This is a genomic window from Akkermansiaceae bacterium, assembly GCA_017798145.1.
Lineage (GTDB): Bacteria > Verrucomicrobiota > Verrucomicrobiia > Verrucomicrobiales > Akkermansiaceae > Luteolibacter.
Window position 1 is genome coordinate 2245911 of record CP059069.1, and the last position, 57471, is coordinate 2303381.

General features: G+C 60.6%; 53 protein-coding genes and 1 tRNA gene (2 of these 54 running past the window's edge). 27 read left to right on the forward strand and 27 right to left on the reverse strand.

Annotated features, from left to right (window positions below; translation table 11 throughout):
- The 3 genes from HZ994_09540 to HZ994_09550 all read right to left on the reverse strand — a co-directional run.
- Positions 1–252 carry the start of a hypothetical protein gene (locus HZ994_09540; GenBank protein QTN32563.1) on the reverse strand. 255 nt of this gene lie to the left of the window's left edge, so the window shows 252 of its 507 coding nt (coding positions 1–252); its start codon is at positions 250–252; its stop codon lies off the left edge, out of view.
- 324 nt (positions 253–576) lie between these two features.
- Complete coding sequence (locus HZ994_09545; protein QTN32564.1) at positions 577–1056, reverse strand: hypothetical protein; 480 nt, start codon at positions 1054–1056, stop codon at positions 577–579.
- A 119-nt stretch (positions 1057–1175) separates the two neighbouring features.
- Entirely contained in the window at positions 1176–1514 is a 339-nt protein-coding gene (locus HZ994_09550) for a hypothetical protein (protein ID QTN32565.1), read from the reverse strand.
- Between the two features lie 220 nt (positions 1515–1734).
- Between HZ994_09550 and HZ994_09555 the strand changes: the two genes are divergently transcribed.
- Complete coding sequence (locus HZ994_09555) at positions 1735–1908, forward strand: hypothetical protein (protein ID QTN32566.1); 174 nt, start codon at positions 1735–1737, stop codon at positions 1906–1908.
- Between the two features lie 933 nt (positions 1909–2841).
- Here HZ994_09555 and HZ994_09560 read toward each other — a convergent pair.
- Both HZ994_09560 and HZ994_09565 read right to left on the reverse strand, forming a co-directional pair.
- Positions 2842–3423 (reverse strand): hypothetical protein, encoded by a 582-nt coding sequence (locus HZ994_09560; protein ID QTN32567.1) that lies wholly within the window; start codon positions 3421–3423, stop codon positions 2842–2844.
- A gap of 1 nt (position 3424) precedes the next feature.
- A complete protein-coding gene (locus HZ994_09565) occupies positions 3425–3832 on the reverse strand; it encodes a hypothetical protein (GenBank protein QTN32568.1) in 408 nt (135 codons plus the stop codon).
- 709 nt (positions 3833–4541) lie between these two features.
- Between HZ994_09565 and HZ994_09570 the strand changes: the two genes are divergently transcribed.
- Both HZ994_09570 and HZ994_09575 read left to right on the forward strand, forming a co-directional pair.
- Positions 4542–5324: a hypothetical protein gene (locus tag HZ994_09570; protein ID QTN32569.1), complete on the forward strand. Its 783-nt coding sequence runs from the start codon at positions 4542–4544 to the stop codon at positions 5322–5324.
- A 1350-nt stretch (positions 5325–6674) separates the two neighbouring features.
- Positions 6675–7622, forward strand: a complete 948-nt coding sequence (locus HZ994_09575; GenBank protein QTN34361.1) for an integron integrase — start codon at positions 6675–6677, stop codon at positions 7620–7622.
- Positions 7623–8423: 801 nt separating this feature from the next.
- Here HZ994_09575 and HZ994_09580 read toward each other — a convergent pair.
- The 5 genes from HZ994_09580 to ilvB all read right to left on the reverse strand — a co-directional run bounded on the left by HZ994_09580 (position 8424) and on the right by ilvB (position 15461).
- Positions 8424–10310, reverse strand: coding sequence for a DUF4340 domain-containing protein (locus tag HZ994_09580; protein QTN32570.1), 1887 nt, complete (start codon positions 10308–10310; stop codon positions 8424–8426).
- A 79-nt stretch (positions 10311–10389) separates the two neighbouring features.
- Positions 10390–11940 (reverse strand): Gldg family protein, encoded by a 1551-nt coding sequence (locus HZ994_09585; protein QTN32571.1) that lies wholly within the window; start codon positions 11938–11940, stop codon positions 10390–10392.
- A 3-nt stretch (positions 11941–11943) separates the two neighbouring features.
- Positions 11944–12696 (reverse strand): ABC transporter permease, encoded by a 753-nt coding sequence (locus tag HZ994_09590; protein ID QTN32572.1) that lies wholly within the window; start codon positions 12694–12696, stop codon positions 11944–11946.
- Positions 12697–13097: 401 nt separating this feature from the next.
- Positions 13098–13628 carry an acetolactate synthase small subunit gene (ilvN, locus tag HZ994_09595; GenBank protein ID QTN32573.1) on the reverse strand — a complete coding sequence of 177 codons (531 nt, stop codon included), beginning with the start codon at positions 13626–13628 and terminating at the stop codon, positions 13098–13100.
- A gap of 105 nt (positions 13629–13733) precedes the next feature.
- Entirely contained in the window at positions 13734–15461 is a 1728-nt protein-coding gene (gene ilvB, locus HZ994_09600) for a biosynthetic-type acetolactate synthase large subunit (protein ID QTN32574.1), read from the reverse strand.
- A gap of 225 nt (positions 15462–15686) precedes the next feature.
- On the opposite strand from ilvB, the gene HZ994_09605 reads away from it, so the two are divergent.
- Positions 15687–16319, forward strand: coding sequence for a M50 family metallopeptidase (locus HZ994_09605; GenBank protein QTN32575.1), 633 nt, complete (start codon positions 15687–15689; stop codon positions 16317–16319).
- Here HZ994_09605 and HZ994_09610 read toward each other — a convergent pair.
- The gene (locus HZ994_09610) at positions 16316–17056 is read right to left on the reverse strand and encodes a sulfite exporter TauE/SafE family protein (protein QTN32576.1); all 741 of its coding nucleotides are present in this window, start codon (positions 17054–17056) and stop codon (positions 16316–16318) included. The genes HZ994_09605 and HZ994_09610 overlap by 4 nt on opposite strands.
- A gap of 119 nt (positions 17057–17175) precedes the next feature.
- Here HZ994_09610 and HZ994_09615 point away from each other — a divergent pair, with 119 nt between their 5' ends.
- Entirely contained in the window at positions 17176–19758 is a 2583-nt protein-coding gene (locus HZ994_09615) for a fused MFS/spermidine synthase (GenBank protein ID QTN32577.1), read from the forward strand.
- A gap of 16 nt (positions 19759–19774) precedes the next feature.
- Here HZ994_09615 and HZ994_09620 read toward each other — a convergent pair whose 3' ends face one another.
- Entirely contained in the window at positions 19775–20203 is a 429-nt protein-coding gene (locus tag HZ994_09620) for a hypothetical protein (protein ID QTN32578.1), read from the reverse strand.
- Between the two features lie 57 nt (positions 20204–20260).
- Complete coding sequence (locus HZ994_09625) at positions 20261–20539, reverse strand: hypothetical protein (protein ID QTN32579.1); 279 nt, start codon at positions 20537–20539, stop codon at positions 20261–20263.
- A gap of 77 nt (positions 20540–20616) precedes the next feature.
- Between HZ994_09625 and HZ994_09630 the strand changes: the two genes are divergently transcribed.
- From HZ994_09630 to HZ994_09640, 3 genes are all read left to right on the forward strand, one after another.
- Entirely contained in the window at positions 20617–21006 is a 390-nt protein-coding gene (locus tag HZ994_09630; GenBank protein QTN32580.1) for a histidine triad nucleotide-binding protein, read from the forward strand.
- Between the two features lie 82 nt (positions 21007–21088).
- Entirely contained in the window at positions 21089–21763 is a 675-nt protein-coding gene (locus tag HZ994_09635) for an alpha/beta fold hydrolase (GenBank protein ID QTN32581.1), read from the forward strand.
- A 205-nt stretch (positions 21764–21968) separates the two neighbouring features.
- Entirely contained in the window at positions 21969–22781 is an 813-nt protein-coding gene (locus tag HZ994_09640; GenBank protein ID QTN32582.1) for a hypothetical protein, read from the forward strand.
- A 67-nt stretch (positions 22782–22848) separates the two neighbouring features.
- On the opposite strand, the gene HZ994_09645 is transcribed toward HZ994_09640, so the two are convergent.
- Together HZ994_09645 and HZ994_09650 are read right to left on the reverse strand one after the other, a co-directional pair.
- The gene (locus HZ994_09645; protein ID QTN32583.1) at positions 22849–23211 is read right to left on the reverse strand and encodes a hypothetical protein; all 363 of its coding nucleotides are present in this window, start codon (positions 23209–23211) and stop codon (positions 22849–22851) included.
- Between the two features lie 270 nt (positions 23212–23481).
- Positions 23482–23553 (reverse strand) — tRNA-Arg (locus HZ994_09650).
- A 237-nt stretch (positions 23554–23790) separates the two neighbouring features.
- Between HZ994_09650 and HZ994_09655 the strand changes: the two genes are divergently transcribed.
- From HZ994_09655 to HZ994_09665, 3 genes are all read left to right on the forward strand, one after another.
- Entirely contained in the window at positions 23791–23967 is a 177-nt protein-coding gene (locus tag HZ994_09655) for a transposase family protein (protein ID QTN32584.1), read from the forward strand.
- A 31-nt stretch (positions 23968–23998) separates the two neighbouring features.
- Positions 23999–24472: an ISAs1 family transposase gene (locus HZ994_09660; GenBank protein ID QTN32585.1), complete on the forward strand. Its 474-nt coding sequence runs from the start codon at positions 23999–24001 to the stop codon at positions 24470–24472.
- A 100-nt stretch (positions 24473–24572) separates the two neighbouring features.
- Positions 24573–26777: a glycoside hydrolase family 81 gene (locus tag HZ994_09665; GenBank protein QTN32586.1), complete on the forward strand. Its 2205-nt coding sequence runs from the start codon at positions 24573–24575 to the stop codon at positions 26775–26777.
- 58 nt (positions 26778–26835) lie between these two features.
- On the opposite strand, the gene HZ994_09670 is transcribed toward HZ994_09665, so the two are convergent.
- Entirely contained in the window at positions 26836–27792 is a 957-nt protein-coding gene (locus HZ994_09670) for an alpha/beta fold hydrolase (GenBank protein ID QTN32587.1), read from the reverse strand.
- A 139-nt stretch (positions 27793–27931) separates the two neighbouring features.
- On the opposite strand from HZ994_09670, the gene HZ994_09675 reads away from it, so the two are divergent.
- Together HZ994_09675 and HZ994_09680 are read left to right on the forward strand one after the other, a co-directional pair.
- Positions 27932–28156 carry an addiction module protein gene (locus HZ994_09675; protein ID QTN32588.1) on the forward strand — a complete coding sequence of 75 codons (225 nt, stop codon included), beginning with the start codon at positions 27932–27934 and terminating at the stop codon, positions 28154–28156.
- Positions 28153–28449: a type II toxin-antitoxin system RelE/ParE family toxin gene (locus tag HZ994_09680; protein ID QTN32589.1), complete on the forward strand. Its 297-nt coding sequence runs from the start codon at positions 28153–28155 to the stop codon at positions 28447–28449. The genes HZ994_09675 and HZ994_09680 overlap by 4 nt, the downstream gene beginning before the upstream one ends.
- A 9-nt stretch (positions 28450–28458) precedes the next feature.
- Here HZ994_09680 and ffh read toward each other — a convergent pair whose 3' ends face one another.
- On the reverse strand, positions 28459–29850 hold the full coding sequence (gene ffh / locus HZ994_09685; GenBank protein ID QTN32590.1) for a signal recognition particle protein: 1392 nt from the start codon (positions 29848–29850) through the stop codon (positions 28459–28461).
- 41 nt (positions 29851–29891) lie between these two features.
- Positions 29892–31073, reverse strand: a complete 1182-nt coding sequence (locus tag HZ994_09690) for a polysaccharide deacetylase family protein (protein ID QTN32591.1) — start codon at positions 31071–31073, stop codon at positions 29892–29894.
- A 257-nt stretch (positions 31074–31330) separates the two neighbouring features.
- On the opposite strand from HZ994_09690, the gene HZ994_09695 reads away from it, so the two are divergent.
- Together HZ994_09695 and HZ994_09700 are read left to right on the forward strand one after the other, a co-directional pair.
- Complete coding sequence (locus HZ994_09695) at positions 31331–32029, forward strand: type II secretion system protein (GenBank protein QTN32592.1); 699 nt, start codon at positions 31331–31333, stop codon at positions 32027–32029.
- A 101-nt stretch (positions 32030–32130) separates the two neighbouring features.
- On the forward strand, positions 32131–32532 hold the full coding sequence (locus HZ994_09700; GenBank protein QTN32593.1) for a DUF2452 domain-containing protein: 402 nt from the start codon (positions 32131–32133) through the stop codon (positions 32530–32532).
- A 113-nt stretch (positions 32533–32645) separates the two neighbouring features.
- Here the strand turns inward: HZ994_09700 and rpmA are convergent, their stop codons facing one another.
- Both rpmA and rplU read right to left on the reverse strand, forming a co-directional pair.
- Entirely contained in the window at positions 32646–32894 is a 249-nt protein-coding gene (gene rpmA / locus HZ994_09705) for a 50S ribosomal protein L27 (GenBank protein QTN32594.1), read from the reverse strand.
- Positions 32895–32918: 24 nt separating this feature from the next.
- The gene (gene rplU, locus HZ994_09710; protein QTN32595.1) at positions 32919–33230 is read right to left on the reverse strand and encodes a 50S ribosomal protein L21; all 312 of its coding nucleotides are present in this window, start codon (positions 33228–33230) and stop codon (positions 32919–32921) included.
- Between the two features lie 197 nt (positions 33231–33427).
- Here rplU and HZ994_09715 point away from each other — a divergent pair, with 197 nt between their 5' ends.
- From HZ994_09715 to HZ994_09745, 7 genes are all read left to right on the forward strand, one after another.
- On the forward strand, positions 33428–33853 hold the full coding sequence (locus HZ994_09715) for a transcriptional repressor (GenBank protein QTN32596.1): 426 nt from the start codon (positions 33428–33430) through the stop codon (positions 33851–33853).
- 39 nt (positions 33854–33892) lie between these two features.
- Positions 33893–34645, forward strand: a complete 753-nt coding sequence (gene sufC / locus HZ994_09720; GenBank protein ID QTN32597.1) for a Fe-S cluster assembly ATPase SufC — start codon at positions 33893–33895, stop codon at positions 34643–34645.
- A gap of 46 nt (positions 34646–34691) precedes the next feature.
- Positions 34692–36134, forward strand: coding sequence for a Fe-S cluster assembly protein SufB (gene sufB, locus HZ994_09725; protein ID QTN32598.1), 1443 nt, complete (start codon positions 34692–34694; stop codon positions 36132–36134).
- 48 nt (positions 36135–36182) lie between these two features.
- Positions 36183–37424, forward strand: a complete 1242-nt coding sequence (locus HZ994_09730; protein QTN32599.1) for a SufD family Fe-S cluster assembly protein — start codon at positions 36183–36185, stop codon at positions 37422–37424.
- Between the two features lie 149 nt (positions 37425–37573).
- Positions 37574–38230 carry a hypothetical protein gene (locus HZ994_09735; protein QTN32600.1) on the forward strand — a complete coding sequence of 219 codons (657 nt, stop codon included), beginning with the start codon at positions 37574–37576 and terminating at the stop codon, positions 38228–38230.
- A gap of 82 nt (positions 38231–38312) precedes the next feature.
- Entirely contained in the window at positions 38313–38480 is a 168-nt protein-coding gene (locus HZ994_09740; protein QTN32601.1) for a hypothetical protein, read from the forward strand.
- Positions 38481–38575: 95 nt separating this feature from the next.
- Positions 38576–39391 (forward strand): TIGR00730 family Rossman fold protein, encoded by an 816-nt coding sequence (locus tag HZ994_09745; GenBank protein QTN32602.1) that lies wholly within the window; start codon positions 38576–38578, stop codon positions 39389–39391.
- A gap of 4 nt (positions 39392–39395) precedes the next feature.
- Here HZ994_09745 and HZ994_09750 read toward each other — a convergent pair whose 3' ends face one another.
- Entirely contained in the window at positions 39396–40220 is an 825-nt protein-coding gene (locus HZ994_09750) for a uracil-DNA glycosylase (protein ID QTN32603.1), read from the reverse strand.
- Between the two features lie 102 nt (positions 40221–40322).
- On the opposite strand from HZ994_09750, the gene xylA reads away from it, so the two are divergent.
- The gene (xylA, locus tag HZ994_09755; GenBank protein QTN32604.1) at positions 40323–41630 is read left to right on the forward strand and encodes a xylose isomerase; all 1308 of its coding nucleotides are present in this window, start codon (positions 40323–40325) and stop codon (positions 41628–41630) included.
- Positions 41631–41669: 39 nt separating this feature from the next.
- Here xylA and HZ994_09760 read toward each other — a convergent pair whose 3' ends face one another.
- From HZ994_09760 to HZ994_09780, 5 genes are all read right to left on the reverse strand, one after another.
- Positions 41670–43283, reverse strand: coding sequence for an amidohydrolase family protein (locus tag HZ994_09760; GenBank protein ID QTN32605.1), 1614 nt, complete (start codon positions 43281–43283; stop codon positions 41670–41672).
- 864 nt (positions 43284–44147) lie between these two features.
- Positions 44148–45200, reverse strand: coding sequence for a recombinase RecA (recA, locus tag HZ994_09765; GenBank protein QTN32606.1), 1053 nt, complete (start codon positions 45198–45200; stop codon positions 44148–44150).
- Between the two features lie 303 nt (positions 45201–45503).
- Positions 45504–45995: a redoxin domain-containing protein gene (locus HZ994_09770; protein QTN32607.1), complete on the reverse strand. Its 492-nt coding sequence runs from the start codon at positions 45993–45995 to the stop codon at positions 45504–45506.
- A gap of 183 nt (positions 45996–46178) precedes the next feature.
- Positions 46179–47465 (reverse strand): Gfo/Idh/MocA family oxidoreductase, encoded by a 1287-nt coding sequence (locus tag HZ994_09775; GenBank protein QTN32608.1) that lies wholly within the window; start codon positions 47463–47465, stop codon positions 46179–46181.
- Positions 47466–47746: 281 nt separating this feature from the next.
- Positions 47747–48739 (reverse strand): SGNH/GDSL hydrolase family protein, encoded by a 993-nt coding sequence (locus tag HZ994_09780; protein ID QTN32609.1) that lies wholly within the window; start codon positions 48737–48739, stop codon positions 47747–47749.
- Between the two features lie 346 nt (positions 48740–49085).
- Between HZ994_09780 and HZ994_09785 the strand changes: the two genes are divergently transcribed.
- The 4 genes from HZ994_09785 to HZ994_09800 all read left to right on the forward strand — a co-directional run bounded on the left by HZ994_09785 (position 49086) and on the right by HZ994_09800 (position 56679).
- Entirely contained in the window at positions 49086–50600 is a 1515-nt protein-coding gene (locus tag HZ994_09785) for a sulfatase (GenBank protein QTN32610.1), read from the forward strand.
- Positions 50601–50616: 16 nt separating this feature from the next.
- Positions 50617–51897 (forward strand): acetylxylan esterase, encoded by a 1281-nt coding sequence (locus HZ994_09790; protein QTN32611.1) that lies wholly within the window; start codon positions 50617–50619, stop codon positions 51895–51897.
- A 238-nt stretch (positions 51898–52135) separates the two neighbouring features.
- On the forward strand, positions 52136–55960 hold the full coding sequence (locus HZ994_09795) for a hypothetical protein (protein QTN32612.1): 3825 nt from the start codon (positions 52136–52138) through the stop codon (positions 55958–55960).
- A 5-nt stretch (positions 55961–55965) separates the two neighbouring features.
- Complete coding sequence (locus HZ994_09800) at positions 55966–56679, forward strand: hypothetical protein (GenBank protein ID QTN32613.1); 714 nt, start codon at positions 55966–55968, stop codon at positions 56677–56679.
- Between the two features lie 116 nt (positions 56680–56795).
- Here the strand turns inward: HZ994_09800 and HZ994_09805 are convergent, their stop codons facing one another.
- On the reverse strand, positions 56796–57471 hold the 3' portion of the coding sequence (locus HZ994_09805; GenBank protein QTN32614.1) for a substrate-binding domain-containing protein. It continues 386 nt past the right edge of the window; only the last 676 of its 1062 coding nucleotides appear in the window; the start codon falls outside the window, past its right edge — the gene reads right to left on this strand; its stop codon occupies positions 56796–56798.

Sequence of the window (57471 nt, forward strand, 5' to 3'; positions counted from 1 at the left end):
AATCAACAATAAGATCTGGATGGGGTGAGTCCATCGTATTGTGCCAGAAACGGAGCACCCTTGCGTGCCTTGCGTCAGCCATCCTTCTAGCACACTCACTGGCTCTGCCGAATTGGGCTCATAAACTAGGATGAAGCGGTTCCCATCGATATGGACGCGCATCCCGGCTTGCTGAGTTTGTAATGCCTCTGTCAGCCTCTCAACAGAGGTGTTGAATGGCAGCTCAATTTTCGTAGGGATGAGGCCAAACATTTCTTTGGAGAACGTCTAAGGAATGGCGGCGGCGGGGTCAACTTCCAATATCATCAGACGGCTTCCTCGCCGTCGCCATCTCCGCCTTGTTCAGCATCTTTTCGCCTCCGCATGATCCCAGGACTCCCGAACTCGTGGAACTACGCAACCCGAGCAATCGAATTACGATCGGCTTTCGCTTACAGGAATTCATTCGCCACGTCTGGAACTTCCGAAACCTCGTCGATCCGCCGCCACGGAGCATTATCTTTCCTCTGCGATCCAGGGATTTTTATTAGCTGAACGTTATAGGAATGGCGGCGCTAAAGCTTTGCACGCACAAAATTAATCAGACGGCTTCCTCGGCGTCGCCATCTCCGTCTTGTTCGCCTTGTTGTTTTCTGGCTTCAACCATTTACCGTTGCGATAGGAAAAGACGACTTCTTCCGTTGGACGTTCGCCGACCTGATATTCGAATAGCAAGCCATCAAACACCTGCAACGTTTTTAAAAGCTTCAAGCCAGGCGTCCTTCCATCTCCGGCATCTCCTACAGTCGGAATAATCTTCCTTCCGTCTCTAACAAAGTAGGCTGACGATGATACCCCACTATTCGGATGAGTCCTCTTGTCCTTGAAGAATAGTGCAGTCCAATCTCCATCGGTTCCGATCGAGAAAAGAAAGCTCTCGGTCTCGCATCGCAGGTTCTCTTTGCGCGTGGCTGAATCTCGATAAAATGCCTGTGACCACTTCTCAAGCGATGGGTTGTGATCCGCTGTTGATTGTGTCGATGCCTTAGGATCGGAACAACCAGTCGTGGCAATCATGCCAAGTAGTAGCGCGTGTCGTAGCATTATTTCTGTGGCGAACGTCTAAGGAATGGCGGCGCCGGTGAAAAGCCCGAATTTAATCAGACGGCTTCCTCGGCGTCGCCATCTCCGCCTTGTTAGGCTTCTTCATTGATTTTGCCTCGATCCCACTGGCTGCAATTCATGATACCGTAGCCCCTAATCATCGTTGCATACTTCTCTGGATCGGATTCCCTCACTTGGAGTAGGTTAGCGAGCTTCTCAGACGCTTCGATCATTAAAGTCTTCATCTCGGAGTCGGTGATTCGGCTGTATGAATCATCCTCAAGAAGTTCTGACGGCTTGCCTGCATGAAGCTGTTCGATGTATCCATTGCGAAATGCATACGAAGCAAGAGCATTCGCTTCGTCGCGTATTGTGAATCCCCCAGGAAAAGCCTTCTCAATCATGTCTTCGGGTATCTCTGGTATGGACATCTGTGGTGTGTTCCTCGATTCGCGTTGTTGTTCGTATCTTAAATTCTCTTGCCTAACGTCTAAGGAATGGCGGCGCCGGGGTCAACTTCCAAAATGATCAGACGGCTTCCTCGGCGTCGCCATCTCCGCCTTGTTCGGCTTGTTGTTTTCATTGCTTAGGGATTCGAGGTATTGCTCTGCCGAGGGCGTCAATCCGAGAGATTCACGCCCGCCACCTGCTATGAAGCTGGAACTCATGCCAAACGGTGGATCGATAACCCTGTCCGGTGTCCGTCAGTATGATCTCTTCACACTCGCCACGATAATTGTGCGCAAAAATCGCGAATTCCTTGCCGTTACGATTGATGCGATAGCGGTAAGGAGCGAACGATTGGCGATCTTCCTCTATATGTGAGATAGTGAAACTCATTTTGTTTCTTTGCCGAACGTCTAAGGAATGGCGGCGCCGGGGTCAACTCCCAAAATGATCAGACGGCTTCCTCGGCGTCGCCATCTCCGGCTTGTTCAGCACCTTTTCTTCTCCGCATGATCCCGGCGCTCCCGAACTCGTGGGAACACGCAAGCCGAGCCATCGAATCATAAACGGCTTTCGCCTAAAGGAATTCATTCGTCACGTCTGGAACTTCCGAAACCTCGTCGATCCGCCGCCACGGAGCATTATCTTTCCTCTGCGATCCAAGGATTCTTTCTTGGCTGAACGCTGAAGGAGACGAGCGCCGATGAAGACTCTAAATTTAATCAGACGGCGGGTTCGGCGTCACGTCCTCCGGCTTGTTCGCACTCTTTTCGGGGAGAACCTCCGCAAAATGCGCGAGCTTGAAACCGGGATGAAGCATTGGCACAAAGAGGAATCTGCCGCACTGGAACGCGCTCAAGAAGCTATCGCGTGCGAAAACATGGAACGCGCCGTGATGTGGGCAAATCGTTGCCGCGAAGCTCGGCTCCGTTGTGAGAGCTAAACTTTCCGCCGCCCGATGATCGAACTCACGGGAAAGCCGAATCTTTTTGATGCGAACGTTTAAGGAATGGCGGCGGCGGAGTCAACTTCCAATATCATCATACGGCTTCCTCGCCGTCGCCATCTCCGACTTGTTCAGCATCTTTTCGTCTCCGCATGATCCCAGGACTCCCGAACTCGTGGGAATACGCAAGCCGAGCCATCGAATCACGAACGGCTTTCGCTTACAGGAATTCATTCGCCACGTCTGGAACTTCCGAAACCTCGTCGATCCGCCGCCACGGAGCATTATCTTCCCTCTGCGATCCAAGGATTCATTCTTGGCTGAACGTCATAGGAGAGCCGCGCCGGGAAGGAGGCTCGAAATGATCAGACGGCTTCCTCGGCGTCGGCTCCTCCGGCTTGTTCGACTTGTTGTTTTCCGAGCTTACGCAGGAGCCTGACTAATCTGCCAGCCTTAGACTTGATGAGCTTCCAATCCCACTCAGCTGGATCACCCATATCAGGATATGTCTCGCTCCAGTTGGATGCTCTCACCTCCGAATTCACGGCAATGTTGCATTCTATGTTGGATGCCTCACGTGATCTACATTGAAGTCGGATCAGTCCCCAACCTTCTTGCTTGAAGCGGTGAGTATGCCCCTCGCACTTCTCTGGTATCAAATCAATCCGCCGGTCATAAACGCGTCCGCCCGCCTCTGGGTAGTATATCGAATAGAAATGAAAGCCTCGGCTGCTTGATCGATCCAGATCCGCCTGTAATGAATCTGCGTCAGGAAAATGCCTTGGTGGCGAATCATAGTCCGAACTCGCCTCCTTAACGATCACCTCGCCCTGGCCGTATATCGCATCGACAATCTCGGCAAGCTGCTGCCGACTAATGTGCTGAGTGGCTTGCATGATTTCCTTGTCGAACGTTATAGGAATGGCGGCGCCGGTGTAAACTCCCAATTTAATCGGACGGCTTCCTCGGCGTCGCCATCTCCGACTTGTTCTGCTTCTTCTTAATTAGCCAGGATTGCTCACTCAAGCGCTCCTCGAAATGCGACGGCTTTAGACTTGGATAGTATTCAAAAACCCTTGCTTCCATTGATCCGAGCAGCTCGATAGCTTCCCGCTCGGTGGCTGTGTGTGGCTCCAGATAGATTCGGCGCAAGGTATCGGGATTCTTGGTCAAGGCGACCCCTGTGAGAGCCATCTTGTAATACGAATAAGCACCGTCCGCTGGATAGTTCAGAAGATCTCTCATGTGCTGTTCTGATGGGTCGGCGTCAACTTGAGCGGCAAGCAAATCGAGTTCTTCGTAATGGTTTTTATCGCCTGCAAAAATAACGACACAGCAGATGACGATTAAGGCCACGAGCCCCATGAAAACTATCACGCTCCTCACTATCATCTTTCTTATTATGATTTTCTTGCAGAACGTTAGAGGAATGGCGGCGCCGGGGTGAAGCTCAAAATTGATCAGAAGGCTTCCTCGGCGTCGCCATCTCCGACTTGTTCTCCGGGTTATTTTCTAGAGGTCGAATCTTGTTCCCGTTTGTCTAAAGCAATTGGAAAAGCGTGTGCAGCAAACCAGTATAAATACGCAGCCAAGAGGAGAAGCGGCAGCACCGACCATAACCAAGATGAATGCAACCTGTCAGTGAACTCCTTGGAGACAACCGAAACAGTCCCTGTTCCATACCAACAGGGCTCCATTGATTACTGCGAGCACACATGTCATATGCGCCGAGTCCATCAAAGTAGACCTCTTCGGTGCCCAAAGATAGGGCAGGAGAGTTAGCAGAGGAAAAAAACAAAGAGTTAGCCCAATCCAACCGAATCTTGGCATTGTGAAAGTTCGAATGGATGGGATGTCTCCAGAAAATATGCCAAGAAGCCCAGCGAGCGCAAGAATCGCAGCAATCCATGCAGGTCCGAAGCGGCGATTAGCGCGTCCTTTGTTTTCAGAGCGAAAGTCCGAACTTACGGGTTGTTTAGAATTTCTCATGAGCGTGCATGATCTTGGATCATTATTTGGAGAACGCCCGATGAATGGCGACCCGAACCCCAACGCTCCGAAAACCATGAAAGAATCTGCCACCCAAACCAGCCCGAAGATCAGACAGCTTCCTCGGGGTCGCCATCTCAGACTTGTTGTGCTTCTTTCTCCGATTTCCAGTGCGTTCCGCGACATCGGAGAGGTAGTGATAATGATCGCCACACTCTTCGCAATGCTCCCGCTCTTCGCTCTTACAGCGAAGAATTGGGATGAGACGATGGGAGACTGGCACCTCCGCACGTTCGGGAAAACTTTGCGCGAGAGATTCTTGCACAACGTCATAGGAATGGCGGCGCCGGGGGACGCGCCCAAAATTGATCAGACGGCTTCCTCGGCGTCGCCATCTCCGACTTGTTCGACTTCTTTTGATTCGGGGGAGTCATGGATAACAAGAAATCTGTTGAAACTAGGAAATAATCTAGGAGGTGCATGGGAAGCTCTCAATGAAGACCCTCCGTTCCTTTGGCGCGCCAAACGACTGCTCCTGATGGCGGGCGGATGTCTGCAAAACCTATTGCCGGAAGATCAGCCGGTGGGCCATCTAAAAGCCTTTGCCGATGCAGTCCGTGACGATCTGAAACTGGAATACCATAGTCCGCAAGAATGCCCCAAGTGCCGTTGCTCCACTTCCAATCATTCTTATCCACGCCATCCGATGAACAATATGAGACTTCAATTAACTCCGGTGCGTAAACATGGCGAACAAGTGCCCACGGCCACTCAGGAAGTGCAACCTTCCGCTCAATCCAATCGCCTTGCTGAACAGGAGGTGGTGGGTGGTCTTCCATTTTCTTCGTCGAACGTTTAAGGAATGGCGGCGGCGGAGTCAACTTCCAATATCATCATACGGCTTCCTCGCCGTCGCCATCTCCGACTTGTTCAGCATCTTTTCGTCTCCGCATGATCCCAGGACTCCCGAACTCGTGGGAATACGCAAGCCGAGCCATCGAATCACGAACGGCTTTCGCTTACAGGAATTCATTCGCCACGTCTGGAACTTCCGAAACGTCGTCGATCCGCCGCCACGGAGCATTATCTTCCCTCTGCGATCCAAGGATTCATTCTTGGCTGAACGTCAAAGGAATGGCGCGCCGGGGTCAACTCCCAATTTGATCAGACGGCTTCCTCGGCGTCGCCATCTCCGCCTTGTTCGCCGGGTTTTTGTCTTCGGTTTAGGCATCGGAAGTGATCGCAAAAACGAGCTTCTTGCTCTTGCTGTAGCTCCAGTAACGATTCGCTCCATTGTGCCTCGATCTGCAATAGATAAAATCTTCAGTTGGTTCCCATCCGTGCGACACACTCCCGAATGAGACACCACCACGCTCCCATTCTGAGTAGCCACTGGAAGATAGAACTCGGCTAAGCTCGGTGAAGTCCGACTGCGAGATTCTGAACCGAAACTTGGGAGACTCGAAAAGCTCCCATCGGAAGAACGGCTTGTGTTCAAGATTCAGGCTTTTCAGCTCTGAGAGGCCAAAAACACTCGAACAGCGTCCGACTCCGCCCCGATCTGGACGGCTAAAATAGCCGACGGACAGGATGATGATCGCAGCAACCAAGAGCTTTCTTCCGCGTGTCATTTCTTTGGCGAACAGTTTATTAGATTGATGAGGAGAAAATCCGTTAAGTTCACAGTGTGAATTAACCGGATTTTCCTGTTTTTGTGTGAGCGTTGGAGTTTTTGTTTGCCGACGGGATGAAAATATCAGGATGTATGGGCATGGCAAGCGACAAAAAGGAGGATTTCATCAGGCGATTCCGGGATCTGCTGGATGGGGAGAGGATTCCGGAGAAGGCGCGGCCGTATTACATCCGCCACTTGGAGCGGTGGGGGACGGCGGTGCGGCATCGGCCAGCGGGGGTGGAGAAGAAGGATTTCCTTGAAGGTTATTTGAGGAAATTAAGTCACACGGCGGGTGTGGAGCCGTTCGTGGTTTACCAGACGGCTGAGGCGGTGCGGCTGGCTCATGAGGTGCTTTTGGGGGAGGAATGGGCGCGGCTTGTCGATTGGGAGGGGCTGAGGTCGGAGTATCGGGCGGAGCGTTACGAGGTGCCCGGGGAGGTGGTGGCTGAGAGCCTGGACAAGATGCGGGACACCTGGGCGGGGATGGGTTTCTCCGGGGAACAGGTGGATAGCCTTGCGGGGCTGGTGCGGGTGATGCGGGAGGGGAATTACGCGCTGCGGACGGAGGAGAATTACCTGCAATGGGTGGTGAGGCTGATGCTGCACGGGAAGCGGGGGAGCGGTCTGCCTGGGGTGGCGGAGGCGGAGGAGTTTTTGAGCGATCTGGCGGTGAAAGGCGGGGTGGTGATGGGGACGCAGAAGCAGGCGCTCAACGCGATGTCATTTTACCTGAAGCGGGTGCGGGGCTTCGAACAGGTGGATCTGCGGAATTTCCGCAAGGCGAGGGAAAGCCAGAAGCTGCCGGTGGTGCTGAGCAAGGCGGAGGTGCTGCGTTTGCTGGATGCGGCGGACGGGGAGGCGCGCCGGGGTGGGCTGGCAAAGACTTACGCGCTGATGCTGCAGGTGATGTATGCCTCGGGGCTGCGGGTGATGGAGTGCGTGCGCCTTAGGGTGAAGGATGTGGATTTCGACAACGGGTATGTGATGGTGCGGCAGGGCAAGGGGAACAAGGACAGGCGGGTGCCGCTGGCGAGGCGGCTGGTGGAGCCTTTGCGCGGGCATCTGGCGGAAATAAGGCTGATGTACGAGCAGGACAGGGCGGAGGATCTGGAGGGGGTGTTCATGCCGGGGGCGTTCGACCGGAAGACGCCGGGGGCGGGGAAGGAGTGGGTGTGGTTCTGGCTTTTCCCCTCACCGAAGCTCTCGGTGGATCCGAGGACGAACCGGGTGCGGCGCCACCATGTGCATGAGAACGGGGTGCAGCGCTCAATGAAAAAGCTTTCAGACGAGGCGCGAATTGACAAGCGGGTGACGTGCCACGTGCTGCGGCACAGCTTCGCGACGCATCTGCTGGAAATGGGGCGGGACATCCGCACGGTGCAGGAGCTGCTGGGTCACGAGAGTGTGCAGACGACGATGATTTATACGCACGTGCTGAATGATCCGGATCGGAAGAGCGGGAGTCCGTTGGATGATCTTTGAGGCGGGAGGGTTTGAATGACGATTGCTGAATGTTGATTTTTGATTTTGGATCGTTTTCCAAATCAGCATTCAGAAATTAACAATCGTCTCTCATCAATCATCTCTTCCGCTGCGGGACGCAGCTTCCACGGCCTGCGCCGGGACGGGCGCAGCTACGCGGCGGGGATTTAAATGACGATTGCTGAATGTTGATTTTTGGTCGTTTTCCAAATCAGCATTCAGAAACCAACAATCGTCATTCATCAATCATTTCTTCCGCTGCGGGACGCAGCTTCCACGGCCTGCGCCGGGACGGGCGCAGCTACGCGGCGGAGGGCATCGGCTTGAAACGCTGCCGCCCTTGGTCGCTTCAGGGAAACCCTGAAAACCCTCTGCGTGCTTTTTCATGGATGGATACCATTCATCGCTTTCGAGCCGGGCGATGCAATGGAAAAATTGTGGTCATTTCGTTCCTGGATTTGTTTCGAGCTTCGCAGCCAGCAATAAGTCCGCGATGGTTTGTGTGGTTCCTATCGATTGGGGAAAATCTATTGGGATATCTATCCTAAAACCGCGAATGGACGCCAATAAGACTCTGAAAATGAGTGTTTTTGGGATCAGGAGCGAATGGCAACGTTTTCCACTCTCTGTCTGGGGTTCTGGATGGCACCAAGCAGGCCCCAAACACGGGCAGCGTGCCCCATCGTCGGCCAATCCGACGTGCTACCCATAATAATGCCGACACTCATAGAAGTGGTGAGGCCGCCCCATGGCTGGGGTGCGTCAATGTCTGTGATTCCACCTCTTATCCGTGGTGGATTTTCACTGATCCATGAGAGGGATGCTGAGCTTGAGATAGTCTTCCGGGGAGATGGTGAAGGGTGATGGGTCGCCGGAGATTTTTCCGAAAAAGGTGTTGGAGGCTGGGTCCGCGGCGAGCGTGAGGGTCTGGGTTTTTCCGCCGCCTTTGATTTCATCGCCGAAGTCGTCCAGGGTGACCTGGGAAATGCCGAGGATGAGGGAGGGTGTTGCGAGGGCGGCGGTGGCGGCTTCGTCGGCGGGGGAAAGCCAGCGTGAGACCTGGAGGTTCTCAAGGGTGGCGAGGAGGAAGTTGGCGCGGGAGGGATCGAGGGCGGCGGTGGCCTCGTTGCCATCGCGGGTGGCCGTCCATTTTTCGGACTGCCATTCGTAGGTGAGCAGGAGGGGCGGGGCTGGAGGCTCGGAGCGGGTGATTTCCCGGACATCGACGGAGCTGACGGACCAGAGGCGGGCGTGGCGCCAGTCGTTGGGGCGGACGGCGATTTTTTCCAGGAAGGAGTTGTCGAGACGCATGACGGTGGGACTGCCCGTGCGCTTGGCAAAGAGGTTGCCCTTCTTATCAAGGCCGAAGGAGACGGTGAGGGTCTGGTTGTTATCGGCGAGGAAGGTGAGGGTGAGGATGGGCTTGTCCAGCCCCCATGGGGATAGGTCTTCCGGGGCGGCATCGGTCTCAAAGGCGAGGGCGCGGGTCTCGGTGATGGCCTTGAAGAGGTCGAAGAGGCGCTGCTCGTTGGCGGGCTGCTGTTTTCCGGCGATGGCGGCGGCCCATGGGGCGGGTGGCTGGCGGGAGATGAGGATGGTGGGGGTGGTGACGGTCTCGATGGCGATGGCGCGTACGGAGGCGATGTTGAGGTTGGTGAGTGTGGGGTCGCGGAGGTCGTTGACGGTGAGGGGCAGGTCGGGGATGGAGATGAGATCCGGCTCCGGCTTCATGGGCAGGGTGAAGACGGTCTCGGGCCTGTCGCTCACGGTGGCGAGGGTCTCGCGGGCTTCCGGGCTTTCCGGGGGCAGGATCTCGAGGGTGGTCTCGGAGGACTCGCCAAAGTGGGTGATGTCGATGCGGCTGTTGGCGGGGGCGGTGCCATCGACGGGGAGTGTGACTTCGGAGCGATCGCCGAGCTTGGAGGCCTGGAGGCGGTAGAGGCCTTCGAGGAGGGATGTGACGGCTGCGGGGTCGGTGGGGAGATCGAGGGGCTTGGTGATGCGCCATGGGGCGGAGGGGCTGGAACGGCCAAGGGTGAGCTCGCCCTGTGAGGTGAGGATACGGATTTTTTCCAGGAGGAGGGGGTTGACGGAAAAGGGGCGGTGGTCGCGGAGGAATGAGAAGTTGTCCTTGAGGAGTGGTAGGATATCGCCGGTGGCGGCATAGACATGGGATTTCCTGCCGCGCTCGAGCGGGAGGAGGTAGATGGTGGGGATGGGCTGGGGTTTATCGCCGGGACTGAGGCCGAGCAGGGGGGTGCGGCGGCCGAGGCGGAAGCTGGCGAGGCTGTTGCCGGCGGCATCGAGCATCGCGACTTCGGTGCTGCCGTTGCTGAAGCCGGCGAGCGCGGGGTCGAGCTTGTCGCGGGGGATGAGGTCGCGGGCGGAGGTGGTGTTGGCAAAGGTGATGATGGAGACGGCGGCGCGGGGATCCATGCGGTCGCGCCACGGTGCGGTGGCCTCCCAGCCACGCCCGGTTTTCACGAAGACGGCTTTGGTGTCCCCAGCGGAGAGGGTGATGCGGGCGACTTTTTCCGGAAGGAAATCGGGGTAGATCCTCTCGCCTGGGGCGACGGGCGGGGTGCCGAGCAGCTTGTCAAGGCTGCCTTCCCGGAGCTGCCAGAGGGAGAGGGCGCCGAGGACGAGCGCGGCGACGGCGAGGAAGAGGGTGAGGAGGAGGCTGCGCAAAATTCAACGATCAACGTTCAAGGTTCGACTTTCAGGGAAGGGGCTTAGCGGTGGTGGAGTGGCGGGGCTTGAATGGAAGTCAGGAGCGGCGGGCGGAAAAGATGATGCCACCGATGATGAGCATGGCTGCGGGGGCGAAGATGAGGTTGAGGCGGTTGATGAATGAGACCTGGGCATCGAGGAGCGGGAGGAGATAGACGCCGATGGGGCGGGGCGAGAGGCCGGCGAGGGACTCGCGGTGGACGAGCCAGTTGGCGGCGGAGGAGAGGAAGTCGATGTTCTCGGCGCGCTGGCGGTCGGGATCGAGGAAGTCGGTGTTGGCGATGACGGCCATGCGGGACGTGTCTGCGGCGAAGCGGTCGTCGTTGGCGGCGCCGCGGGTGACGGCTGCGGCGAGATCGAGGGGGGCGGGGGTGTCCGTCACGGGGTCGAAACTTTCGCCGGCGGGGGGGGTGCCGGCGGTTGCCCCGAATTCGGTTTCGCCCCAGAAGCCGCTGGCGATGCGGATGAGGGGAATGGGAGAGATTTTCCGTACGGCAAGGTCTTCTGCGTTCTCGCGGACATCGAGGGAAGAGGATGCCCCCTCGAAGACAGCGGCCTGGCCGGAGAGATCCTTGAGGAAAGGGATGCCCTGGATGAAATTCCCGCGGGCGGTGGTGCTTAGGCGACCGTCCTGCATGGTGATGATACGGTCGCGGCGCGGGGTGATGCCCTTGGAGCGGAGGAAGATACGGAGCTTGTCCGGGCACTCTCCGGGGCTGAGCAGGACGAGGATGGCGGCGCGGGGGCTGTTCCAATAGGCCTCCAGGGTGGCGATTTCCGCGTCGCTGAAGTCGTATTTCGGGGCGATGATCGCGATGCCATCCACGTCATCCGGGATGGCGGCGAGGCCGCCGAGGTTCGCCGGGGTGAGGCGGATGTTCTGGTAGCGGAGGGTCGCGGCGAGGTTGTCCCAGGGGGAGTTTTGGCCTTCCGCATCGATGCGGGATTTATCGGCAAGGAAAAGCATGGTGCGGGGCTTGCCCTCGATGGCCTCGACGAGGCGGGCCGTGAGGAGATCCTCGGCGCGGAAGTTTTCCGGGCGGCGTTGGCCTTTCTCATCGACGGCGTATGTGATCATCTCATCGGCGAGGGCGATCGTGATGTGGGGGTTGAGCGCGGGGGTGCCGGTGGCGGCTTCCGTGACGATGGGCGTGGACTCGTCGGGGCGGGCGTCGATGAGGATGAGGTCGCTGACGAGGGTGAGGTTGTAGGCGGCGGTGAACTGGGAAGTCCTGTCCGGGGAGCGGAGTGGATCAATGACCTCGAGTTCGATTTTTCCGGCGGAGTTGCGGGAGTATTCCTCGGCGAGGGAGCGGACACGCTGGTGGAAGGGGGAGGAGCGGCCGAAGAGCATGGTCAGCTTGACGGGGTTGGCGCGGGAGGAGACGGGCTTGCTCCTGAGGTAATTCACGGTGGAGGAGGAGAGCGTGTAGTCCGCGGTGCGGGAGAGATCGGCGCGGCTGTGGTTTTGCGAGGAAAGGTAGTTCGCGAAGATCACGGCGGAGAGGAGCAGGGCGATCTGGGATACGGAGAGGAAACCGAGGCCGATGCGGTTCGGGCGGGACTGGCGGTTCTTGTTCTGGGACATGGCTTAGGGACGCCAGCGGCGGAGGTCGATAACCTGGTGGGTGAGGAAGAGGACGAAAGCGGTTAGAGAGAGGTAGTAAACGGCGGGGCGGGTATCGAGGAGGCCGTTGGTGAAGTAGTGGAGGTGCTGCTGCGAGGAAATGTAATGGAAGAGGCCGGCACCCGCAAAGGACTCCCCCCAAATCACGGTGACGAAGCCGAGGAAGTAGTGGATGACGAGGATGGTGATGGTGACGATGCCCGCGATGATCTGGCTGGATGTGAGGGCGGAGGCAAGGCAGCCGATGGCGGTGAAGGCCGCCCCCATGAGGAACAGGATGAGGAAGCTGCCGTAGAGCGCACCCTCGGAGTAGGCGGGCTGGATTTCCGTCAACCAGGAGAACGCCTTGAACTGGAACCAGGCGGGGATCCAGAGGATGGTGTAGAAGACCATGGCCGCGAGGTATTTGGAGAGGACGACCTGCCAGGTGCGCACCGGGGCGGTGAGGAGGGTCTCCATGGTGCCGGAACGTTCCTCATCCGCAAAGAGGCGCATGGTGATGAGTGGGAAAATGAATAGGAAGTAGAACCAGAAGAGAGGGGTATGAAAGGTGACATAAACCAGCGAATCCTTCACCGGCGTGTCGCGGAAGCCTTTCATCGCGGAGGAAAGGGAAAGCCCCTGCATCAGCACGACGAAGGCGAGCACGACCCATCCGAAGGGGCTGAGGAAGTAGGTGTTGAGTTCCTTTCTGGCAAGGATACGGAGGACGCGCATGGGTGGGAAGCTTGAACGCTCAGGGGCGAACGTCCAACCCAGAATTGCGGGGGATTTTCCAAGGGTCAACTGCTGGGGAGAGGTGCTTGTTTCCGGAGGGATTCCGCGCCCGCAGGTCGTGGAATCTTGCGGTAGGTCACGGACAGGCAAGATGATTTTCCTCGCGGTGGCGCTCCACGGTGGCGGCCCTGCCTGCATGGGCATGGGGGGCGCGGCCGACGGGCCCGGCATTCCGGCCGGGGATTCATTCGAAATGCCTTATCTCTTCCGATAAACCCGGCGAGATAGGGCGGAGGAACGCAGCGGGTGATCCCAGCTTCACAAGGAAGCTGGCTTCTCCGGAACCGAATCCGCCCCGGGACCCAGGGTTGCCCATGTTTCATCCCGACCGCTTGGCCGGCTTACGTCGGCTGCTCGCCGCGGGCCATGACGACCTTGCCGGTGCGCACGGTCTCGATGATCTCGTATTGTGAGAACATGCCGACGGCGGCATCCACCTTGGGGCTGTCTCCGGTGATCATGACGACCATGGAAGTGGGCGTGAGATCGACGGTTTTCCCCCCGAAATGCTCGGTGATCTGTAGCGCGGCGGAGCGCTCATCCGCGCTGCAGAGGATCTTGATGAGGATCATTTCCTTGGTCACCGAGTCCTTGCTCGTGTGCTCGGAGCAATGGATCACATCGATGAGTTTCCCGACCTGCTTGATGATCTGCTCAAGCCCAGCGGAATCCCCGGAGATGCCGATGGTCATGCGGGAAAACTGCGGGTTGCGGCCTTGGGAGACGACAAGGGAGTCGATGTTGAAGCCTCGGCGCGAGAACACCTGGCAGATGCGCATGAGGACGCCCGGCTCGTTGTTGACGAGGATGGAGAGCGTATGGCCGGAGCCGGAAAGGCTCGCTGCGACTGGGGTATCGGTGGTGGTGATCATTATAAGTGAAAAGTGTGAAGTGGACAGTGATCAGTGGGAGTGTGTTGCTTCGCAAGGAGGTAGGTAACAGGGAACTGCTCACCGATTACTTACCGCTCAATCGGTTCACGTGGAGCCGACGGGTTTGGCCATGCGTGATTTGGGGGCTTCGGTGATCATGTCCTCGAGGGCGGCGCCTGCGGGGATCATCGGGAAGACGTTGTCGGTTTTCACACATTCCGCATGGATGAGGATGGGGCCGTCGTTGTAGGCGAGGGCTTTTTCGAGCTGCTTGGTGACATCCGCCGGGCGCTTGATATACACGGAGGGGATGCCGTAGGCGGCGGCGAGCTTGCAGAAATCCGGGTTGCCGATGAGATCCACGCCGGAGGTGCGGTCTTCGTAGAAGAGCTCCTGCCATTGGCGGACCATGCCGAGGTAGTGGTTGTTGAGCACGACGATTTTCACCGGCAGCTTGTGGATCGCGGCGGTGGCGAGTTCGAACAGGGTCATCTGGAAGCCGCCGTCGCCGGAGATGGAAATGACTGTTTTCTTGGGGTGAGCGAGCTGTGCGCCGATGGCGGCGGGGAATCCGAATCCCATGGTGCCTGCACCGCCGGAGGAGAGCCAGTGGTAGGATTCGTGGTTCTTGTAGAACTGCGCGGCCCACATCTGGTGCTGGCCGACGTCGGTGGAGACGATGGCATCGCCCTTGGTGAGGTGGTAGAGCTCGTCGATGACCTGCTGCATCCGCAGGCCGCCCTGCTTCTTGTAGCCGAGCGGGAACTTCTTCCTGTAACCGTTGAGCTTCTCGTTCCATTCGGGGTGCTTCATCGGCGCGATCTTCTCGTTGATCTCTGCGACCGCAGCCTTGGCGTCGCCAACAATCATGACGTCGGGCTGGATCATTTTTCCGGCTTCCGCCGGGTCGATGTCGATGTGGATGATCTTGGCGTCCTTGCAGAACTTTGCCGGCTGGCCGATGATGCGGTCGTCGAAACGGGAGCCGATGTTGATGAGCAGGTCGCACTCGATCATGGCCTTGTTCGCGTAGGCGGTGCCGTGCATGCCGAGCATGCCGAGCGAGAGCGGGTGGTTCTCGGGGAAAACGCCCTTGCCGAGGAGGGTGGAAGTCACCGGGCAATCCAGCGTTTCGGCAAGGTGCATGAGCTCCTTGTCTGCGCGGGCGATCATGCAGCCCTGGCCTGCGAGGATCACCGGGCGCTTGGCGTTGGCGATGAGTGCGGCGGCTTCCTTGACAGCCTTCTTGCAGATGTCGAAGTCCTTGCTCGGATCGTATCCGGGCAGGTTGATCTTCGGCTTCATCTCGCCGCTGAACGGCCCCTGGGAAATGTCTTTTGGCACGTCGATGAGCACCGGTCCGGGGCGGCCTGTGGTGGCGATGTGGTAGGCCTCGCGGGCGATGCGCGGGAGGGCGTTGGTGTCTTTCACCAGCCAGTTGTGTTTTACTACGGGTATCGTGATTCCGAAGATGTCGGCTTCCTGGAAGGCGTCCTTGCCGAGCATCCAGGTCACGGTCTGGCCACAGATCACGATCATCGGCACGGAGTCCATCATCGCGGTCATCAGGCCGGTGACGGTGTTCCCGGCGCCGGGGCCGGAGGTGACGAGGACGGCGGCGGGTTTGCCGGTGGCGCGCGCATAGCCATCGGCCATGTGGACGGCTCCCTGCTCGTGGCGGACGAGGATGAATTTCATCTTGGTCTTGACCGTCTCGAGCGCATCGAAGATCGGGATTGCAGCGCCTCCGGAGTATCCGAAGATGAATTCGATCCCGAGGTCATCGAGAGTCTTGATTAGCGCCTGTGCGCCGTCGATTTGTTGCTTGGCCATGAAAAATGGGGTTAGATGCGAATGATTGCCCCGGATTTGCGCGGATAGCAATCGAAAATTGGCGATTTCGCGGCAAACTTGTGATTTTAGGGTGGGATTTTTCTGAAAGATTCGCCATTGCCCATGAAAGATCGGATTTCCGGTTCTCCGGCTTTGGGAAAATGCGTTTGAGCTTTTTGCCATCGAGGTTGCGCCGCCCTGCAATCCGGCATAGGAAAAAGCCGTATGTTTGAATTCAGGATTTTCAATGTCCCGGTGCGGGTGGAGCCATGGTTCTGGGTGGTGATGGCGCTGCTGGGAGGGGCGATGGGTGCGGACAGCAAGGAGGCGCTTGTGCTGGTGCTGATTTTCATGGTGGCGGGATTCATCTCCATCCTTGTCCATGAGCTGGGGCACGCGCTGATGGCCAGGCACTTCGGGAACCGGGTCCACATCCTGCTCTACGGGATGGGCGGGCTGGCATTTCGGGAAGGTGGCAGGAACAGCAGGAAACGCGATTTCATGATCGCCGCAGCGGGTCCCGCGATCCAGATCGCGCTGGGGCTTGCGGTGATCCTGGCATTCCGCGCCTCCGGCAACACGAATCCCTATCTGAGCGCCTTTGTGGCGATATTTTTCTGGATCAGCGTGATCTGGGCGCTGCTGAACCTGCTCCCCATCCTGCCGCTGGACGGAGGCCGGCTGCTGGAGTCCGTGCTGGGCCCGCGACGGATGCGCACGACCCTGACGGTGTCCGCCGCCACTGCCGCGGGGGCGGCGGTGTTCGCGCTGCTGGGCGGGTATTATGTGGGCGCGATCTTTGCTGGCTACCTTGCCTACCAATCCTACAAGCAGCTCCAGCAGCCCTCCTGGCGCTAGGCCCAGAGCAGGCGCAGGGCGGCGACGAAGGCGAAGATAACGATCATCCACTCGAATACCGCCTGGGGCACACGCCCGATGAGCCAGCGCCCGGCGATGATGCCGATGACGACGCCCGGCAGGAGTTTCAGGTTTTCCAAAAGGCTGTCCGTGGTGATGAGTGCGAGCTTGGCGTTGAGGGGGATTTTGATCAAGTTGACCAGCAGGAAAAACCTGGCACCTATGCCGAGCATTTCCATCTTGGGCAGGCGGCGGGCGAGGAAATAGAGCTGGATCACCGGGCCAGCGGCGTTGGCGAGCATGGTGGAGAAGCCGCCCAGCGAGCCGGCCGCCACTCCGAAACCGTGGGATTGCGCGAGCCTGTCGAAGAACACGGGGCGCAGTTTCCGCAAGGCCTGCACGGCCACCATGAAGAGGACGCAGCCGCCGATGGCGCGCCGCGCCGCGCCGTCATCGATTTCCCCGAGCAGCCACCAGCCGATCAGGATGCCGGCGAGGGTGGCGGGGAGGAGTTTCCAGACGGGCTTCCACGACCCGTGTTTCAGGAAGGCGGGGTAGGCCATCAGGTCGGCGGCGATGAGCAGGGGCAGGGCCAGCCCCACCGAGGCCTTGGGGCCGTAGATTTCCGCGAGGATCACCACGGAAACCATGGAGATCCCGCTGAACCCGGCCTTGGCGATGCCGATGCAGACGGCAGCCACAAGTGCGATGGCAAGCTTTTCCGGGTCCCCGAGCATCCGGGCGGCAGAGTGGACGCAAGTGTGACGGGAGAGAAGCCCATTTGTGGGCGGCCTTGGGGCGCTTTGCCGCGATTCCGGTTGCGGGGTCCTGTGGCTGTGGTTAGGAACCCGGGGCAATGAAAGGTCGCTCCAAATACCAGCTCGAGCGGGAACGCGCGGAAGCCAGGAAAGGCCTGCCGCTGCCCACCATCCTGGCGATGATGTTCGCCTCGGGCTTCGCGGGGCTGGTCTACCAGGTTCTGTGGATGAACCAGCTGGGCCTGCTTTTCGGGAACACCGCCCATGCGGCATCCGTGACCCTCGCAGCGTTCTTCGCGGGGCTGGGCGCGGGCAGCTGGTGGTTCGGGAAACGCGTCGGCGCGTCCGGCAACCCTCTGCGGCTGTATGCCTGGCTGGAGATCGGCATAGGTTTGGGTGCGCTCACCTATTTTCTGGTGCTCGCGGCCTTACGCGCGCTTTATCCGCTGGCCTACGCATCGCTGGGCGGCAGCGGCTGGATGATGGCGCTCAAGTTCGGCCTTTCCCTGGCTTTGATCTTCCCGCCGGCCTTCTTCATGGGCGGAACCATTCCCGCGATCGGCCAGGCATTGATCCGGGAGCGCGCGGCCTTCGGGAAAACGGCGGCCCTCATCTACGGCACCAACACCCTCGGCGCGGCGCTGGGTGTTGCCGGTGCGGCGTTCATCCTCATCCCTTCCTTCGGTTTCCGCATCACCTATGCGCTGGCTGTGGCGCTCTCGCTGGGCGTGGCGCTCGTTTCATGGAGGCTCTCGGGAGCAAGCCGGTCCGCAGAGGCACCGGAGGCTGCGGCGGAAGCGGGCGGCGGCAAAGCACGCGCCACGCTGCGGGACTGCGTGCTGCTGGGGCTGTGCTTTTTTTCCGGGTTCGCGGTGCTTGCGCTCGAAGTGATCTGGACGCGGATCTTCGCCCAGGTGCATGAGAACTCGGTCTATTCCTTCGCCATCATCCTGACGGTGGTCATCGTATGCCTGGCCGTCGGGGCATGGATCAGCTCCGGGATTGCAAGGCTGGACAGGCCGCCGCTGCAGCTGGCCGGTGCCATCATGGTGGGCGGCGGTCTGTTGCTCGTGCTCACCCCCACCATCCTGATGCGGGTCACCGGCGAGCTCCAGCCCGTCCATGCCATCGAGGCCTGGTCCCTGCATATCCGCCGCATCTACCGCATGGGCTTCTCCGGGGTGGGCCTGGCGGCGGTCGCGCTGGGCATGCTCTTCCCGTTTCTCATGAAGGCGGCGGAAAAAATGCGGGGTGCACCCGGTGCCGTCCTCGGGCGCATGCTTGCGGCCAACACCCTCGGCGCGATCTCCGGAGCGCTCGCAGGCGGCTTCATCCTGCTGCCCGCCATCGGCATGTGGAGCAGCCTGCGCCTCATCGCCGCCTGTTACCTGCTTGCCGCGATGCTCCTGCCCCTCGGATGGAAACGCTTCGGCATCGCCTGCCGGGCCTGCGCCGTGCTGGGCCTCGCCGTGCTCTTCACCGTGCTGGATCCCTCCGGCCTGCCCGCACAGGGAGAGAGCCCGCAGGGCGGCCCGGCCACGGTTGTGGAAACATGGGAGGGCAGCGACAGCACGGTCTCGGTGATGCGCAAGCCAAATGGCCACCTTTCTCTCAAGGTCAACGGCGCCTACGCGCTCGGATCCACCCAGGCGTATTCCGAGCAGGCCGACCAGCTGCGCATCCCCCTGCTCATCCACCCGGATGTCCGCTCCATCCTCAACATCGGGCTTGGCACCGGAATGTCGGCGGGGGCGGCGCTGGATCCGCGTTTTCCCAAGGTGGCGAAAATCGTCAGCTGCGAGCTGACCCCGGCCGTGGTCGAGGCGGCGCGCAGCCACATGCCTGCGGAGTACACCGGCGGGGTTTTCACCGATCCGCGTTCCACCATACTCATCGAGGACGGGCGCCATCACCTGATGGCCACCCGGGAGCGGTATGACATGATCCATGCCGACCTGTTCCTGCCCTACCAGCGCGGTGCGGGCAGCCTCTACAGCCTGGAGCACTACCGGGCATCCGCCGAGCGGCTTGAGGAGGGTGGGGTCTTCGTCCAGTGGCTGCCCATGTATCAGCTCACCGAATATGAGTTCGGGGTGATTGCACGCACGATGCTTGAAGCCTTTGGGCAGGTGACCATGTGGAGAAACAATTTCCTGCCGGGCAACGATAAGGCCGCCCTGATCGGCATGAGGAAGCCCACCCCGCTCCCCGCCCCGCCGGAAATACCCGGGGCACGCCTCCGGGCGGAGCTGCAAGGGATGGGCTGGGAGAATGCGACGCCGGACCGCATCAAGCCGTCCGCAGACCGCATGCTGCTTTTTTACTGCGGGAACCTGAGCGCCGCCCGCCGGCTCTTCGAGGGCTATCCGGTCAACACCGACGACAGACCCATCATCGAATACCAGACCCCGCGGCTTTTCCGTGAGATCGCCGCCCATGACAAGGTGATCTGGATGCTTGGGCCGAAGTTCACGGATCTCGTAGGCAGGATACTGAGGGAATGCCCGCCGTCCTTGGATCCGGCGCTCCGGTCCCAGCCGCCGGAAAGCCTCGGCCTTGTGGCTGCCGGCCAGTCCTTCCACCGGTCCATGGTGCTGCGCATGATGGGGCGCATCGGGGAATCCCTGGAAGAATGGGATGCGTTCGCCGAAAGCGCCGGGATGAGCGTTCCGTCGGAGTGAACGGCGAAAGCCCGGCTCAGCCTTCGCCGCGGGCTTCCTCGACGGCGGCCTTGAACTCCTTCGCCTTCTCGCGATCCGGCGCGCCATCGATCTTGGCGACGACTTTCTCGCACATCGCATCGGTCACAACGATCGCCGGGCCGCGCTTTGCGCCACCGACGGCAGCGGGCAATTTGTCGAGATCCTTGTCACCCGGCTCCACCTCGATGACGACAACATCCGAACGTGGGATGGCGGACTTGATCGCCTTGTTGTTCGCGTTGGTGCTGCTGATGCATTTCGGGCAATTCGGCAGGGCGTATCCCTGGTAGAAGACGAAGGCGACAAGCTTGCCGGACTTGCTCGCGGAGGCCATGGACGATTCCAGCTTTCGCTCGCTGAAGCGGGCGCTTGCAAGCGGGGTGGCAAGCAGAAGGGCGGCAATGCCGGCGAGCAGGATTCTCATGCGATACCTGATGGGCCAGAGCCAAGGCTCCGTCAAGGTGGAAATGGGTGATCCGGCTCAGTCGATGAACTCGATCTGGATTTCACCGGTGACCTTGAGCCGCTTTCCGGAAGCCCTCGCTTCATCGGCCAAGGCCTTGAGCCTGCCATCGAGATCGCGGAGGTAGGCGAGGCGCGATCCGGATTTTTCCATGCCGCCGCCTGAGCGCTCGTTTTCGCTGTGCTTCTCAAGGCTGTGGAAATCGATCTTGCCCTTCACCATCACGCCGAGCACCTGCTGCGCTTCTGCGGGCGAGAAGATCCCATCGATAAGCTGGAATTTCTGCGGAGTTTTCATGTAGGGGATGTCTACATGCGCCGCTGCGGGGAATCCATCTTTTCCGGCACGAATGTCGGAGCTGCGCCAGCCCATCCATGGCGGGTCTTGCGGAATGTCCGCACCGCTGCCATTGTTGCCGCGCCGTGAAGACACTTTTCGAGAAAATCCGCGAAGGGGAAATCCCCGCCGAAATCATTCATCGCGACGATATCTGCACCGCCTTCCGGGACATTTCCCCGCAGGCTCCCAGCCACGTCCTCATCGTTCCCGCCAAGCCCATCCCACGCATCGGCGAGGCGACCCAGGATGATCAGGCGACGCTGGGTCACCTCCTGCTCACCGCCGCCAAGATCGCCCGCGACCTCGGGATCGCCGAGACCGGCTACCGCATCGCCATCAACAACGGCCCCCACGGCGGGGAAACCGTCCCCCACCTCCACGTCCACCTCCTCGGCGGCCGCCAACTCGGATGGCCGCCCGGCTGAAGATTCCAAACCCCAAACTTGAAACCTCAGGGAACGGGGCATCCATGAAGTTGGGGTTTAAAGTTCCAAATTTAAAGTTTCCATGATCACCGCGCGCTTCTTCCTGCTCTTCAACGGCATCTTCGCGACAGCCGTTTCCTGCCACTACCAGCCGGCCAAGCCGCGCTACGACAAGGTCGTCCTCGTCCACGGCATCCTTGAGGACGGCAAGGCCTTCGATCCACTCAAGAAACGGCTCGAAACCCACGGCATCCGATGCCTGGTCCCGCAGCTCAAGCCGAACGACGGGCGCAACGGGCTGGAACACCTTGCCGCCGACCTGAAGGCGGACATCGAAAAGGAATTCGGCACGGAGGAAAAGTTCGCGCTCGTCGCGTTCAGCATGGGCGGACTGGTTTCCCGGCACTACCTCCAGCAGCTAGGCGGCGCGGAGCGCTGCGAGGCCTTCATCACCATATCATCCCCGCACCACGGCACCAACATGGCCTACGTTTTCCCCGGAAAAGGCGCGCGCCAGATGCAGCCGGGCAGCGAGTTCCTGCGCGGCCTGGAGGAAACCGAAAGCGCCCTCGGCGACATGCCCGTCGTCTCCTACCGCACCCCCATGGATCTGATCATCCTGCCCACCTCCTCCTCGGTCTGGAAGCGCGCGGAAAACAAATCCTTCAGGGTCGCGCTCCATCCCCTCATGCTCCACACCCCCTCCGTGCTCGACGACATCGAGCGCCAGCTGGTCACCGACGGGCAGGGATCCTAACAGTTACCCATGAACCCATGTCGGCCACCATACGAAGACGACCTTGGAACTTCCGGATCAGCTTTTCGCCGGAACCAAGGCAACCGCCGCGTTGGCGCCCCCTACCACCTGGTGAAAGGCGTATCGGCCTCATGTATCATCATCCCGTGATTCTCCCCCTCTTCATTGAAGGTTGAATTTTGGAAATTGAAGTTTTAACTGCGGCATGAAGATCCGCCCCATCCTCGCCTTCGCCGCCCTGCTGACCGCGTGCTCGCCGGGCAACCCTCCGGCCGCCGGAGGAAACCTACCGGCCTCGAATCTCACCGCCGCCCAGAAAGCCGCCATCGGGAAAAAAATCTGGCAGAACGAATCCGGCGGCACCGTGGCCGGCCTCACCGCATGGAACGTTGGCGAGGAATTCCCCTCCCTCGGGATCGGCCATTTCATCTGGTATCCGGCGGGCTTCAACGGCCGCTTCAAGGAAAGCTGGCCGGATTTCATTTCCTACGCCAAAGCAAAGGGAGTGACTCCCCCGGCCATCGCCCAGCTCCCCGACGCGCCATGGAATTCGCGCGCCGAGTTCCTCGCGAAAACCGGATCACCTGAAATGACCGGCCTCCGCAACTGGCTCGCATCCACCGTCGGCCTGCAGACGGATTTCATCATCATGCGCTCCCGCGCGGCCTTGCCGAAAATCCTCGCCGCCGCCCCTGTCTCGGAGCGCGCAAAGATCCAGGCGAATTACCAAAAGGTCTCCACCACCCCGCAGGGCACCTACGCCCTGATCGACTACGTGAACTTCAAGGGCGACGGCACCCAGGTCTCGGAAAGATACAAGGGCCAGGGCTGGGGCCTCATGCAGGTGCTCGGTGGCATGAACAACGTTTCCTCCGGTCCCGCGGCCGCCACGGAATTCGCCGCGTCCGCGAAGCGCGCCCTATCCCGCCGCATCGCGAACTCGCCGCCGGAGCGCGGCGAAGCCCGTTGGCGCGAGGGCTGGCACAACCGCTGTGACACCTACGGCCGTCCGCTCTGAACACGGGAAAGACCCCTTGGGGCTTTCACCCCAAGGAGCCTTGTCACACACAACTTGCACCGGAAACCTACCTGCGCCCGAAGCTGAAGCTCACGCTCGTCCCGGAACTACGGCGGTTGTCGTAGTAGCCCCTGTGCTGGCCGTAACCTTGGCTGTAGCCATGGCCGGAATAGCGCGTATCGCAGCGCTGCGGATAGTGGCGCACCGGCGCGGACACCGTGCGGTAGGCAAAGCGCGGATTCCCGCAGCGGTCATAGCCGACGAAATATTTCTCGGTGTAAACCGGGCGACCGTAGCGATATCCGCTCACATAGACCGTGCTCTGCGGCGCATGGTAGCCGCGGCCACCGTACGGGTTGGCTTCTGCTTGGATGGCGGTGCCCGCAAAAGTGAAAGCACCGATGGCGATTGCTGTGATTAGTTTTTTCATGGTTTCGTAATTTTCGGTTACGCAAGCTTCGACCCCCCCCCGCGCGGATTTATTCAGAGCCGCGCAAATTATTTCACGTGCGCCGCATCTTTCCTGAAATCACAGCGGTTCAAATCCTGCCCGAAGAGTAACTCCAAGCCCTCGGAATTCCGCCGGACGAAAGCCATGCGTGGGATTGCATCCCCTTTGGCAAGCCAAGCTCTTGCCCCATCATCTGCAAAGGGGATGCGATACCGATTGGGCACGCCGTCCCCTTCTCCGTATTGGAAATGATCCCGACAGGAATCGAACCTGTATCTAAAGTTTAGGAAACTCTTGTTCTATCCGTTGAACTACGGGACCGGAAGGGGCTGAATGCTTAGCCTTCCTGGAGACCGGGCGCAAGCGCTAAGAGGCGGGGAGACGCGCAAAGGAGATCCCGCAGGTGACTGATGGCGCGTTCCGGAAGGACAAGGAAAACCAGGGCAAGCGGATCTAGATTCCAAACAAGCGCTGGGCCTTTCCGGGCGGATGCCGTGAGCGGGCCGGATGGCTTGGAACAACAATCGAAACCGCGACCGTGAAGGCTTTCCCGACTGCTTGGACGCCTTCCGCAAACTCCCCGATCCCCGCCAGAGCCCTGCCCGCAAGGCATCACTTTGGCGAAATCCCCTTCCCTTCATTGCACTGGCCGCGACGATCAGCGGCATGGACGGCCTTGAGGACATCGCCGTGTTCAGCCGCGAGAGGGAGGACTGGCTGCGCTCCCGCCTCTAGCCGCCCAACGGCCTGCCATCGGCGGACAGCTATGCGCGGGTCTTCGCCGCCATCGATCCGCAGCCCTTTCGCGGAATGCTTCGTCGGACTGGTTTCCTCGCGCTGCCCGGTACTGGCGGGCGAGCTGATCGCCATCGACGGCAAGACCCTGCGTCGCAGCGGAACGAAGGGCGGGAAAAAGGCCCTGCATGTCATCAGCGCCCGGGCGGGAAGCCGGGGCATCACCCTCGGGCAGCTGGCAGTCGCCGAAAAGAGCAACGAGATCACCGCGGTGCCGAAGCTCCTGGCCCAGCTTGATGTGAAGTGCTGCGTGGTGAGCCTGGATGCGATGGGTTGCCAGCACCGCACGGCGGTGGCCATCGCCCATGCCGGGCGGATTGGCTGCTGCGCCGGCTGGGCCACAACCTCCTGCAAACAAGCGGCGAACTTGCGGGGAAATCGGATCGTTCAAAGCGCCTCGCCGCCGGACTCAATCCGGCACGCCTCGCAATCTTCCTCCGAATAACCTAAATGCGGTTGCCCTGCAAGGAAGACCCCAGATCATTGACTGCACTCAAATTAAAACCTTAGATCGGAACAACCGCCTGCATGTGCCCCGTCCCACCATGAAAAAACACGCCGTGATCCTCACCCTGGCCGTTTGCCCCGCCCTGGCGGAAACGGTGGCCGTTGGCACGGGAAGCTATGCCACGGAGCGGCCAGCGGATTGCAAGGCGCTGCCCGCGAGGATTTACAGGACGGATTCCTACAAAGGCGCGCCCCTCACGAACCAATGGTGGAGTTCCCTGCTGTTCGAGGAATTTTCCAGCAACCTGTTCGCGCATCCCCTGGGCATGGTCGCCACCCCGCGGGGGCTCGCCGTGACCTACGTGGGATCTAGTATTTCTTCCTCCAAGGACGCGATCATGGGCGCGGGGGTGTCCAAGTCCGGCGACTTCGTCATATCCCACAGCGCCTCGGGGAAGTTTCCTTCGGCGGAGGCTGACGGCCATTCCGACTGGTTCGTCACCGCCGCCTTCCGCGATGGGGAAGCCTCGCTGAAAACCTCCTTCGGCCACGGCAGCCCGTTCGTGTTCTGCCTCTACGGGGGTGGTGGGCCGCGGCTGGTTTTCCCGGAAAAGCCGCGGCTCTGGTCCGGTTCGGAAAACGACCCTGTGCTGGGCATCACCGTCCAGGGCAGGCACTACGGCCTGTTCGGCGCGGGCGGCAGCACCTGGGAGGGCCTTGGTGGGGAGGTTTTCACCAATAGGACGACAAAACCGCATTTCTCCATCGCCGTCCTTCCGGATGCGGAGCCGGAGACCCTCGCCCTGTTCCGCCGCCACGCTTACAACCACGTGACGGATACGAGGCTCACCCATGAGGTGGGATCCGGCAGCGTGAAGGCAATTTATTCCTTTTCCGTGAAGCGATGGGAAGGCGGGGAAAAGGGCACCATCACCGCACTTTACCCCCATCAGTGGAAATACTCGAGGGCGGATCTGACAGGGATCTCCTATCCCTCCGTGCGTGGCGAGATGAAGGTCGCCATTTGCGAGGGTTTCTCCACGGAAACCCCCATCCACGGAGTGCTGCCCATGTTGCCGCCGCAGGGCATACGGAACCGCGAGCGCATTCTCGCCTACCTCCGGGAGGAAGCCGCGAAAAAGCCGGCCCCTTTCGCGGACACCTATTGGGACGGGAAATACCTGGGACGGCTCGCCACGCTCAGCGGCATCGCGGAAGCGGCGGGCGAGGTGGGGATCCGGAAAACTTTCACCAACGAGATCAAGCGCCGCCTTGAGGATTGGTTCACCGCCTCGCCCGGCGAGGCATCCCCGCTTTTCTACTACGACGCGAACTGGCGTACCCTCATCGGCAGCAAGCCCTCCTACGGCAGCGACGAATCCATCAACGACCACCATTTCCACTACGGCTATTTCATCCGCGCTGCGGCCGAGATCGCCCGCACCGACAAGGCATGGGCGGGGAAATGGAGACCCATGGTCGAACTGCTGATCCGCGACATCGCCTCGCCCGACCGCGCGGACGCCATGTTCCCCCACATCCGCTGCTTCGACAGGTACGCCGGCCATTCCTGGGCCTCCGGAAACGCGAAATTCGCCGACGGCAACAACCAGGAATCCTCCTCCGAATCCATGAACGCGTGGTACGGCATGATGCTCTGGGGCGAGGCGATGGGGGATGCGCAGATCCGGGATGCAGGGATCTTTCTCTTCAACACCGAGCGCACCGCCGTAGAGGAATACTGGTTTGATGTCTCGGGAACGAATTTCCCCGTGGATTTCCCGCAGGTCGCGCTCGGCATGGTCTGGGGCGGGAAGGGCGCCTTCGCCACCTGGTTTTCCGGGGACATCGACTGCATCCACGGCATCAACTGGCTGCCCTTCACACCCGCCTCCACCTACATGGGCAGGCATCCGGATTACGTGAAACGCAACTACGACCGCATCGTCGCCGTCCGGGAAAAAGGCGCCGACCTCAACAACGGCTGGGGCGATCTCGTCGTCATGTTCGGTGCGCTTTCCGATCCCGGGAGGGCGGCGGCCCATCTCGACGCGAACCCGCAATGCTCGCTGGAGGGCGGCAACACCCACGCCTTCATGGATCACTGGATCGGCACCCTCCACACTCTCGGACTCCCCTCCGCCGGGATTGTCGCGGATCACCCGTTCGCGGCGGCGTTCACAAAAGGCGGCAAGACCACCTTTGCCGCCTACCACTTCGGGGCAAAGCCGCTCAAGGTGACATTTTCCGACGGCACCGTCCTCGATGCCGCGCCCGGCGGGCTCACGGTTTCCGGAAAATAGCGCCCTCCCGGCCCGCGGCTGGCTTGCCCTCGTCCGGATCCAAGAAGAGGCGCAAGCCCTAGGGAACGCCGAGGAATTCCGCGGTGCGGGTTTCCGACCAGTATTCGCAACCGGTTCCGAAGCCGACGTGGCCGCCTCCGGCGGGCGTTTCCAGGAAAAGCGACGCGCTCGCCTCCGCCTCCTCGCGGGGATAGCAGGCGGGGCCGAGGATGGGGTCGTTCTGGGCGGTGACGAGGAGTGTGGGAATGGCGATGCCTGCGAGGAACTGGCGGCAGCTACTACGTTTCCAGTAATCCTCCGCATCCGCGAAGCCGTGCAGGGGAGCGGTGAAGCGGTCGTCGAACTCCGCGAAGGTTTTCATCCCGTCCACGCCGGTGAGATCGATCTCCTCCGGGAACAGGCGGTGCTTCCCCTTCACCTTAGCGCGCAGGGATTTCATGAAGCGCTCCATGTAGATGCGGTTCTGCCATTCCGCGAGCTTGGCGGAGGAGCAGGCCAGCTCGCATGGCACGGAGAACGCGACGGCGCGGCTGATCTTGGGGTGGATCTCCCCTCCCCGCTCGCCGACGTATTTGAGCGTGAGATTTCCGCCGAGGCTGAAGCCGATGAGGTCGGTTTTTTCCGCAGGATGTGTCTTCATCGCGTGGCGGATGACCGCATCGAGATCCTCGGTCTTGCCGCTGTGGTAGAATGAGGCGAGACGGTTCGGCTCATCGCCGCAGCCCCGGAAAGCCCATGCGAGGACATCCCAGCCGCGCTTCACTAGGGCGCGTGCCATGCCCTGCACATAGGTCGCCCGCGAGCATCCTTCGAGGCCGTGGGAGAGGATCGCGAGGCGTTGGCCGCGCCCGCCCGCCCATTCGAGATCGAGGAAATCCCCGTCTTCCAGCTCCAGCCGCTCGGGGCGATCCGTCACCGTTGCGATCCTTCGGAAAAGAACCGGATGGACGGTCTGGAAATGGCCGCCCCGCAGCCATGCGGGCGGGTGGTAGGTGGATTTTTCGATGAGTGGCATGCGCCTACAGCCTAGCACCATGGGATCGCTGACAAGGAATTATCGACCGCCCCGTTCGTGAATTTGCACCAAGGGCAAGGAGTGGCTGAATACCGAATGCCGGATTGCCCAACGGCGCTCGATGTGCTAGATCACATGTATGGAAGCAATCCTGATCGAGAAAGAGGCTATGGTCTTGCCGGAAGCGGAGCGGGCGGTTCTTGCCGAGCGGCTTCTGGTCAGCCTCGAAAGCAAAAGGATCGTTTTTCAGGAGGAGTGGCTCGATGAGGCGAAGGCTCGCTTCGAGGCTTACCAAGCGGGACGGATTCAAGCGGTCGATGGCGGGGAAACTCTGGCGGCCATTCGTACAGCCCTCGGGAAATGAAACCGGGATATCTCCTCCTCGCCCCGGCTGCCGCCGAATTGGAGGAGTCCGCGAAATTTTACAACGGATGTGCCGAAGGGCTTGGCGATGAATTCCTGGATGCGTTTGAAAGCGCCATGGATCTGATCATGGGTTACCCCGAAGCATGGGGGATGTTGGATCAGGACTTCAGAAGGTTTCTCCTGAGAAGGTTTCCTTTTGGGATCATTTACCGGGTTCAGGACGGCAGGGTCATCGTCACTTCCGTGTTTCACCTCAGCCGTAAGCCGGAGTCTTGGCGAAAGGATGCTTAATACGTTCTCCTAGAAAGGGAATTTTCCGCCTTTTCCGCCCATGCCGCCGAGGCCTTTCATCATATCGCCCATGCCTCCGGCACCGCCCATCTGCTTCATCATGTTCTTCATCTTGCCGGGGGATTTCATCATCTTGCGCATCTCGCCGAATTGCTTGATGAGCTGGTTGACCTGCACCATGGAGGTGCCGGATCCGGCGGCGATGCGCTGGCGGCGGGAGGCTTTGATGATTTCCGGGCGGGAACGCTCGTAGGGGGTCATGGAGAGGACGATGGCCTCGGTGCGCTTGAGCTTGCTGTTGTCCAGCGCTCCGGCGGGGAGCTGTTTCTTGATCTTGCTGAAGCCCGGCATCAGCCCGAGCAAGCCTTCGAGCGGGCCGAGGTTCTGGATCATCTTCATCTGGTCGAGGAAGTCGTTGAAATCGAATTTCCCCTGCTGCATGCGCTTCATCGAGCGCATCGCGTCCTCCTCGTTCACCTTGTCGGCGACGTTTTCCACCATGCTGACGATGTCGCCCATGCCGAGGATGCGGTCGGCCATGCGGGAGGGGTGGAACTCCATGAGCTGGTCGAGCTTTTCGCCCTCGCCCGCGTATTTGATCGGCTTGCCTGTGACCTCGCGCATGGAGAGGGCAGCGCCGCCCCGGGCGTCGCCATCGAGCTTGGTGAGGACGATCCCGGTGATGCCAACGGCTTCGTCGAAATGGGTGGCGACGGAAACGGCCATCTGGCCGGTCGCGGCATCGGCGACGAGGAGGGTTTCCTTGGGCTTGATGAAGTCGTTGAGTTTCTTCAGTTCCTCGATCAGCATCTCGTCGATTTCCTGGCGGCCTGCGGTATCGAAAATGAGGACGGTCGCCCCTTCCCTTTCACCGTATGCGATGGCTTCGCGGGCGACCTTGATGAGATCCTTCTCGCCTTTTTCCGGGGCGAAAACCGGCACGTCGATCTGGCCTCCGAGGGTGACGAGCTGGTCGATGGCGGCGGGACGGTAGAGATCGCAGGCGACGAGGAGCGGGCGGCGGCCTTCCTTTTTCAGGCGGCGGGCGAGCTTCGCGGAGGTGGTGGTTTTTCCCGCCCCGTTGAGGCCGACCATGAGGATGCGGGCGGGTGGATTGAGATCGAGCGGGACGTTGTCGCCGCCGAGGACGCGGGTCAGCTCATCCTGGAAAATTTTGACGATCTGTTCGCCGGGCTTGATCGACTTGAGGACGTCCTCGCCCATCGAGGACTCCTTGACGCGGGCGATGAGGTTTTTCGCGACGCCGAACTCCACATCCGCCTCAAGCAGGGCGATGCGTATCTCGCGCAGGGCGTCGGTGATGTTGTCTTCGGAAATCTTGCCGACCCCACGGAGGTTCCGGAAGGTCTTATCGAGGCTGTCGCTGAGGGCTGAAAACATGCCGGAGGCTAAGTCTCAAAAATCAAATCTCAAACTTCAAATCACTCGTCGGGCAGATACGCCGCCTCACGGTCGATCTGGAAGCCCCATTTCAGCGGGGTCTCCGTTTCCTTGCCGTCGGTGGTTTTCCATGTGACCTGCACATTGCAGACGGGCTGGCGGAGTCGGCGGTTGACCTGCCAGGAGAACAGCTTGCCTTCGCTGGCGTAGTTCGCCGGCACTTCGCCGAAGCCGGCGACCTGCATTCTCAGGGTGGCTGGATCGATGTTTTCCGCAGTCGAGAGATCCACGGAGATTTCCGGCAAGCGGGAGTTGATGATCGCGCCCGGCTGTGGCTCCACGGGAAACGGCAGCTCTTTGACCAGCTCGGAACCCGCCGCCCCTGGCTGGCTGGACTGGGCCTCGCGGAAGCTTGTGGCGAAATCGAAGATCTTGTCGTAGTTTCCCAAGATAACGTAGCGCGGCAGGACGTTGTTCGGCACGGAGCGCTTCACTTTGCCCGGCTGCACGGTGAACAGGTGGGTGTAGCCGACCTCGCCGCCCTTGGTCAGCATCTCCTCGGTGAAATAGCCGCCGGGATACGCGAAGGTGCCGACCTGCACCTTGAACTTCCGCTCAAGGAAAGCCTTGGAATCCCCCATCTCAGTCTGGAGGAACCTATCGAAAGCTTCCGGACCGCGCTTGCGGTTCGCCTTCACCGTCTGGGGGAAAGGATGGGTCACGGAATGGCTTCCAATGGTGGCTCCGTTGGCCATCATTTCCTCGATCATCGCCGTGGTCAGCGCCTTGCCGCCGCCATCGACGTAGTCCTTGTAGAGGAAGAGCGTGAAAGGGTAGTTGAATTCCCGCAGGATGGGGAAGGCATCCGTGTAAACGGATTTCCAGCCGTCATCCATCGTGATGACGATGGACTTGTCCGGAATCTCCTTTGCGCCGTCTTTCCAAGCGGTGAAATCCGCCATCGGGATCACCGGAATGCCGAGTTCCCGGATCAGCTCCATCTGCCTGCGGAACTTGGAGGTGCGTATGCGCATGGCGGTTTCCCTCTCATTCTCCGAGAAATCATGGTAGCCGAGCACCGACACGCGCACCCCGTCATCCGGCACGCCAAGGCTCACGGCAGGCCGTGCGGCCGGGGCGGGGGGCTCGCCGTCCTGCCCCGCGCAGGGCAGGCAGGGGGCGAGCAGGGGCAATGCCATGGTGATCACCTTCGGTAACTTCATCTGCCGCCCATCCTAGCCGGGAATCCGCCCGGTGCAATCGAAACGGGCACCCCTCCACGCGAAAGCTCCGCAAGTTTTCCCCGGAAACAAGGGCTGCGCGCCCTGCTTCGGATTGCCGCAGGAATCGCAAAGAAATCGCTTGCTTCCCCCAGTCCGGATTCTATCTTTCCAGAACCTCGGGCGCCAATACGCCCTTGGAATCCAAACCGGGCTCACGCCCAATCATACAAAAAACCAAACATAGATAATACAAGACAATGAAAACCAACGTAAAAACAGCAAGACGCGGCTTCACCCTGGTGGAGCTACTCGTCGTTATCGTCATCATCGCATCCCTGGCCAGCCTTTCGGTGCCGATGATCATCCGCCAGAAGAAGAAAGCAGACCAAGCGACCGCGATTTCCAACGCCGGCCAGCTTTACTACGCATTCATCGGCTTCGATGAGGAGTACGGGACTTTCCCGGACGCCGTCACCCAAGCGGATGTAGAAACTAACTTCCCGGATGCAACCCAGACGGCGGATACCAGCAGCTCGAACGGCTACTTCCGCCAGTTCTTCATCGGCGGTCTCGTCGAGTCCGAGGAGATCTTCTACGTGAAAACCGGTTTCACCAAAAAGCCGGACGGTGTTTTCACAGGTGTCAACTGCCTGGAAGCCCGTGAGAACGGCTTCGGGTACGTGATGAACGGCAACAAAGGCCTCAGCACGGCCGGCAACTCGTCCCGTGTCATGGTGGTCACCCCCCTCCAGGAGGCTACGGACAAGTTCAACCCCGATCCCTTCGACAAGAAGGCTGTCGCCCTCCGCGCTGACAAGAGCGTTTCCGTGCTCAACATCAATGCAGCAGGCGATGCCCTCCTCGGTGGTGGCAAGAAGCTCCTCGATACCGGAGCCGACACCATCTGGGGAACCGGCGTGACACCTACCATCGTCAAGCCACTGGTCGGCAACTGATAGCCATCGCACTCATAAGCCGGACGTCCAGGAGGGCGTCCGGTTTTTTTGTTTGCAGATGTCACGTTCCTCGCCGAAGGCAAGCCCAGCACCATTCAGACATGTCAGAAGGAAAACTCTCACAGGCATTCATGCCGTATCCGGTCTCGACCCTCAGCCCCAAGATCATCCCTACAGACCTGAGTTCCTTCAAGTCACGCGGCATCTCGGAAGTTGAGCGCGAGCTCCAGCAGAAACTCACCGAAATCCGCGAGACCTATCTCGCGGCCATCGACCACTTCAACTGGAACAAGCTGATCTACGAGGCCGATATCAACTTCGAGCCCATCATTGGCCAGACCTACCATCTCTACGAAGTCCGCGGCCGCAAGCTGCTCTCCATGATCGCCCCGGACCAATGGCACCACAAGCACCTCGCCACAGTTCGCCTGAACGTGGACAGGCAATGGAAACTTGAGGACATATCCGGGGAGATCGACCAGCGCAGCCTGTTCGGCACGTAGCTGCCGCGTCCCGCGGCATGCCTTGAAAGCGGCGACCCGCCGCTCGACCCTTGGTCTCCACACAAAAAAGCCCCCGGTATTTCATCCGGAGGCTCCTTGAAATCTTAGGTCTCTCAGACCGCAGCCACCACGTTCACCCGTCCGCCTTCGCGGTCGAACTTCACCTGGCCGTCGGTCAGCGCGAAAAGAGTGTGATCCTTGCCGCAGCCTACACCCACGCCCGGATGCACCTTGGTGCCGCGCTGGCGGATGATGATGTTGCCGGCAATGACAGCCTGTCCGCCGAATTTCTTCACGCCGAGGCGCTTGCTGCGTGAGTCGCGTCCGTTCTTGACGGATCCTTGTCCTTTTTTATGGGCCATGAGATTAGGTGGTTGGAATTCTGATTATCCGATGGAGGTGATCTCCAGCTTGGTCATGTGGCGGCGGAAGCCCTTGGTCTTGTGGAAGCCTTTGCGGCGCTTGAACTTGAACGCGATGCCCTTCGGTCCGCGGAACTGGTCGATGACCTTCGCCTTGACACCCGCACCATCGATGAACGGGGCGCCAACCGTGATGCTGTCACCTTCGCCACGGAGCAGGACTTCCGTGAACTCGATTTCGGTATCGACTTCGACATCGAGCTTCTCGACATCGAGTTTGTCGCCTTCTTGGACGCGGTATTGTTTACCGCCTGTTTTGATTACTGCGTAGGCCATGGCCGGATTAGGGAAAAGTTTGCCCGCCAGCGGGCGGGCGGGGAATCCATCACGTATCCTCCCCCCTTGCAAGGATTTTTTGAACGGTTTCTAAAAACTTCCCCGCAAGCCTGCCACAGGATGTCGGATCACACTTCAAATACAGATAATTGGAATTGTTCTTGATCCAATCAGGAATGATTCTAAGTTCCCCCGTCATGACAACTCAAGCGCCACATATCGATCCCGCAGACATCCCGGAGGAGATCAACGGCCTGCGGATGACCCGCCAGCGCCAGGAAGTCTATCGTTTTCTGATGGGAGAACGCACCCACCCGACGGCCAACGAAGTCTTCATGCGCATCAAGGAAGCGCTTCCCAACGTTTCCCTCGCGACGGTGTACAACTGCCTCGAAGCCCTGGTCAGCCACCACATCATCCGCCAGGTCAACTTCGACCGCGAACCCTCCCGCTACTGCCCGAACCTTGACGAGCACGGGCACTTTCACGACGAAACGACCGGAACGATCCACGACGTGAAATTCAAGCCCGGCATCAACCTCACCGACATCCTCGACCTCCCTCCCAACACCGTCATCAAGGACATCGAAATCACCCTCCGCGGCCAACTCGCCGCCTCCTAGCTTAGAGTTTACGATCTAGAACCTAGAATTTCCACACACATGAGCCTCCACATCCAAGACCTCCACGCCACACTCGAAAACGGCACCGAAATCCTCAAGGGCGTCACCCTTGAGATCCCCGCCGGTGAAATCCACGCCATCATGGGCCCGAACGGTTCCGGCAAATCGACCCTCTCGAAGGTCATCGCCGGCCATGAGTCCTACATCCCGACCGCAGGAACCATCACCATGGACGGGGTGGACATTTCCGAAATGTCGATCGACGAACGCTCGCGCGCCGGGATTTTCCTAGCTTTCCAATACCCAAACGAGGTTCCCGGTGTCTCGAACGCCAACTTCATACGCGCCGCCCTGCAGGCACGCCTTCCAAAAGGCGAGGAGATCGACGCGGTCGCATACTACAAGCACCTCTACGCGCAGATGGATCTCCTGGAAATGGATCGCAAATTCACCGGCCGCGCCGTCAACGAAGGGTTCTCCGGAGGCGAGAAAAAGCGCAACGAGATCCTCCAGATGATCATGCTCGATCCGAAATACTGCATCCTCGATGAGACGGACTCCGGCCTCGACATCGATGCGCTCAAGATCGTCGCGAAGGGCGTCAACGCAATGCGCTCCGCCAACCGCGGCATGCTCCTCATCACCCACTACCAGCGACTGCTCGATTACATCAAGCCCGACCACGTCCACGTAATGGCTGAAGGCCGCATCGTGAAATCCGGCGGCCCCGAACTCGCCCTGGAACTCGAGGAAAAAGGCTACGATTTCCTCAAGGAACCCGCACTCGCATAAGTGATCTCCCACTGATCACTGCTCACTTTTCACTGACCACTCTCTTATGTTTACAGAAGATACAGCCACCGCCGTCCTCGACGCGGACACCAAGGACGCCATCAACATCGACCGCACGAAGGGTGACTTCACCTTCCCCGAGCGGAACAAGTTCGACGCCGGATGGGGGCTTTCCTCCAAAACCGTCGATTACATCTGCGATGTGAAACAGGATCCCGATTGGGTCCGCGAGTTCCGCCACAAGGCGCTCGCCGTTTTCGAAAGCAAGCCCATGCCCACCAACTGGGCCACCGAGGATCTCAACAACATCCACTTCGACAAGATCCGCTACTACCTCTCCGACGGGGAGAAGCCGAAGCGCACCTGGGATGAGGTTCCTCCGGAAATCCTCGAAACCTTCGAACGCCTCGGCATCCCCGAGCAGGAGCGCGGTTTCCTCGCAGGCGTCGAGGCCCAATACGACTCCGAAGCCGCCTACTCGAACATGAAGGAGGAGCTTTCCAAGCAGGGCGTCATCTTCGTCACCTCGGCAGAGGGGCTCAAGGAGCATGAGGAAATTTTCCGCCCATGGTTCGGAAAAGTCATCCCCACCGGCGACAACAAGTTCTCCGCCCTCAACAGCGCAGTCTTCTCCGGTGGCTCCTTCATCTACATCCCGAAAGGCGTGAAGCTCAAGCAGCCCCTGCAAGCGTACTTCCGCATCAACTCCGAATCCTTCGGCCAGTTCGAGCGCACCCTGATCATCGCCGACGAGGGTTCGGAGATCATGTATATGGAAGGCTGCACGGCACCGAAATTCGAGACCGCCACCCTTCACTCGGCCGTCGTGGAACTCGTCGCGCTCAAGGGTGCGAAAATCCAATACATCACCGTCCAGAATTGGTCGTCGAACGTGTTCAACCTAGTCACCAAGCGAGGCATCGCCATGGAAGACGCGGAAGTCCGCTGGATCGACTGCAACATCGGCTCCCGCCTCACCATGAAATATCCCGGCGTCGTCATGAAAGGCGAAGGAGCACGCGGCGAGGTCATCTCCATCGCCCTCGCCAACACCGGCCAGCACCAGGACACCGGCGCGAAAATGATCCACGCCGCCAACAACACGACCTCAAACGTCGTTTCGAAATCCATCTCCGTCGGCCAGGGCCGCTCCACCTACCGCGGCCAGGTCCACATCCCCAAGCACCTCAAGGGCTGCAAGAACAACACCGAGTGCGACGCCCTGCTCATCAACAGCAACTCCCGCACCGACACCTACCCGGCCATCACCGTCAAAGGCAACAAGCACGCCACCCAGCACGAGGCCAGCGTCTCGCAGGTCTCCGAAGAAATGCTCTTCTACATGCAGCAGCGCGGCCTCGACGAAGGCCAGGCCATGTCCCTCGCGGTGAACGGCTTCATCAACGACCTTGTCCGCGAGTTCCCCATGGAATACTCCGTCGAACTCAAGCGACTCATCGACCTCGAAATGGAAGGCAGCGTTGGGTAATCCTTTCTTCCACTGATCACTGATCACTTTCCACTGACCACTTCTTCCATGACCTCCACCCTCCCCGCTTGGTTCCAAGCCCGCCAGGAAAATGCAAAGCAACGCTACGAAGCCACCCCCACCCCGAAACGTGGTGACGAGCAATGGCGCTTCGCAAACATCAAGCAGCTCGGAGCGCTGCCTTCAGGCGGCGTGTCCACCGCAGATCCCCAAGCCCTCATCGCACGTTCCACCGGTTTGGAGAATCCCGCCGCGAAGTTCGTATTCCTAAACGACGCACTCATCTCTTCCGCAAGCGACCTCCCGCAAAACGTCATCTGCCTGCCCCTTGCCGATGCCCTTGAACAGCATGCGGAATTGGTCGAGGAGCATTTCATGAAACAGGAGAACCGCCTCGGCTCCGCGAAATACTCCGCACTCCACGAAGCCTCGGTGAAAAACGGTCTCTTCGTGCACATCCCCGACAACACCGAGGTCGAAGGCAGCATCGAAGTCCACCACTGGCTCTCCGGCGAAACCACCGTTTTCCCGCACACACTCATCGTCACCGGAAAATCCTCGAAAGTCCGCGTCATCGACATCTTCCGCTCCGCCGACGACACCACCCCCGGCCTCGCCATCGGCTACAAGGATCTCTACGCCGGCCAAAACTCCGCGCTCGATTACATCTCCATCCAGTATCTCAACGAGGTTTCCCGGATGATCGCGATCAAGGAAACCTCCACAGCCCGCGATGCGAGAACCAAGGCCTTCATCCTCAACACCGGAGCGGCATGGGCGCGCAACGAATCCATGTCCCGCCTCGAAGGCCCCGGCGCCCACTCCGACATGCTCTCCGTCAGCATCCCTGACCGCGAGCAGGAATACGACCAGCGCACTTTCCAGCACCATGTTTCCGAAGGCGCCTACTCCGACCTCCTCTACAAGAACACCCTCTACGGCCACTCGAAAACGGTCTTCTCCGGCCTCATCTCCGTGGACGAGAACGCCCACCATACCGACGCCTACCAGACCTGCCGCAACCTCCTCATGACCGACGATTGCGAGGCGAACTCCATGCCCGGCCTCGAGATCAACGCAGACCAGGTCAAGTGCTCCCACGGCTCCACATCCGCCCAGATTTCGGACGATGAGATCTTCTATCTCCAGGCTCGTGGCATAGCCCCCGACCATGCCCGCCAACTCATCGCCCGCGGCTACTCGGTGGAAGCCGTCTCCCGACTCGGGGACGAGGAAACCGAAGCCCTCGTTCTGAGATTCATCGACGAGAAATTCGCACGCGTCCGTTAGGCGGCCCCTGCATGTTTTCCGGGATCCCGGGCGAACTTTTGTCGCAAGGAATGGGGCTGCCAATCCGGGTTTCATTTCCCGTTTGCGTGGCTTCGCCGTTTCTGTTCCTTTGAAGCATGGAACAGCCACCCGCCCTTCAACCGTCGTCCATGCCTGCCCCTGCCAAACAAGGGATGCCCGCCATGGCATGGGTCGGCATCGGATGCGGGGGCCTGCTGGCCATCGCCATCATCGCAGGCATTCTCATTGCCAAGGCCGGGATGGAAAAACTCAGGGAATTCACTGCAAACCCGGAAAAATCCGCTGCGGAAATGATCGTTTCCATGTCCCCGGAGCTATCGAGGGTTTCCCAGGACGATGCGAAGGGCACGATGACCATACGCACCAAGGACGGCAAAGAGATGACCCTTTCCTACCAAGACATCGCCGCAGGGAAAATCAGCGTGACCGATGAGAACGGGAACATCACCACCATCGGATCCACGGATCTCTCCAAGCTGCCCGCATGGGTGCCGAAGCCGGACGACCTGAGCGATGCCGTCAGCCTTTTCCAAAGCGATTCCGACGGACAGTTCTCCGGACAATTTTCCGGCAACAGCGCCATGGCTGTGGATGACCTGAAATCATTCTACGAAACGCAGGCCACGTCGCTGGGACTGAGCAGCAATTCCAGCTCATCGATGAACTTGAATTCCACGACGGTATGCACCCTCGAATATTCAGGCGGGGGAAAATCCCTCAAGGTCATCATCACCGCGAAACCGGGATCGCGGAGACTTGTTAACACCCATTACTCTGAAAACTGAGAAATAGGGAATAAATCCCGTCCGTGCGCCGCTTATCCATGTGACGCCTGACAAGAGGCGTGAACCCTGAAAAAATCATCCCATGAAAATCGTACGCAAAACCAAGAACGGCGAGAGCCGCGAAGCCCTTCTCAAGGAATATTTCATCACCGCCTCACTCATCGCCCTGCTTAAGCGCGTTGGCCAGGAAGCCGCCAAGGCCGCCCCGACACGCGCGAAGGATGCGGCGCTTGCCAAGGTGCGCCACTGAGAACCGCCTTCTTGTTGCGAACGTGGCCGTGAAGCCCGGCTTGCGCCCGGTTTATCCTTTGCCATGGTTGCATCGCCCATGGTAGTGAAAGGCAGATGAGCAAACCAAAGGCCTGCCCGGATTGCCCGGAAGTCACAGACGAACACAACATCACAGAGCAGGAGATCCGCGAACAGGAGGTCTTCGAGCTCGAGACGGCGGAGAGTTCATGGCTGGCCGGCCCGCGTGGCCGCATCAAGGATTTCATCTCCCTCTTCCGGGTCGGTTTGGATTTCATCCGCGCCTACCGCATCCTCCATTTCGCCGGGCCTTGTGTCACGATCTTCGGATCCGCCCGCACCAAACCGGGCACCCGCTACTACGAACTTGCCCGAGAAATGGGCGAGGCCTGCGCGGAGCTGGGCTTCACTGTCCTCACAGGAGGCGGCCCGGGCATCATGCAGGCGGGCAACCAGGGTGCCTTCGAGGCGGGCGGGAAATCCATCGGGGTGAACATCATCCTGCCTTTCGAGCAGCATGTGAACCCCTACGTCCAGCGTTCGGTGGACATGCGGTATTTCTTCACCCGCAAGACGATGCTGGTGAAATACTCCTACGCCTTCATCGTCATGCCAGGCGGCGCGGGCACTCTCGACGAGATGTTTGAGACCATGACACTCATCCAGACCGGCAAGCTGAAGAACTTTCCGATCATTGTCATGGGCAAGGATTTCTACCAACCGCTCATCGACTTCGTTTACAGGATGGCGGAGGAGGGGACGATCAGCCCGCAGGATCCGGACCTGATCTTTTTCACCGACAGCGTGGAGGAGGCAAAGGCGCACCTCCAGCGCCACGCGGTCAGGCAGTTCGGGCTACGCCGGAAAAAGGTGCCCAAGCCCATTCCCGTGCTCGGGGAGCAGACGGTCTGAGACCTTACGCCTTCGGCAGGAAATATCCTTTCTGCTTTTCGGAGATGGGCATCCCGAGCATCCCCATCGCCGCGAGCATGTCCTCCCAGAGGGCGCGCTTCACGTCGTTCGAGCCGCCGCTCTGGAGCAGATAGCTCGGGTGGTAGGTCACCCGGGCCGGGATCCCGCAAACCTCGTGCCATTTCCCGCGCATCGAACCGACCGTTCCCTCCAGCCCGATGAGTCCCTCCGCCGCCGTCCCGCCGAGCGCGATGATGAGCTTCGGCTGCACCACGGAAATTTCCGCCAGCACCAGCGGCAGGCAGGCCGCCATTTCCTCGGCGCTGGGCTTGCGGTTGTTCGTCGTCTGACGGGGCAGGGCGGGGCGGAATTTCACGAGATTTGAGATGTACACATTCTCCCGCCTAAGCCCCATCGCCTTGAGGATGTCATTGAGCTTCTGCCCGGCGGGCCCGACGAAAGGCTCGCCCTCTTTCTCCTCGTTGTGGCCCGGTGCCTCGCCGACGAGCATGATATCCGCGTCCGGGCTGCCGGTTGCGAAAACCATCTTGTCGCGCAGCGTACCCAGAGAACGGGCGGGTGCCCAGTTCTCCGCCTGGCCGCGCAGGGCGGTGAGCTGCTCGGCCTTGCTCCCGCCGGAAACGACAGCTGTCTGTGCCTGGATGACGGTAGCCGCCTCCGGAGCTGCGCTTGCCACGGCAGGCTTCCTCGCCCGGATGAAAAGCTCCCGCAGCCCTTCCCGCGCAACATTGTCCAGGAATACATGGCTCCGCCCCCGGGCCTTTTCGGCTTCCAGGAACTCGATCACAGCATCTACGGGGCGGGACACACAGCCTTTTTAGGTGGCCGCGGTTTCCGAATCAACCCCGCGTCTCGCAATCGCCATTTTTTCACACTTGCCGCCGCCTGCCCGACCCCATAGACCCGTTTCATGTCGTTTTTTCCCGATATCCCCAAAATCCAGTTCGAGGGCCCGAAATCCAAAAATCCTTTCGCGTTCAAGCAATACAATCCCGATGAAATCGTCGCTGGAAAGACGATGAAAGACCATTGCCGCTTCGCCGCCGCCTACTGGCACGTGATGCGCAACGGCCTCTCCGATCCCTTCGGCGGCCCGACTGCGCTGATGCCATGGGATGACCAGAGCGATTCCGTGGACAACGCCCTCAGGCGCGCCGACGTTTTCTTTGAGTTCTTGGATAAAACGGGCATCGATTACTACTGCTGGCACGACCGCGACATCGCCCCCGAACTCGGCGACCTCGCGAAATCCAACGCCGCCCTCGAAAAGGTCACCGATCACCTCCTCGGCCTCCAGCAATCCACAGGGAAAAAGCTGCTCTGGGGCACCGCCTGCCTCTTCTCCCACCCGCGCTACTCGCAGGGCGCAGGCACCTCGCCGAACGCGGACGTTTTCGCCTATGGCGCGGCACAGGTGAAGGCCGCGATGGACGGCACGCTGAAGCTCGGCGGCGAGGGCTACACTTTCTGGGGCGGCCGCGAAGGCTACTCCACGCTCCTCAACACCGACATGAAGCGCGAGCTCGACAACCTCGCGAACCTGCTCCACCTCGCTGTGGATTACGCGAAAAGATCGGTTTCAAGGGGCCAGTTCTACATCGAGCCGAAGCCGCGCGAACCCTCGACGCACCAATACGATTCCGACTCCGCCGCGTGCCTCAATTTCCTCCGCCAATACGGCCTCATGGATCACTTCAAGCTGAACCTGGAAACGAACCACGCCACCCTCGCCGGCCACACGATGCTCCACGAAATGACCGTGGCCATCGACGCCGGCGCGCTCGGTTCGGTGGATGCGAACCAAGGCGACGAGCTCATCGGCTGGGACACCGACCAATTCCCGACCGACATCTATCTCTGCACCGAGATCATGCTCAAAATCCTGGAAATGGGCGGCTTCACCACCGGTGGACTCAACTTCGACGCGAAGCGCCGTCGCGAATCCCACGAGCCTTCCGACCTCTTCCACGCCCACATCGGCGGGATGGATGCCTTTGCGCGCGGCCTCAAGATCGCCGCCGCGATCCGTGAGGACGGCCGCCTCGCGGACTTCGTCGCCAACCGCTACAAGAGCTGGACGACCGGCATCGGCGCGAAGATCGCCGGGAAAAAGGTCACGCTCGAGGAAGTCAGCGCCTACGCCCTCTCCAACGGCGAGCCTACGCTCGATTCGGGTCGCCAGGAAATGCTGGAGAATCTCGTCAACGAGTTCATCTGATCCTGCTCGCTCCCCGCAGCCCGGGGAGCGATGTTCCCGCTACTTGAGTCCGTACACCTTCTCCGCATTGCCGCGGTAGATCTTTTCCCTCACTTCCTGGGGCAGATCGAGGCTTTCGAAAAAGGTGTAGTGCTGGTTCATCTGGCGATCCTTGCTGCCGAACGACCACCAGCCCTCGTCGGTGGCCCAGAGGATCTTGTCCTGGTTGCGGATCAGGAACTCGCGGGCGAACTTGCGGTCGCGGTTGAGGACTTGCACCACCACATGTCCGGACATGTCGGCGTAAAGGTTCGGGTGTTCCTGGAGTTGGCGGTCGGCGTCTTTCAACTGCCGCCACCAGTAGGCATGGGCGACGACCTTGCATTTGGGGAACATTTTCAGCACCCGGTCCACGCGAGCCATCCCGGGCTCGACCATGTTCTTGTTCTGGTCGATGTGGAACATGACCGGCAGGCCGACCTTCTCGCAGGCCTCGTAGAGCATCAGGTTTTTCGGATCGTCGAACATCAGGCCGACCCCGTAATGCTCGCCGAAAGCGATCGCGCCCTCGGCTTTCTCCTTTTCGAGGATGGCGACCGCTTGGGCGGCGGTCTCCACCTCACCGGCATCGATGATGGCCATGCGGTCGATCTTGCCTTTGTAGGGCAGGAAATTGGCGAGCATCGCGGCGTGTTCCTCCTCGTTCTGCGGGCGGGAGCCCTTGTGGTTGAGCGGGCTGACGATGCAGCGCTCGACGTTACGCTCCTCCATCCATTTCGCCACGGCGCGCAGGCCGAGCGGTGTGACCGACATGGCGTGGACGTGGGGATCGATGAACCTGATGTCGGAAGGCGGCTTCGGCGCGGGAGGAAGCGCGGCCTGCACACGGAGCATCTGCTCCGCATATCGCTTGCCCAACAGGAGCTGGCTTTCCGTGTCGAAGTGGGTGCCGTCGGTGGTGGTGAGCCCCTCGCTGCTGGCAACGGCCGTGGCGTGGGTGGCCTCGGGGAGTTTCGCGATCTGTTCGTTGATGGCGTCCCCCTTGTGGATCTGGCCGGCGATGAAGGGGAGGTTGGGGTCGCCGAAGTCGGCGCGGAGGTTGCCGGCGAGTGTCTGGAGTTTCACCAGATAGGCCTCGGGAGCTTTCATGTCGCTTTCGCCCTGATGCCAGAGGATCCCTTTGAGCGTGCCGTCTTTCAGGGCGGCCTTGGTGCGTTTGCGCGCACCCCAATACAGTTCGGATTTGCCGAGCCACTCGTCGATCTTGGTGCCGCCGCGGGCGTTGACGATCAGCCCGATCCTGGCGTCCTTGTCCTTGGCGAGCATTTCGCGGGCGAAGGAGTATCCAGGGCCGAGCTTCTGCATGGCGAGATCCTTGCGCACCGAGGAATGGCGGTTGAGAGGGTTGCTCGCAGGTTCCCATGTGCCCTCGCCGTTGAGCAGGTAACAGCGGCCGATGATGTCCTCCGCGTCCTCAGGGATCTCGGCGCGCCCGGCCATGTTCGATTGGCCGATGAGCAGGTAGATGTGCAGGTCTTCAGGCGGTGCCGATTCCTTGGCTGCTTGCTGGGCGTGGAAATGGGGCACTGCCAATCCGAGCGTGCATAGGACGAGCAGGAGAAGGTGAGTGCCGCGCAAGATGCAGCGGCGGCGGATGAGCGGTGAAGGGTGCATGGCGGATGCGATTTGAGCGTGGCGGCGGATGAAATTCGTCGGCTCCATTATGTCAGGGCGACCAAGCTAGGGAGAAATTGCTCTCGATTACGGATTTTTTCATCCGCGAATGAGCACCAATGGACGCGGATCGAGAACATATGGTTCCCAGGAATGGATGTCTGGAGAGTTTCAGGTTCATATCAGGTGGGAACCGGGGCTGCATTTCAAGAAACTCGCGCCCATTCGCGGTTTTCTTTGCCCAGCTTGATCACCCTGTCCATTCTGTCGACTGAATATCCTGGCTACGTAAAGCTCTGCCAGATATTTAGATGAGTTAACTGAAATTCCATGAAGCAGCTACTTACGATGTCCTGCTTTTCGTAGCACTTCTTGGAACCACTTCCCGTGCCCAATCAGAGAGCGCGATCATCAATGGCCGCTTTGAGTCGGCGAGGGTTTCGCCCGGCACGCCGACGGATCGGAACCCGAGCGGGAACCTGGCAGTCCTCACCACGCAGGGGCAAGCGATGGCTCGAAGGCGATTGCCTTCATTTGGAACAACCAGCCCTCGACTCAGGTCGCCAGGAAATGACTGAGAAGTTGGTGAACGGGTTCGTCTGGATGCCGCGGTGATGATCGGATGGGTAGTCCAGCCTGTTCCCCACCCATACGGCGGCAATCCGCCATGTACTACCCATCCGGATCGGAACCGGCGGACATGAGCTGGAGCCACTGTTAACGCAACACCCACCCGACCATGTGCCACCATGCGCCGCTTTGAGGCGCAGCGGCGATCCGCGCAGTATAAGATCGCCATAAGCGCGGCAATGGCTCGCGCAGGACGAACTGGCAGCGGTCAGGTGCGGGCTAGCCCGCACAGTCTCACTTTTTCTTCTTCAGCTTCGCCTCTTCCATGCCTTCCTTGACCTTGGCCTCGAGGGCGTCGTAGAGAGCGGGATCCGCTTTGAGCGCGTCCTTGGCGGCGTCTCGCCCCTGTGCGAGCTGGGCGCCATCGTAGGAGAACCATGATCCGCGCTTCTGGATGATTTCCATTTCCAGCGCGAGATCAAGCAGCGAGCCGGTCGAGGAGATTCCCTCGTCATACATGATGTCGAATTCCGCCTCGGTGAAGGGCGGTGCGACCTTGTTTTTGACGACCTTGATCTTGGTGCGACTGCCTATGACCGTGCCGTCCGAAGCCTTGATCTGGCCGATGCGGCGGATATCGATGCGGACGGAGGAGAAGAACTTAAGCGCACGACCGCCGGGTGTGGTCTCCGGGCTTCCGAACATGACGCCGATCTTCTCGCGGATCTGGTTGGTGAAGATGCAGACGGTCTTCGCCTTGGAGATGAGGGCGGTGAGCTTGCGCATGGCCGCGCTCATGAGGCGGGCCTGGGCACCCACGGTGGAGTCACCGATCTCGCCGTCGAGTTCTTGTTTGGTGACGAGGGCGGCGACGGAATCGAGCACAATCACATCGATCGCGTTGGAGCGCACAAGGGCTTCGCAGATCTGGAGGGCTTCCTCGCCGGACGACGGCTGGGAAACGAGCAAATCATCGAGGTTGACCCCAAGCTTGCGGGCGTATTGCGGATCAAGCGCGTGCTCCACGTCGATGAATGCGGCCAGCCCGCCCCGTTTCTGTGCCTGGGCGATGGCGGTGAGGGTGAGGGTGGTCTTGCCCGATGATTCCGGCCCATAGACCTCCACGATGCGGCCGCGGGCGAATCCGCCCACGCCGAGGGCGCGGTCGATGAGGAGGTTGCCTGTCGGGATGACATCGACATCAACGCGGTGCTCGTCGCCCATGCGCATGATGGCGGTTTCGCCGAATTCCTTGTGGATCTGTGAGATTGCGAGATCGAGGTTCCGCTTGCGCGTTTCCTGGAGTTTGTCCGCTGCCGCTGTTTCCGCCGCTGTTTTTGTAGCCATGCGCGGAATGTGAAGGCCGACGGTGAATCCGGCAAGAAAAAAGATGTTCGCTAGAACAAAAATTTAAATTCCAAGGCCAAGCCTACATGGCTGGGTTTTCCAAGGCATGGTGAAGCAAGGCGATACAAAAACGAAGGCGCGGATCCGTTTCCAGATCCGCGCCTTGCAGTGATCCCGCAGACTCAGGGCATCCAAGCTTTCCCCCCGGAAGACTTGAGCACCCCTGCAAAAGCGAGGACGAGAGCAATCTCCCAGAAATCAAGAACTTGTAAACAATAAAGTCTGCTTAACCGAATATTTTTCTCAGAGGGCTGCAAGTGAGGCCTTGAGAGCGACGAAATCGGGCAAATCCTTGGGGTGATCCTTGATGTCAGCGAAGCGGACGGTGCCTTCCTTGTCGATGACGAAGGCGGATCGTTTCGGCACGCCGCCCATGATGAGGTTGGCCTCGGGGAGGAACTGCTCGTAGGCGACGCCGTAGGCCTTGGCGGCGGAGTGCTCGTAATCGCTGAGGAGAGGGACGGTGATGTTTTCCTTCTGCGCCCATGCTTCCTGGGCGAAGGGGTTGTCCCCGGAAATGGCGAAAACCTTGGCATCGAGATCCGAGTAGGCGCTGATCCCGGAGGAGACGTCGCAAAGCTCTGCAGTGCAAACGCCGGTGAAGGCCATGGGCACGAAGAGGAGGACGATATTGGATTTGCCGATCTCATCGCTGAGTTTCACGAGCTTGGGGCCGTCGGCGGTTTTCGTGACGAGTGTGAAGTCTGGGGCTTTGTCGCCTGCTTTGATGGACATGGTGTTTGGTGGTGGTTTGGTGGTTTGTCTCCGGAGTGGATGTCCCAATCTATGTGCAAGTCGCTGCGGGTCAATCCTTCCCGAGCGTGCGCGGGGATAGGTGCCGGTGCGCTGGCGGAAGCCGCAGGAAATGCGCCGCGCCGGGTGAAGGCCGCTGATGTTTCCCGCCTGCGTGGGCGGCGATCATGCGAACTTGTATTTGCCGGGCACGGGGATGGGGGCTTCCTGGAACTTGTCGCCCATCCCGAGGGTGTCCGGGGCGAGATCCTGGTCGGATGCCCACATCTGCTCCCAGGTGATGCGCTGGCCGGAGTGCGCGGCCTCGCGGCCGAGCATGCCGAGCATGGTGCTGTTGGCCATGAACTCACCGGAGTTGAGTTCCTTGCCGGCGCGGATCGCCGCGAACCATTCGTTGTGGCAGACCTGGTACATGTTTTCCGGCTGGCCGCGGTAGGCCCATGTGACTTTTCCTGAAACGTCCTTGGTGAGCACCCGGCCCGGAGCCTCGAGGGTTCCGTTCTCGCAGAAGACGCGGTCAACGACCTCGGAGAAAGCGTTGTTCAGCTGGCGCTCGGCGACGTGGCACATCACGCCGTTGGCGTATTCATAGACGACGTCGTAATGATCCCAGACATTGCCGTCGTCATCGCGCTGCGCCCTGCCGCCGGAGGCGCGGGCGGCGATGGGGGCGACATCGCCCATGGCCCAGCCTATCTTGTCGACGGTGTGGATGCCTTGTTCGAGGAGCGGGCCGCCGGACAGCCATTCGTGGGCCATCCAGTTGCGGAGTTGCCACTCGACATCGCCCCATGCGGGATCCCGCTGGCTAACATCGGTGGAGGGTTTCGGAACGCCGGCAAGGTAGGTGCCATAGACGGAAACGATGCGCCCGAGCTCGCCGGAAAGGAGTTTTCCGTAGCCCTCGCGGGTGTTTGGGGAGAAACGCCAGCAGTAGCCGTGCTGGAGGGTGGTGCCCTTGGCCTTGGCGATCTTGGCGGACTCTAGGACGGATTTGAGGCCGGCGACATCGACGGCCATGGGTTTTTCCGCAAAGACATGTTTCCCGGCATCCACTGCGGCGCGGAGGTGCTGGGGGCGGAAGCCCGGGGGGGTGGTCAGGAGGACGACATCGACCCCGCTGTCGATGACTTTCTGGTAGGCATCGAGACCGGAAAACTGGCGCTCCGCGGGGCAATCCACCTTTCCGCCGAATTTGCCCATGCTCCTGAGGGCGACGGCGATCTGGGACTCGAAGGCATCGCCGATGGCCCAGAGCTGTACGTTGGGGTCTGCGGAGAGGGCTTGGTGGGCGGCGCCGGTGCCGCGGCCGCCGCAGCCGATGAGGCCGATCTTGAGCTTCGCGTTGTTCGCAGCGCCCTGTGCGCGGGCGATGTTCGGGAAGGTGGCGAGGGCCGCGGTGCCGCCGGTGGCGGTGAGAAATTTCCTACGGGAGCAATTGTCGGTTGTCATGTTCGTGCTGTGTGTTGCGTTACTGTCCACTTGCAACGGGAATGTATCCGCCGGTATTTCAAGAATCGAGACATTTCCCGGCACCCGGCCCGCAGAATGCGTCACTATCCATAAGTGGAAAACCCGCCGTGGGCGGCATCGAGGATGGTGCCTTCGGAAAATGATGGGAAGCACGGCTTCGTGCAGATCGTGAACATGGCTTCTTGAATGCTGCCATCGCAAGGAGCGAGCCAGGATAATGCTGATCAAGAACTCCCTGACTCACCCAAACGCCTGCACGCTCAGGGCTTGGATGGCAGGAACGCCTCAATCCGTCCCGTGATTGCCGACGCAGTCTTGTTGGCTTGCTCAATGGTCGGGCCGGCCTTTGCACCGGGGCCACCCGCGACGCCCGGCCGGGCGTGCCCGATTTTCGTCATCCATGCTTCAAACAGGACGCGCATCCTCTGGTTGGCGAGCTTGCGTATTTCCGCGCCGTTTGCGGGGAACAGCGCTTCGGAATTCACAACATCATCGAGGTGCAGGCCGAGAAACTGTGTCAGGATTTCCCGCGCCATGATCCAGTGGCCTTCGCGTCCGGGATGCACGCCATCGCCGGAAAGGGCGAAGGCAGGATCCTTGGCGCGACCTTCGTCCAGCGCATTTCTCATTGGCCCGTGGATATCCACCACGTCCCAGCCATCGGCGCGCTTCGAAAGGAGCCATTCGGTGTACCGGGCAAGGCTCTCATCGTGGAACCGAAGCGCGGCATTTCCCTTGTCATCGCGCACCGGCGGAGTGCAGAGCACCACCCGTTTCACCCCGGATTTCAGGGCGGTTTCGCGCAGGCTCATGATCGCCCCGGCAAAACGTTGCGTGCCTGCCTCATTCGCAGGCAGGCTGCTGCCGTCGTTCATTCCATAGCAAACGATCAGCAAATCCGGCTTGGTGGCGGCCAAGGCGCCTTCGAGCCTCTCGCTCACCGCAGGGCGACCGAAGCGGTGCGCCTTGAGATGCCCGGAATTTTCCTCCTCCGTCAGATCCGATGCCGTCTCGCTGCCGAGACCGAGATTCAACACCTCGGCACGGATCCCGTTGGCGAGGAGGCCGCACTCGAAATCCGTCACGTAATCCCCGCCCTGCGTGATGCTATCACCGAGAAATACGATGCGTTTCACCCCATCCAGCTTCGTAGCCGCCGATTGCGGGATCTCTTCCAGTGCATGGCTGCCGTGCGGCAACAAAAGAAGCAAATGGAGAAACAGGAAATGGGGCGTCCCCCTCAGGGTTTTCATGGCGCGGGATAGCCCGGCATGTCTTCGGGTCATGTTAGGAGAACGCCTCATTTCCGCGTATTCTTCCATGTGAAGCCAACCTGACAGGGACCGCCCGAGGGATCGCAACGGAGCTACGACGGCATATTCCCGGTCCCCCCTGAGAAACCAGGCAATCGGTCAATCCGATGAAAGCCGAGCCGTCGATCGGGACACCCGGGCAACGGCTTTTCTTTTCCTTCTTGCCCACAAGGCCAGTCCGGCGGGGGCGGGCCGAAGCGAGGGCTTTGTCACACGTGCTGCTTGCCATGCCCTGGCGGATTGTAAAAAGTGTAATGGATGATCCCGCGCCATCCGTAGCAATGCCATGAAAAACCTCCTCTTCACCGCGTTATTGACCCTGCCGTCCCTTGCCTGCATTGCCGGGAAAGCTCCGCCCAACATCATCTTCATTTTCTCCGACGACCACGCCCAGGCCGCGATCTCCGCCTACGGCTCAAAGGTGAACAAGACCCCGCACATCGACCGCCTCGCCGAGGGCGGCGCGCGCTTCACCAACTCCTTCGTCACGAACTCGATCTGCACGCCTAGCCGCGCGACGCTCCTGACAGGCCAGTATTCCCACCTCAACGGCGTCCCCGTTTTCAACAGCTTCGACGGCTCCCGTGACCACGTCGCGAAGCACCTGCAGGCCGGAGGATACCACACCGGGGTGATCGGCAAATGGCACCTCGGGAGCGACCCGACCGGCTTCGACCGCTGGATCGTCCTACCCGGACAGGGCGCATACTGGGACCCCGTCTTCCTCGTCAGCGGGCGGAAAATGAGGATCATGGGCCACTGCACCGACATCACCACGGATCTCGGCATCGAGTGGCTGGAGACCCGGCCCAAGGACAAGCCGTTCTTCCTCATGCTCCACCAGAAGGCTCCCCACCGGAAATGGCAGCCGGCCGAGCGCCACATCGAGATGTTCAGGGACAAGGAATTCCCTGAGCCGGACACGCTCTTCGACGATTACGAAACCCGCCCCGCCGCCCTTCCGGAAAACAGGCAGACCATCACCCGCGACCTTGATGCGAACGACCTCAAGCAGAAACCGCCGGAAGGCCTCGAGGGAGAGGAACTGGTGAGATGGAAATACAACCGCTACATGCAGGACTACCTCGCCTGTGTGCAGGGCGTCGATGATGGCGTCGGGAAGGTGCTCGACTACCTCGATGTGAACGGCCTTTCGGAAAACACCATCGTCATCTACTCCGCCGACAACGGCTGGTACCTCGGCGAGCTGGGCCTCTACGACAAGCGCTTCATGTACGAGCCCGGCCTGCGCGTCCCGCTCCTCGCCCGCGGCCCCGGCATCAAGCCCGGCGCGCTCCCCGGCAATTTCGTCGCGAACATCGACCTCGCCCCCACATTCCTCGATCTCGCCGGCCTGCCCGTCCCCGCCTCCATGCAGGGCCGCTCGCTCGCCCCGCTGCTCAGGGGCGAGTCCCCGGACGACTGGCGAAAGACCGTCTACTATCGCTACTACCACCACCCCGGCCACCACAACACCCAGGCCCACTACGGAGTCCGCACCGACACCCACAAGCTCATCCACTACTGGAAAAAGGACGCCTATGAGATGTATGACCTCACCAAGGATCCCGCCGAGCAACACAACCTGCTCTTCGATGAAGCCGAGGCCAAACAGCCGGAGATCGCCGCGAAATTCCTGGAGCTGAAAACCGAGATCGCCCGCCTCCAGAAGGAATTCCGCGACGACGGCCAATATGCCGATCCGGCCACATGGCCCAAGGGCAGCGCCGACGGCCCGTTCAAGCAAAAGCCCATCGGAGAGAAGACCGTCGCGGAAGCGATCGCCGCCAGCGCGGAATGAAACCGGCAACAAGCCCATGGTGAAAAAAACATATCCATCCCGGAAACCGGCACGGATCGCAATTCCTGCATTCCTCGCCCTGCTATCCGCCCTTGCCATCGCCGCAGAGCCGCCGGTCAAACCGTGGGAGGCTAGGGCGGACGTCGTCGAAGCACTCGCCAAGCGCCTGCCTGGCACCAATTTCGAAGAATCCAAGGTTCCGGAATACAGGCTGCCCGATCCGCTCGTTTCGGAAAACGGCAAACCTGTCCGAACCCCGCTGCAATGGACGGACGAAAGGCGCCCGGAGATCCTGCAACTGTTCCGTGAAAACGTCTATGGCATCCGCCCAGCGACTCCATACCGGATCGCCTACGAGGAGGTCGGCCGCAGGGAAAACGCCTTCGCCATCGGCGCGACCGCACGCCAGATCCGCGCGACGCTCACCGCACGCGGCAAATCCCATTCCTTCGATTTCGTCCTCGTCGTCCCGAAGTCGGATGCCCCGGTGCCGGTCATCATCCACATCAACAACCGCTACCTGATCCCGCTCGGCAAGGCGGTGGACGAGGCCGACCCCTTCTGGCCTGTGGAGAAAATCGTCAGGCGCGGTTATGCCACCGCAGCGTTCCACACATCGGACATAGATCCCGACAAGCGCGATGGATACGCAAAAGGCATCCGCGCCCTGCTGGACGATCCCTCCTCCGATCCGGAAACCCGCTGGGCTGCCCTCTCCGCCTGGGCATGGGGCGCGAGCCGCGTCCTCGATTTCGCGACCAAGCAACCCGGCATCGACCCGCGACGCAGCGCTGTCGCCGGGAACTCGAGGGCCGGCAAGACCGCCCTCTGGGCAGGCGCGGAGGATACGCGCTTCCAGATCGCCTACAGCAACGAATCCGGCTGCGGCGGAGCCGCGCTTTCCCGGCGCGCCTTCGGGGAAACGGTCGCCCGCATCACCGATGTGATCCCCTATTGGTTCTGCCCGCGCTTCAAGCGATACGCAGGCCGCGAGTCCGATCTGCCCATCGACCAACACCAACTCATCGCCCTGATGGCACCTCGTGCCGTCTATGTCGCCAGTGCCGACGAGGATCTGTGGGCGGATCCCAAGGGCGAATACGCCTCCCTGCTCGCCGCCGGGCCGGTGTTCGGACTCCACGGCCTCAGATACATCGCGGACCCGGAAATGCCTCCGCTCAACACCCCCCGGCATGTCGGATCGACCGGCTATCACATCCGCACCGGCGTCCACAACCTCACCGAACAGGATTGGGGCTATTTCCTCGATTTCGCCGACCGGGTTTTCGGAAAATAGGCGTTCCCTGGCGACAGAACAGGAGCAGGATCAGCGGTTCGGATTGCTATCACGCTCCCTTGCCACCCCAGGCAAGCGGCTGATCTGGCCAAGCCCGGAAAATACGAAAAACCCGGCCTGGGGAGGCCATGGAAACCCCTCAACGCCCCAACTCATATGATCATGCGATGCTTGAAGGTGTCTTTTCACTTTGAAGCCGTGAATTCTAGGCTACACTTTGTGCATACAACGAGATTGGATGAATAGGGTATTCCGGAATTGCAGGCCATACGCCCCGCTCACAGCGGAAGCGCGCCGGTTCGCACGGCCGGATGCCGGATTCGCCTTGGTGGCGACCCTCCTGATGCTCGTGTTGCTTGCCCTGCTTGCGGTGGGGATGCTCTCGCTATCCTCCATATCGCTGCGGGCATCCTCGCAGGCCGGCAGCATGGCGGAGGCGCGTTCCAATGCGCGCATGGCCTTGATGGTCGCCATCGGCGAGCTGCAGAAGGAGATGGGGCCGGACAGGCGGATCAGCGCGGCATCCGAGATCCTCGCGACATCTTCGGCTCCCGTCGCCAAGCCCAACACCACCGGGGTGTGGGATTCCTGGTGGGATTTCAACCCGAGTTCCTCCCCCGACTATGCCTCCGAGAAAACCAGCCGTTTCAGGCGCTGGCTGGTCTCCAGCGCGGATTCCACGGCACCCCGGTCCCGGGATTTCGCGACGACTGCATGGACAGGCGAGACCGTGGAGCTGGTGGGTGCCGGATCGCTCGGAGCCGGAGCCACCACCTCCGAGAAAGTGACCGCCGGGCTGGTTCCGGTTTCCAAAAACGGCAAGGTCCAGGGTTCCTACGCATGGCATGTTTCCGACGAATCGGTCAAAGCCCGGGTCAACCTCTACCGGGATCCCGGCCAGGATACGACCCTCGCCCAGAAGCGGGCCTTGCTTGCCGGACACCGCCCGGATCCCTCGGTCATGGAAGGCTCCGGCGGCTACCTGCTGACCAGCCTGCCCAGCGATCTAACCCCCGCCGCTTTCGCAAACGCCAAGGTGAGCGTCGGCAAGGTCACCGACCTCGACCAGGCCGAGCTGCTCGACCAGGCGAAGGGCAAGGTCAAGCCGTTCCGCAATGACATCACGCCTTACTCCCTCGGGGTCATGGCGGACGTGCGCGGCGGCGGGCTCAAACAGGATTTGTCCTCCATGTTCGAAATGGGAGGCGCTGGCTCCAACTCGCTGCCTCCGGAGTTCGCCAACAGGAAACTCTACCAATCCACACATGGGATCAGCGGGGTATCCGATCCCAACTGGAGCGCCCTTGCCGGATATTACAACTCCTTCCGGAACCTGAGCGCACAAGACACCAACCCCACCATGGCCGTGAAATCCGCGGCGGACTTCACCGACCCGGTGCCCTCCGGATACAACCCGGCTCCAGTCATCGCCAAGGTGGACACCATCTTCAGCCTTGTCGCCAGGCCCCTGAGCGGTGTCGCCCACTGGATTGCCAACTCAGGGAGTGCCGGCGGCACCTATGACCACATGGTCTCGCTGATCGTGACCCCCGTCGTCACCCTTCATAATCCCTACAACGTGAACATCTCCTTCCGGCAGATGCGCGTGGAATTCACGAATATCCCCATCGGTTTCAATTTCATGTTCCAAAACGGCTCGGGAGGTGGCCCGGTTTCCCAAAGCGTCGTGGCCGGGACTTTCGAGTGTTACAACACGATGGCATACCGCGGCCACAGGAACCCGGAGACCGGGGTGCTCGCCAGAAACAACAAGCGTTTCGTCCTCACAATCGCTAATTGGGCCTCCGACAACCCCCTGAAAAGCGATTCATCCGTATCCGGCGACATCATCCTCAAGCCCGGACAAACGATCCTCTGCGGACCCACCCTCCCTCCGAATTCCTCGTTTGACCAGGACACGAAATCCGGCAGCAATGCCGTGGGCTTCGATTGGGAGGGCGACCTGCTCGATGTGATCAAGGCAAAGCCGGCCTTTGTCCCGGGCCTGGGCTTCGAGGTGTCTGCGGTGACGATCAGCAGCTTCCGGAGCAGCAACTACAGCACGGGTAGTTTCCCAGGAAAACCGAACTTCTTTCCCGGAGCTTGGAGAGGACACCCCTTCACGCTGCTTCGGGACACGAGGACGTCCCCGAAAACATCCGATTCCACGACCACCGACCGCTTTTTCATCCAATACAAGGCTGTCAGGCCCTACTGGTATGCGGACGACGCCACGGTCACCCCCACCAAAGCGGATACGACGTTCGCGGTTTCCGCCCAGATCCAGGCCACGGCCAGCGATGCGCTCCAGGATTTTGCCAAGCTCCAGTTCGATTACGAGGATGAGTCCACCTTGCAGAAATTGTTCGATGACCGGGTTTACCGCTATCCTCCCACGGGCACCTTCGCAGCAACCGATTTCGCCGCTCCAGCCGGCGCCCGTTATTCCAGCCAGTCCTCCTATGTGCACCCCTTCGCCATTTTTTCGGCATATGCCCGCACCACCAACGGCGGTGTCTATGAGACCGGCCTGCGCACCAAGAGCGGGGCGCGTGAAAGCCCGCAGATCAACCTCCTCAGGGATGGCCGCCTTGCCGGAAAGCCCTTCCTCTTCCACAACGCGTCCCGAACCAACCAGACAGCGAACCTGGCCAAGGAAAAGCCGGGCATCCAGTCCTACGAACTCAATTTCCAGCCCTTCCTGAGCAAGGGCGACTACGAGGACTACATGGATGTGGATGCGAGCAACCGCGTCCCCTCCCTCACCGGAAACAAGACGACTTCCGGCATCAAATCCGGCAGCTATCTCGAGATCCCGTCCGGCCCGCTGCAGGCGATCGCCGACTTCCGCCGTTCCAACGCCCTCTCCACCTCATACCTGCCCAATTTCGTGCAGCCCGTCGGCAACTCGCTGCTGCATCCGCTCATGTCCGCCAACAAGGTGGCCGAGGCGAATCCGGCCATCGCTTCCAACACCCTGCTCGACCATTCGGTGCTGGCGAACCACGCGCTCTACGACCGCTTCTATTTCTCCACCTTCGCCACCCGCGGCACGACCTCGCCGGATACGGTTTTCGAGCAATTCATGGAGGGCACCGCCCCGCTGGCCTCCCAGGCATTCCAGCCCTATCTTCCGGGTGGCAAAACCGTGGCCGGGGCCAAGGCCGAGCTTTACTCCTCCGGCAAGCCGAGGGACAGCGCCTACAGGAACGCCGCCGAGCACCAGATGATACGCGGGCCGTTCAACGTCAACTCCACCAGCGTGCAGGCTTGGAAGGCTGTGCTTGCAGCGATGAAAGGGAGCGATGTCTCCATCCTGTGGGCGCGCACCGCAGGGCTGGAAACCAACAAGGCGGGCGGGATCCCCATCCCCGGGATGTCGCTTGTCAACGGCGGGGCAAACGGAACCCCTGTGGTGGACGGCACCAAGATCGACAACGAGAAAACCAACGATTGGAACGGCTACCGCGAACTCACCGAGACCGAGCTGCAGACCCTCGCGGAAAAAATCGTCGCCGAGGTGCGCGACCGCGGCCCCTTCCTTTCGATGTCCGAGTTCGTCAACCGCCAGGTCGGCCCGTCCGGGCCGCGGACCCTGAGCGGTGCCCTCGAAGCCGCGATCGCCAAGGCCGAGATCAATGAAACGCGGAACGCCGTTTTCCCGGAGACCTATCTCGACCAGATCCCGGTCACCGCCAACGACGTCAGCGACCCTTCCCTGTATGCATACAAAACCCCGGAAGCCACCACCGGAAACCCCGCTGCCGGAGCCCCCGGCTGGGTCGGCCAAGGGGAGCTGATGCGCATCCTCGAGCCCTCCGCTACGGTGCGCGGGGACACCTTTGTGATACGTGCATACGGCGAGGCGCAGGACGCCAACGGCAACATCACCGCCCGCGCCCATGCCGAGGCGGTGGTGCAGCGCGTGCCGGAATACGTTGACCCGTCGGATCGCCCCTCGCTGAATGCCTACACCGACCCTGCCGCATCCGCAGCAAACAGGACGTTCGGGCGCCGCTTCGACGTGGTGTCGTTCCGCTGGCTATCCGACAAGGAAATCTGACCGATATGATCCCGAAATTGCCCCTTGCCCTTGCTGCGTTGCTCGTCTTCCCGATATCGGGTAGTGCCCAGGAAGAGGGAAAACCCTCGCCCGTGCAGGTTCGCGCCGTGCTGCACGATCCGGCCAACCCCAGCGCCGATCTGTTTTACACCGACGAGGCGGGGACGGTGGTCAAATTGGAGTTCCGTCCCCATGACCTCACCGAGCCCTTGCCCATGCTTCCTCTCAACGGCTCGCTCGTGCTCTACGACAAGGCGGAGATCGATCCCGGGAACCCTGCGGCAAGCCTGGCGGCGAGCGCGAAGCTCCCGGCGGGCACCAAGCGTGCGATGGTGGTGGTGATGCCGGGGCCGGCGGATGAAAAGCCGCCCTACCGGATGCTCGTCATCGACGACTCGCAGAAAGCCTTTCCCTACGGCGAGTCACGGGTGCTTGGGCTGATCGGGGTGGAGACAGCCATCCAGGCGGGCGAGCACAGGCTGCCCGTCCATCCGGGGAAAATCACCCGCGTGCCGCCTGTCAGGAAGGTCAACGATTTCAACATGGCGCAGACGAATTTCTATTTCCTGCAGGGCGATGCCTGGATGCCCTTCACCGAGCGGCAGTTGCAATATCTCGATGCCAGCCGGCGCCTCTTCATCGTGCATGCCACCCCGGGCGCCACCGCACCCAAGGTGACGACCATTGTGGACACCGCGCGCCCAGGGGCGGCTCAGTGACCAATCCTCCCCATTGGGGCTGCGAGCCATTTCCCCGCCTCCGCAGAGGGAGCCTTCGGGAAATAGCCGGCCTGCCAGGAGTGGTGAATCCGTGATTCGGGAAAACGCGGTTCCTTTCATGCCTTCGCCGGCCCCACCGTCCCGCCCTCGGAGAAGGTGGCGTTATTGAAATGCTTGCGGCGGATGTTCTTGCCATTGGCCACGCCGCTCACCCAGCGCTCGACGTTGCGCACCCAGACGCCGCTGTCGAATTCCATGTGGGCAATGCTCGGGATGCTCCATGCGAAGGCGGGATGAGGGACGCTGCAGACCATTGAGACATCATTTGGCACGCGGATGCCCTCCTGCAGAAAGAACTGCTGGGTGGCCAGGAAAAGCTCCACCCCGTCGGCGATGATCGCCGTCGGCGGGGTGCTGCCGAAGAGCGACTTGAGGCCGCGGTGGAAGCCCTCCGGGTTGTCCTCCCAGTCCGGGAGGTTGTAGGGGCCGACGGCGATCCCCTGCTTCCTCAGTTCTTCAAGAAACGCCCGCTCGAACAGGCCTGGGCCGGGCTTCCTGCGTTCCTCCCGCGTCAGGCAGACGATGCGGCTGTGTCCGAGCGCGGCCAATCTCCGCACCGCCGCCACCACAGCATGCAACATATATGGGCCGGTGCCGGCGATGGGCACATTGGGTTGCCGCCCGAAGAGCGCGAAGGCCGGAACCGATTGCTCCGCGAACCACTCGAGCACCGTCCGCGATCCGGCCACAACGATCCATGCATCGGCCTCCGTGCCTGCCACGAAGCCCGCC

Bases quoted from the DNA above. Each gene is read 5' to 3' on its own strand.
- HZ994_09550 (QTN32565.1), bottom strand. From the start codon at position 1,514: ATGTCCATACCAGAGATACCCGAAGACATGATTGAGAAGGCTTTTCCT.
- HZ994_09610 (QTN32576.1), bottom strand. From the start codon at position 17,056: ATGCTCGGGGACCCGGAAAAGCTTGCCATCGCACTTGTGGCTGCCGTC.
- ffh (QTN32590.1), bottom strand. From the start codon at position 29,850: ATGTTTTCAGCCCTCAGCGACAGCCTCGATAAGACCTTCCGGAACCTC.
- rpmA (QTN32594.1), bottom strand. From the start codon at position 32,894: ATGGCCCATAAAAAAGGACAAGGATCCGTCAAGAACGGACGCGACTCA.
- HZ994_09605 (QTN32575.1), top strand. From the start codon at position 15,687: ATGTTTGAATTCAGGATTTTCAATGTCCCGGTGCGGGTGGAGCCATGG.
- HZ994_09625 (QTN32579.1), bottom strand. From the start codon at position 20,539: ATGAAAACTCCGCAGAAATTCCAGCTTATCGATGGGATCTTCTCGCCC.
- HZ994_09620 (QTN32578.1), bottom strand. From the start codon at position 20,203: ATGAGAATCCTGCTCGCCGGCATTGCCGCCCTTCTGCTTGCCACCCCG.
- HZ994_09615 (QTN32577.1), top strand. From the start codon at position 17,176: ATGAAAGGTCGCTCCAAATACCAGCTCGAGCGGGAACGCGCGGAAGCC.
- xylA (QTN32604.1), top strand. From the start codon at position 40,323: ATGTCGTTTTTTCCCGATATCCCCAAAATCCAGTTCGAGGGCCCGAAA.
- HZ994_09745 (QTN32602.1), top strand. From the start codon at position 38,576: ATGAGCAAACCAAAGGCCTGCCCGGATTGCCCGGAAGTCACAGACGAA.
- sufB (QTN32598.1), top strand. From the start codon at position 34,692: ATGTTTACAGAAGATACAGCCACCGCCGTCCTCGACGCGGACACCAAG.
- HZ994_09760 (QTN32605.1), bottom strand. From the start codon at position 43,283: ATGCACCCTTCACCGCTCATCCGCCGCCGCTGCATCTTGCGCGGCACT.
- HZ994_09775 (QTN32608.1), bottom strand. From the start codon at position 47,465: ATGACAACCGACAATTGCTCCCGTAGGAAATTTCTCACCGCCACCGGC.
- HZ994_09700 (QTN32593.1), top strand. From the start codon at position 32,131: ATGTCAGAAGGAAAACTCTCACAGGCATTCATGCCGTATCCGGTCTCG.
- HZ994_09645 (QTN32583.1), bottom strand. From the start codon at position 23,211: ATGAAAAAACTAATCACAGCAATCGCCATCGGTGCTTTCACTTTTGCG.
- HZ994_09575 (QTN34361.1), top strand. From the start codon at position 6,675: ATGCGGGAGGGGAATTACGCGCTGCGGACGGAGGAGAATTACCTGCAA.
- ilvN (QTN32573.1), bottom strand. From the start codon at position 13,628: ATGATCACCACCACCGATACCCCAGTCGCAGCGAGCCTTTCCGGCTCC.
- HZ994_09780 (QTN32609.1), bottom strand. From the start codon at position 48,739: ATGAAAACCCTGAGGGGGACGCCCCATTTCCTGTTTCTCCATTTGCTT.
- HZ994_09680 (QTN32589.1), top strand. From the start codon at position 28,153: ATGAAACCGGGATATCTCCTCCTCGCCCCGGCTGCCGCCGAATTGGAG.
- HZ994_09715 (QTN32596.1), top strand. From the start codon at position 33,428: ATGACAACTCAAGCGCCACATATCGATCCCGCAGACATCCCGGAGGAG.
- HZ994_09730 (QTN32599.1), top strand. From the start codon at position 36,183: ATGACCTCCACCCTCCCCGCTTGGTTCCAAGCCCGCCAGGAAAATGCA.
- HZ994_09695 (QTN32592.1), top strand. From the start codon at position 31,331: ATGAAAACCAACGTAAAAACAGCAAGACGCGGCTTCACCCTGGTGGAG.
- HZ994_09590 (QTN32572.1), bottom strand. From the start codon at position 12,696: ATGCGCGTCCTCCGTATCCTTGCCAGAAAGGAACTCAACACCTACTTC.
- HZ994_09735 (QTN32600.1), top strand. From the start codon at position 37,574: ATGCCTGCCCCTGCCAAACAAGGGATGCCCGCCATGGCATGGGTCGGC.
- ilvB (QTN32574.1), bottom strand. From the start codon at position 15,461: ATGGCCAAGCAACAAATCGACGGCGCACAGGCGCTAATCAAGACTCTC.
- HZ994_09665 (QTN32586.1), top strand. From the start codon at position 24,573: ATGAAAAAACACGCCGTGATCCTCACCCTGGCCGTTTGCCCCGCCCTG.
- HZ994_09585 (QTN32571.1), bottom strand. From the start codon at position 11,940: ATGTCCCAGAACAAGAACCGCCAGTCCCGCCCGAACCGCATCGGCCTC.
- HZ994_09660 (QTN32585.1), top strand. From the start codon at position 23,999: ATGCGCGGGTCTTCGCCGCCATCGATCCGCAGCCCTTTCGCGGAATGC.
- HZ994_09785 (QTN32610.1), top strand. From the start codon at position 49,086: ATGAAAAACCTCCTCTTCACCGCGTTATTGACCCTGCCGTCCCTTGCC.
- HZ994_09555 (QTN32566.1), top strand. From the start codon at position 1,735: ATGAAGCTGGAACTCATGCCAAACGGTGGATCGATAACCCTGTCCGGT.
- HZ994_09640 (QTN32582.1), top strand. From the start codon at position 21,969: ATGAAGATCCGCCCCATCCTCGCCTTCGCCGCCCTGCTGACCGCGTGC.
- HZ994_09770 (QTN32607.1), bottom strand. From the start codon at position 45,995: ATGTCCATCAAAGCAGGCGACAAAGCCCCAGACTTCACACTCGTCACG.
- HZ994_09630 (QTN32580.1), top strand. From the start codon at position 20,617: ATGGCGGGTCTTGCGGAATGTCCGCACCGCTGCCATTGTTGCCGCGCC.
- rplU (QTN32595.1), bottom strand. From the start codon at position 33,230: ATGGCCTACGCAGTAATCAAAACAGGCGGTAAACAATACCGCGTCCAA.
- HZ994_09800 (QTN32613.1), top strand. From the start codon at position 55,966: ATGATCCCGAAATTGCCCCTTGCCCTTGCTGCGTTGCTCGTCTTCCCG.
- HZ994_09545 (QTN32564.1), bottom strand. From the start codon at position 1,056: ATGATTGCCACGACTGGTTGTTCCGATCCTAAGGCATCGACACAATCA.
- HZ994_09635 (QTN32581.1), top strand. From the start codon at position 21,089: ATGATCACCGCGCGCTTCTTCCTGCTCTTCAACGGCATCTTCGCGACA.
- HZ994_09740 (QTN32601.1), top strand. From the start codon at position 38,313: ATGAAAATCGTACGCAAAACCAAGAACGGCGAGAGCCGCGAAGCCCTT.
- HZ994_09675 (QTN32588.1), top strand. From the start codon at position 27,932: ATGGAAGCAATCCTGATCGAGAAAGAGGCTATGGTCTTGCCGGAAGCG.
- HZ994_09790 (QTN32611.1), top strand. From the start codon at position 50,617: ATGGTGAAAAAAACATATCCATCCCGGAAACCGGCACGGATCGCAATT.
- HZ994_09690 (QTN32591.1), bottom strand. From the start codon at position 31,073: ATGAAGTTACCGAAGGTGATCACCATGGCATTGCCCCTGCTCGCCCCC.
- HZ994_09795 (QTN32612.1), top strand. From the start codon at position 52,136: ATGAATAGGGTATTCCGGAATTGCAGGCCATACGCCCCGCTCACAGCG.
- sufC (QTN32597.1), top strand. From the start codon at position 33,893: ATGAGCCTCCACATCCAAGACCTCCACGCCACACTCGAAAACGGCACC.
- HZ994_09670 (QTN32587.1), bottom strand. From the start codon at position 27,792: ATGCCACTCATCGAAAAATCCACCTACCACCCGCCCGCATGGCTGCGG.
- recA (QTN32606.1), bottom strand. From the start codon at position 45,200: ATGGCTACAAAAACAGCGGCGGAAACAGCGGCAGCGGACAAACTCCAG.
- HZ994_09570 (QTN32569.1), top strand. From the start codon at position 4,542: ATGAAAGAATCTGCCACCCAAACCAGCCCGAAGATCAGACAGCTTCCT.